Source organism: Aliiroseovarius marinus (assembly GCF_004360145.1).
Taxonomy (GTDB): Bacteria; Pseudomonadota; Alphaproteobacteria; order Rhodobacterales; family Rhodobacteraceae; genus Aliiroseovarius; species Aliiroseovarius marinus.
In genome coordinates this window covers 205001-258504 of sequence record NZ_ML178712.1, presented here as the reverse complement: position 1 = coordinate 258504, position 53504 = coordinate 205001, and the positions used below count along the sequence as shown (strand labels likewise).

Sequence of the window (53504 nt, the reverse complement as noted above, 5' to 3'; positions counted from 1 at the left end):
CCTGATCCCGATGTTCTATCCGGACTATAAGTCGGTGAAGGACGAAGGCGTTCAGGCGCTGTATCGTGACGTCTGGGGCGTCGAGGAACTGAACCCGAACCCCGGCCTGACTGTCGTTGAAATCATGGACGCTGTGTATGATCGCAAGATCAAGGGCATGTATATTCTGGGCGAAAACCCGGCCATGTCCGACCCGGATGTGAACCACGTCCGCGAAGCGCTGCGCCGGATGGAGTTCCTTGTCAGCCAAGATATCTTCCTGACCGAAACTGCGGGCTATGCTGACGTGGTTCTGCCCGCCGCTGCGCTGGCGGAAAAGACCGGCACGACCTCGAACACCAACCGTCAGGTGCAGATGTGCCGCCCGGCTGTTCCGGCGCCCGGTGAGGCGATGGAAGACTGGCAGATCACGACCGAGCTGGCGAAACGGATGGGTATGGGGTGGACCTATGATCACCCCAGCCAAATCTATGCTGAGATGGAGCTGGTGATGCCGTCGCTGGCCAACATCAGCTGGGACCGTCTGGAAAATCAGAACGCCGTGACCTATCCGTCGCTGTCGCCGGAAGATCCCGGTCAAGCCGTAGTCTTCGGGGATAAATTCCCGCGCGAAAACGGGCGCGCGCGCTTTGCCCCGGCCTCGATCATTCCGCCGGCCGAGACCCCGGATGACGAATTCCCCATGGTTCTGACCACGGGCCGTCAGCTGGAACACTGGCACACCGGGTCCATGACCCGCCGGTCCACCGTGCTGGACGCGATCGAGCCCGAGGCGAATTGTTCGATGAACCCGAAAACCCTGCGCGAGATGGGCGTGGAGCCCGGCGATATGGTCCGCCTGACCACCCGTCGCGGCACCATCGACGTGATGGCGCGGGCGGATTACGCGGTGGCCGAAAACATGGTCTTCCTGCCCTTCGCTTACGTGGAAGCCGCAGCGAACCTGCTGACCAACCCGGCGCTGGACCCCTATGGCAAAATCGCCGAGATGAAGTTCTGTGCGGTGAAGGTCGAAGTGCCGGCCCAGATCGCGGCAGAGTGATCTGAACGCAGATAGAGATAGAAAACGCCGGCCCTCAGGTCGGCGTTTTTCGTTGGGCCTGCATCCATGCATCAATGGAAGCGATTTGATCCGCATTTAACAGCAGCCCCAATTTCGAGCGTCGCCAAACGACGTCCTCGGCCCTTTGGGCGTATTCCCTCTCCATCAGCCAGCGCAGCTCGGCCTCGGTCAGGGTGGCGCCGAAGTCTTGGCCCAGACCGTCCAGCGATGTTGCCTCGCCCAGAATGACCCGCGCCTCGGTCCCATAGGCGCGGACCAGACGTTTTGCGTGGCGCGGTGTCAGAAAGGGGTAGGCGGCGTTGACTTCGCCGACCAGCGCGTCGAACCCATCCACCGGGAAATCGCCACCGGGCAGGGGCACACCTGCCGTCCACTTGTCAGGTTGCAGGCCAAGCACCGTGCCGATCTTTTCCAACGCGCTTTCGGCAAGGCGACGATAGGTGGTGATCTTGCCGCCGAAAATGTTCAGAACTGCGGCGTCCCCAACCGTGTCCGTCCGCAGCACATAGTCGCGCGTGGCCGCCGCCGCCGCGCCTTCGCCATCGTTGAACAGCGGACGGACTCCAGAATAGGTCCAGACCACATCGTCGGCGGAAATCGGGTCTTTCAAGTACCCGTTTATGAAGCGGATCAGATAGTCACGCTCGTCTTCCGTACAGCGCGGGGGCGTGTCGGCGTCCACATGATCGGCATCGGTTGTGCCGATCAAAGTGAAGTCGGTTTCATACGGAATGGCAAAGATGATTCGCCCGTCTTGCCCCTGGAAGAAGTAGCATTTGTCGTGGTTAAACAGACGCTTGGTGATGATATGGCTGCCGCGCACAAGGCGAATGTTGGCGGCTGCGTTGCTGCCAATCGTGCCGCCCAAGACGTCGGCAATCCACGGACCCGCGGCGTTGACCAGCATGCGCGCGGTGACCTGTCGGTCCTCGCCCGTGTTGGTGTTGGTCAGGGTGATGCGCCACCCGCCATCTTGGGGTTCGGCCTTGGTGACCTTGGTGCGTGGGTTGATCTGTGCGCCTCGCGCTTCGGCGTCGCGTGCGTTCAGGACGACCAGTCGGGCGTCCTCGACCCAGCAATCCGAATATTCGAAGGCAGTTTCGAACATGGGATTCAGGGGTTGCCCTTCTGGCGCGGACTTCAAGTTTACGCGCGTCGTGCCGGGCAGGATTTTCCGCCCGCCCAGATGGTCATACAAAAACAGCCCCAACCGCACGAGCCACCCGGGGCGACGGCCCTTCATCCACGGCATTACCGTGTTCAACAGCCGCGACGTGGGGGTCGAGCTGTCGAACCGCATCGAGTGGTGATAGGGCAGCACGAACCGCATCGGCCACGAGATATGCGGCATGGCGCTGAGCAGCGTTTCACGCTCTTTCAACGCCTCGCGGACCAGCCGGACCTCGAAGTATTCAAGATAGCGCAGCCCGCCGTGAAACAGCTTGGTCGACGACGACGAGGTCGCGCCGCCGATATCCCCCATCTCGGCCAAACAGACGGACAGGCCACGCCCAGCGGCGTCGCGGGCAATGCCGCAGCCATTGATGCCGCCGCCGATGATCAGAAGGTCGAAGTCGCTTTGCATTTCGGTCCCACAGGTGAGTCGCGTTTACGCAGACCCTGCGCGAAAATGATGACAAAGAGAAGATGCAAGAGTTCGTAAATATTCGTTTGTTGCGAAAATGTGATCGAGACTCTGGATTTCGGGCCAAAATTCGGGTCATATGACGTGAAAACGAACATGAGGGCGCGATGAGCACCACCTTGCGAAAATCCGAGATCCTGAACCTCGCCCGCCGGGAAGGCAAAGTGACGGTCGACCGTTTGGTCGAGCTTCTGGGGGTGACGCCTCAGACCATTCGCCGCGATCTGACCGAATTGTCGGACGAAGGGGCGCTGGATCGGGTGCATGGGGGCGCGGTGCTGCCGTCCTCGACCGCGAATATTGGCTATGACGCGCGGCGGCAGCTGAACCAGACCGCCAAGGTCGACATCGCGCGGGCCTGTGCGCGGCAGATTCCGAACGATTGCTGTATCTTCCTGAACATCGGCACCACGACCGAAGCCGTTGCGCAGGAGCTTTTGCACCACAAGGGGCTGCTGGTCGTGACGAACAACATCAACATCGCTGTGATTCTGTCGGCGAACCCGGACGTGCAGGTGATTGTGTCAGGTGGCAGTCTGCGCCGGTCGGATGGTGGGCTGGTGGGCGAGCTGGCGACCGACCTGATCCGCCGGTTCCGCTTCGATATCTCGGTGATTGGGTGCTCGGCCCTGAACGCAGCAGGCGACATGCTGGATTTCGACCTGCACGAGGTCAGCGTCAGCCACGCCATCATGGCGCAGAGCGACAAGGTGTGGTTGGCCGCAGATCACAGCAAGTTCGAGCGCAAGGCGCCCGTGCGGATTGGCAGTATGGCAGATGTGGACGTGATCTTTACCGATCAGCCTTTACCCAAGGACTGTGCCGCGCTGTGTGACAGCAGCGGCACCACGGTCACGCTGGTTTAACCCCAGCGCACGTCGCCCAAGAAGATATAGCCCGCGCCATAGATCGTTTTGATAAGACGCGGATTTTTCGGGTCTTCGCGCAGTTTTGTCCGCAGGCGCGAGATACGAACATCCATTGCGCGGTCAAAGCTTTCACCCGCCACGCCGCCCAGCGTCTCTTGCATTTGTGCACGAGAAATCAAGCGCTTAGGCGCATCGAGGAACAGGCGCAGCACCTCGCCTTCCGCATGCGAGAACGCGGTTTCGGTGCCGTCTTCGTCTTCCAGAACATAGCGGTCGAAATGGGCGGTCCAGCCGTTGAAATGTGCCGTGTTCGAGGCCGTGTTGCCCGGCTTCTGATCCCGCAGGCGGGCGCGGACGCGGGCGACAACCTCGGCCGGTTCAAAGGGTTTGACGATGTAGTCATCGGCGCCCAGCTCCAGCCCCGTCACGCGGTCCTGCACAAGCGTGCGGCCCGAGATGATGATGATCGACGCGCCACTTTCCAGCGCCAGCCGGTGCACCAAGGTCAGCCCGTCACGGTCTGGCAGGCCAAGGTCCACAAGGCAGACATCGGGCGACATGGTGTTCAGCGCTGCCTCGAATTCAGTCGCGCGGGCGAAGGCGGCGGTGCGGAACCCGGCCTCTTCCAGGGCATGAGACAGCATGCGGCGAATTTCGGGTTCGTCATCCAGAATAGCGATCATGTGTTGCGTCACGATGGAACCTCTTGCGACAGGAATGTGGCCAGCTCACCGGTGGTGAATGGCTTGGGCAGTACGGGGAACCCGGCGTCCTTGCGGCGCGGGTCGTCGATCGGCAGGGATGTCATCAGAAGCATCGGCACATCCAACCCGGTCTGGGCGAGCGCAGCCAGAAACTCGGGTCCGGTCTGCGCGCCTTCCAGTATAACATCAGACAGGATAAGGCCCAGCCCCTCGATCCCGGTCAGAGACAGGGCATCCTCGGCCGAGTGCGCTTCGATCACCTGATGACCCATGCTGATCAGCATTTCGCGGACGGATGTGCGGATGGCCTCGCTGTCTTCGATCAGAAGGACAAGGCGGGGCGAAATGGGTTGGGCCGGAATGCGCAAAGGCAAGCGCATCGACACAACGGCACCCCCCGTGTCAGCGCTGTTGAAGATTTTGACTTGGCCACCGGCAACCTTGGTCTGGTCATAGACCATGGACAGCCCCAGCCCAGATCCTTCGCCGCCTTTGGTGGTGAAAAACGGGTCCAGCGCGTGCTCCAGCGCGTCTTTGGTGAAGCCCGGGCCGGTGTCAGTCACGCGGAACTCGACCCAAGTTTCGCGGATCGGGCGGGCGGTCAGGGTGATGTCGCCGCCAGCTTCGCCAAGCGCGTGAGAGGCGTTGATAATCAAGTTCAAAAGGCCGTCCTGAACGGCGCCCGAATCCAGGATGATGCGCTGGTCCAGATCGCAGGCTTCGACCGTTAGGTTGATGTTCGCCGGCAGGGTTGGCCCGGCAAGGCTTTCCAGCCCTTTCAACATGTCGGGGACGTTCACCGGCTCCATATGCACATCGCGCCGACCCGAGATCGTGGCGATGCGCTCCAAAAGCGTCCCGCCCCGGCGCACGGCGGCATTGGTGGCTTGGACCAGTTCCTGCGCGTCGTCGCCAATGGGCATCTGCGCCAAGCGGCTTTGCAACCCCATGATGATGGTCAGCAGGTTCGAGAAATCATGCGCCACGCCGGATGTCAGCTGGGCGGCCAGTTCGCGTTTGCGGGTCTGGGCGAGGGCGGCGCGGGATTGCGCTTCTTCCGTGACGTCCATCGACAGGATGTAGACGCCGGTGATCTGATCGTCGCCCTTGTCGGGGGTCAACGCCACACGAATGCGGCGGCCTGATGTTTCGTGCGTGAATTCGAACACGCTGCTTTCGCCCTTAAAGGCGCGGGCGAAATAGGGACTGATCCGAGCAAATGCCTCGTCCCCCAGCGCTTCGCTGGCATGTAGGCCCAAAAGGTCGGTGGGGCGGCCCGGAATGACCTTGCCCAGACGCCGGTTCGAGAACGTGTAGTGCAGATCCCGGTCAATGCGCGCGATATGGGCGGGCATCATTTCGGCGGTCAGGCGGGTGCGGCTTTCCATCAAGGTCAACTGCCGCTTGGTTTCTTCCAACGCAGTGTTGGCCGAGGCCAGCGCGCGGTTGGTTTGGCCCAGTTCCTCGGTATAGGACAGCACCTGATCGGACAGTTCTTCGGACCGGGCGCGCAGCAGTGATTCCTGACGCTTGATCGGCGTGATGTCCGTGTAGACGGTGACCCAGCCCCCCTGCGGCAACGGGTGCCCTTCGACCGAGATCACCCGGCCATTGGCGCGGGTGCGCTCCATATAGTGTGGTTGAAAGTCCAGCGCCTGATCGACGCGCGACTGAACAAACTTGTCGATATCGCCAACCGCGCCGTAGTCACCACGTTCGGCAAGATAGCGGATGGTTTCGGAAAAGGACGCGCCAGATTGGGCAAGGTGATCCGGCAGGTCGAACATGTCCTGAAACTGCCGATTCCCGATGACCAAAGTCAGACGTCGATCATAGATGGAAAGCGCCTGTTGGATCAGGTTCAGCCCGGCTTGGGTCAATGCGGCTGTTTCTGAAGATTGTAGTGGCAAGCAATCCCCTCCTGACCCTATCGCTAGCACCTGATTTGCCTGTGGAAAAGAGGAATGACCCCCTCTGAAAGGATTCATCTGAACCTGTAACAATTCGATAGGATTGGGAAAAAGTGCCGAAACCTTTGACGGCGAGATTTTTTTCGTCAGGGTTGTCGAACAAGATTCGTCCGGCAGCCACGTACGTCGGCGGACCGACGGTGGGAGGAAAATTTGGCACAGGAACTAGCCCCTGCAGGCGCATTTGCTTCTATTCCGGCGCTGCTTGCGCGGAATGTGAAGGAATATGGAGATCGCCCGGCTTATCGGGAGAAAGAATTCGGGATTTGGCAAAGCTGGACCTGGGCGGAGGCCGCTGAAGAAATTCAGAACCTCGCCATGGGTCTTTTGGCTTTGGGGATCAACCGTGGAGACCACGTGGCCATCATCGGCCGTAACCGTCCGGCTCACTATTGGGCGATGGTTGCCGCACAGAAGGTAGGGGCCGTTCCGGTTCCGCTGTATCAAGATGCGGTTGTGGACGAGATGGAATACGTGCTGGAGCACTGCGGCGCACGTTTCGTCGTCTGTGGTGACCAGGAACAAGTCGACAAAGTGATCGAGGTGCAGGACAAGATCCATCACATCGAACACGTGTTGTACTATGACAAGCGTGGCTTGCGGAAATACGACCACAGCCACCTGCATTGGTATGTCGACATTCAGGAAGAAGGCCGCGTGGCTCACGCTCGTCTGGAAGACGAGATGGCCGCCCGCGAAGCCGAGCTGACCTATGACAGCACCTGCGTGATGCTCTACACCTCGGGCACCACGGGTCGTCCGAAGGGCGTGGTTCTGTCGAACCGCAACATCATCGAAAGCGCGAAGAACTCGTCCGAGTTCGACAATCTGGGTGTGAACGAAGACATTTTGGCCTATCTGCCGATGGCATGGGTTGGTGACTTCATCTTCTCGTTGGGTCAGGCCATGTGGACTGGTTTCTGCGTGAACTGCCCGGAAAGCGCTGACACGCTGATGTCGGACTTGCGCGAAATCGGGCCGACCTACTACTTCGCTCCGCCGCGCGTGTTCGAAACCCAGCTGACCAACGTGATGATCCGCATGGAAGACAGTGGCGACCTGAAATACGCCATTTTCCATCACTTCATGGACTTCGCAAAAGGCGGTGCCGGTGAAAAGCACGGCATGCCGAAGCGCAAAGTCACGACCCAGAAGAAAACTCTGGAACAGAAGATCCGTCACGGCTTCAACTATGCGATGGGCATCGGCTTTGCGGCTGAGACCATCATCGAAAACGGCATCCGTCTGGCCTTTGCCAAGCTGCGTCACGGCAAGAACGTGCGCAAGCACTTCAAAGCCAAAGACCCGATTGGTCTGAACCTGTATGGCGGCGCGCTGAAGGAATACTTCAAGTACCGCTGCGGTGACGTGCTGGTTTACGGTCCGCTGAAAGACACGCTGGGCTTTGGCCGCATTCGTGTTGGCTATACCGCTGGTGAAGCGATTGGTCCGGAAATCTTCGCGTTCTATCGCTCGATGGGGATCAACCTGAAGCAGCTCTATGGTCAGACCGAAGCGACCGTGTTCATCACCGTCCAGCCGGATGGCGAAGTGCGCAACGACACCGTTGGTGTACCTGCTCCGGGTGTGGAAGTCCGCATCGAAGACAATGGCGAGATCTTCTATCGTTCGCCGGGCACCTTTGTTGAATACTACAACAACCCGGAATCGACGGCTGACACCAAAGATCCCGAAGGTTGGGTTGCAACAGGTGACGCTGGCTTCTTCGACAAGAAAAACGGCCACCTGCGCATCATCGACCGTGCGAAGGACGTGGGCAAAATGGCTGATGGCCGGATGTTCGCGCCCAAATATGTTGAGAACAAACTGAAGTTCTATCCGGACATTCTGGAGGCAGTTGTCTTCGGTAATGACCGCGACATGTGCACGGCCTTCATCAACATCGACCTGACTGCCGTGGGCAACTGGGCTGAACGCAACAACGTGGCCTATGCCTCGTATCAGGAACTGGCTGGCCACCCCGAGGTGCTGTCGACCATTCAAGAGCACGTGGAAACGGTCAACAAGTCGGTTGCTGAAGACGAGATGCTTTCGGGCTGTCAGATCCACCGTTTCCTGATCCTGCACAAGGAACTGGACGCAGATGACGGCGAGATGACCCGCACACGTAAAGTACGTCGTAAGATCGTGGAAGAGAAATACGCTCCGCTGATCGACGCGCTCTATGGCGGCAAGTCCGAGCAATATATCGAAACCGAAGTGACCTATGAAGACGGTCGCAAGGGCTCGATCAACGCCACCCTGGAAATCCGCGATGCGGTTGTGGTGGGTAACACTCAGGGGATGGCGGCAGAATGACGACCGATATGAACGCCGACAGCTACGTCACCGAAGACGGGCGCACCATTGGCCCCGTTGTCATGGACCTTAAAAACATCACGCTGCGCTTTGGCGGTGTGGTTGCGATCAAGGACATCAGCTTCAACATCCGCGAAGGCGAGATCCGCGCGATCATCGGTCCGAACGGTGCAGGTAAATCCTCGATGCTGAACGTCATCTCGGGGTTCTACAAACCCCAAGAAGGCGAGGTCTGGTTCCGCGGGTCGAAACGTCCGCAGATGAAGCCGTACCAGGTAGCCCAGCAGGGTCTGGCACGGACCTTCCAGAACATCGCGCTGTTTGAAGGCATGACCGTTCTGGACAACATCATGACCGGTCGCCTGAACAAGATGAACGCCAACCTGTTTCAGCAGGCCATCTGGAAAGGCAAAGCCGAAAAGGAAGAGCTGGAGAACCGCGAAGCGTGCGAGAAAGTCATCGACTTCCTTGAAATCCAGCACATCCGCAAAACGCCCGTTGGGCGTCTGCCTTACGGTCTGAAAAAGCGTGTTGAACTGGCGCGTGCCTTGGCTGCTGAACCGTCGCTGCTTTTGCTCGACGAACCAATGGCCGGCATGAACGTTGAGGAAAAAGAGGACATGTCCCGCTTCATCCTCGACATGAACGACGAGTTCGGCACCACCATCGCCCTGATCGAGCACGACATGGGCGTTGTTATGGACCTGTCCGACCGCGTGGTGGTCATGGACTACGGCAAGAAAATTGGTGACGGCACACCCGACGAGGTGCGCAACAACCAGGATGTGATCGACGCCTATCTCGGCGTGTCGCACGACTAAGGGGGGAGACTATGCCTGAACAACTACTCTTTGCGATGGAAGTTACCCTGAACGGTCTGATGGCCGGGGTACTTTACGCACTCGTCGCGCTGGGCTTCGTCTTGATCTTCAAGGCATCCGGTATCTTTAACTTTGCCCAGGGTATGCTGGTGGTGTTCGCCGCTATGACCCTGGTGGGTGTACAGACGGGGCAAATCCCCTTCGCACACCTGATCAACACGATCTTCGGCACCAAAATTCACCACTTCGGGTGGACCGTGCCAACGATCATCGCGATCATTGTAGCTGGCGCCGCCATGGTGCTTGTTGCTTGGATCATCGAAAAATACATCCTTCAGCACCTGATCGGTCAGCCTGACATCATCCTGTTCATGGCCACGATCGGTATGTGGTACTTCATGCACGGTTTCGCACCGCTGATGTGGGGGTCTGAAGTGATGAAGCTGGACGTAGGTCTGGCGCAGGGTATCAACGAAACGATTGATACAACCACTTATGGCTGGTTCGGCTATGGCTTCTTTATCGACAACCTCGATATCGTTGCGGCTATCGTTGCAGCCCTTCTGGTGACCGCGCTGGTTCTGTTCTCGCAATACACCAAGCAAGGCCGCGCCCTTCGCGCTGTGGCAGATGACCACTCGGCAGCTCTGTCGGTCGGTATCTCGCTGCGCTTCATCTGGGTACTGGTCTGGTCGATTGCTGGCTTTGTAGCGCTGGTTGCAGGGATCATGTGGGGCTCGAAATCGGGCGTTCAGATCTCGCTGGCTGAAGTTGCACTGAAAGCACTTCCGGTTCTGATGCTGGGTGGCTTCACCTCGATCCCGGGCGCCATCATCGGCGGTCTGATCATCGGTGTGGGCGAGCAGCTGTTTGAATTCGCCATCGGTCCCCTTGTGGGCGGCGCAACCCAAGCCTGGTTCGCCTATGTGCTTGCACTTGTCTTCCTCATCTTCCGCCCACAGGGGCTGTTTGGTGAGAAAATCATCGAAAGGGTCTGATCAATGTTTTACCGCGAAGCTGGTGATTTCAAAACGTCCTACCGCGACGACAACCAGACCTTTCCGATCCGCCTTGATCGGGCCGGATACTGGATTGCCCTGTTCGTCGCCTTCTGTGTGATCCCGTTCTTTGTGAACGACTACTGGGTGAACTCGATCTTTGCTCCGTTCTTCATCTACGCCATTGCGGCGCTGGGGTTGAACATTCTGACGGGCTATGCCGGTCAGGTCTCGCTGGGTACGGGTGGCTTCATGGCCGTGGGCGCCTACGCTTGCTACAAGCTGATGGTCGCCTTCCCGGATGTCAGCATCGTGTTCCACGTGCTGATCGCAGGTGGCATCACTGCCGCCGTGGGTGTGGCCTTCGGTCTGCCGTCGCTGCGCATCAAAGGGTTCTACCTTGCTGTTGCAACGCTTGCCGCTCAGTTCTTCCTGGTGTGGCTGTTCAACAAAGTGGCGTGGTTCTACAACTACTCGGCCTCGGGTCAGATCAACGCACCCGAGCGCAGCGTGCTGGGTGTCGTCGTGACCGGTCCCAACACCGAAGCCTGGGCGAAATACATGATCTGCCTGGTGTTTCTGGTGGTTCTGGCCTGGGTGGCACGTAACCTGACACGCGGCATGACTGGCCGTAAGTGGATGGGCATCCGCGACATGGACATCGCAGCCGAGATCATCGGGGTGAACCCGCTGATGGCCAAGATGTCGGCCTTCGCTGTCTCGTCCTTCTTTGTCGGTGTTGCTGGCGCTCTGTTCTTCGCCGTCTATCTGGGCGCGGCAGAAGCTGGTGAAAGCTTCGGTATCACCAAGTCGTTCCTGGTGCTCTTCATGATCATCATCGGCGGCCTGGGCTCGATCTTCGGATCCTTTGCTGGTGCTGCCTTCATGGTCCTGATGCCGGTTATTCTGAAGAACCTTCTGGTAGGGACTCTGGGTTGGCCCACTGAGATCGCTGCCGAACTGGAGTTCATCATTGTTGGTGGTTTGATCGTGATCTTCCTGATCCTCGAACCCCATGGTTTGGCCCAACTGTGGCGTCTCACGAAAGAGAAGCTGCGCCTGTGGCCCTTCCCGCACTAAGCGGGGAATAAGATCCGGGCATCCGGCCAGAGGAGGGTCGGGTGTCCAAACCCAATGCTGCCCATAAGGGCACAAAATTTTGCTAATCTAGGGAGGAAGCAAATGACTTTTAAACGTGTTGCCGCGGCGTCTGTAGCCGCACTGATGGTAGGCTCGCCGGTTATGGCGGATCTGGTATTCCCGTCGCTCAGCTATCGGACCGGCCCCTTCGCTGCTGGTGGTATTCCGTATGCTGACGGTTTTGCTGACTACTTCACCATGCTGAACGAACGTGACGGCGGCATCGGTGGTGTGGCTGTAAGCGTCCCCGAGTGTGAAACCGCATACAACACCGAAAAAGGTGTGGAATGCTACGAGTCGACCAAAGGCATGGGCGCTCTGGCCTATAACCCGCTGTCGACCGGTATTACCTATCAGCTGATCCCCAAAGCGACTGCTGACGACATCCCGCTCTACACCCCCGGTTACGGCCGTACCTCGGCTGCGAACGGTAACGTGTTCAGCCACGTGTTCAACTTCCCGGCCAACTACTGGAACGGTGCATCGGCAGCGATCAACCACGTGCTTGAGCTGAACGGCGGCGACCTGAAGGGCAAGAAGATCGTTCTGCTGCACTTCAACGGCGCATACGGTAAAGAGCCGATCCCGACCCTGACCAAACTGGGCGAAAAGCACGGCTACGACCTGACCACCATTCCGATCGACTATCCGGGTCAAGAGCAGAAAGCTCAGTGGCTGCAGATCCGTCGTGAAAAGCCCGACTACGTTCTGTTCTGGGGCTGGGGCGTGATGAACCAGGTTGCCATTCAGGAAGCCGCGAACATCCGTTACCCGATGGACCAGTTTATCGGCGTATGGTGGTCGGGTGCTGAACATGACGTGAAGCCTGCTGGCGACAAAGCCACCGGTTATAAGGCGATGACCTTCCACGGTGTTGGCTCGGACTATCCGGTCTTTGGTGACCTGCAGAAATACGTTGTAGACGCTGGTAAAGCAGCTGGCGACGGTTCCAACGTTGGTACCGTTATCTACAACCGTGGTGTTTACGCCGCGATGATGCTGGCCGAAGCCGCGAAGAAGGCTCAGGAAATCCACGGCGTTGCAGACATCACCTCGGCTCAGATGCGTGACGGTCTGGAGCAGCTGGAAATCACCAACGCACGTATGGCTGAACTGGGCATGGAAGGCTTCGGCCCCGAGTTCAAAGTGAGCTGTGCAAACCACGGTGGTCCTGGCGCGATTGCCATCCAGCAGTGGGACGCTGCTGCCGGCAAGTGGTCGCTGATCTCGGACTTCGGCGCTTCGGACATGGAAGTGATCCAGCCGCTGATCGACGCTGACTCGGCTGCTTACGCTGCTGAAAACAACATCGAGCCGCAGTGTAACTAATACACCGGCACACGTCCGGGCCTTCGGGCCCGGACGACCCCCAGAAACGAATACGAACAGGACGACCTGATATGCTGGACACTGTTAAGACCGACGAGACCCTGCTTGAGGTCAACAATATCGAGGTCATCTACAATCACGTGATCCTCGTGCTGAAAGGCGTAAGCCTGTCTGTTCCCAAGGGCGGCATCACTGCGCTTCTTGGTGGTAACGGTGCAGGGAAAACGACGACCCTTAAGGCCATTTCGAACCTGCTTCAGGCAGAGCGTGGCGAAGTGACCAAGGGCACGATTGACCACATGGGCGAAAACATCGCCGAACTGAACCCGGCCGCTTTGGTGAAACGCGGTGTTATTCAGGTGATGGAAGGCCGTCACTGCTTTGAACACCTCACCGTGGAAGAGAACCTGATGACCGGTGCCTACACCCGCACCGATGGCCGCGCCGCGATCGCGAAAGACCTGGAAATGGTCTATGAATACTTCCCGCGCCTGGCCGAACGCCGCAAGTCGCAGGCTGGCTATACCTCGGGTGGTGAGCAGCAGATGGTTGCCATGGGCCGCGCAATGATGTCGCGCCCCGAGATGATCCTGCTGGACGAACCCTCGATGGGTCTGGCCCCGCAGCTGGTGGAGCAGATCTTCGAGATCGTAAAACGTCTGAACGAAGAGCAGGGCACCACGTTCCTGCTGGCTGAGCAGAACACCAACGTGGCGCTGAAATACGCCCACTATGGCTATATTCTGGAAAACGGCCGCATCGTGATGGACGGCCCTGCCGCCGAACTGCGCGAGAACCCGGACGTTAAAGAATTCTACCTGGGTATGTCGGATGAAGGTCGTAAGAGCTTCCGCGACGTGCGCTCGTATCGCCGCCGTAAGCGTTGGCTGGCCTAATTAGGCCCGCCTCCTTTTAAGGCGACCCAACTTTATCATGATTTAACGCCGATCTCGGTCGGCGCAGACAGAGGTTTTGCTCATGTCCAACTATTTTGATGCGCTCGAGACCCGTTCTGAAGAAGAACGTGCTGCTGGATTGGCGACCGCTCTTCCCGAGCAGATCGCCCGCGCCAAGGCGTTGTCCGGCTATGCCACTCTTCTGGCGGATGTCGACGCGGCAGGCGTGACCTCGGTCGAGGCGCTGGCAGCGCTGCCGGTTCTGCGCAAGTCCGAGATCGGCAAGGCACAGGCGGCTGACGGCCCCCTGGGTGGCTTTGGCGGTCTGCCGACGCATGAATTCGCGCATATCTTCCAAAGCCCCGGCCCGATCTATGAACCCGGTGGGGTTGGCCATGACTGGTGGCGCATGGGGCGTTTCCTGAACGCGTGCGGCATCGGTAAGGGCGACATCGTTCAGAACTGCTTTGGCTATCACCTGACGCCAGCTGGCATGATTTTCGAGAACGGCGCACGTGCAGTAGGCGCAGCTGTTGTGCCCGCCGGCGTTGGCCAGACCGAGCTTCAGGTTCGCGCCGCTGCCGACATCGGCACCACGGCTTATGCCGGGACGCCCGACTATCTGAAGATCATTCTGGATCGTGCGGATGCGGATGGCGTGCAACTGAAGATCACCAAAGCTGCCGTGGGTGGCGGGGCGCTGTTCCCCAGCCTGCGTCAGGAATACGCCGATCGCGGCATCACCTGCCTGCAAAGCTATGCGACTGCTGATCTGGGCAACGTGGCTTATGAAAGCGACGCGATGGAAGGCATGATCGTGGACGAAGGTGTGATCGTCGAGATCGTCCGCCCCGGCACTGGCGACCCCGTTGCGCCGGGTGAAGTGGGCGAGGTCGTCGTGACCACGCTGAACCCCGACTATCCGCTGATCCGCTTTGCCACCGGCGATCTGTCGGCTGTGCTGCCGGGCGTCAGCCCCTGTGGCCGCACCAACATGCGGATAAAGGGCTGGATGGGGCGTGCTGACCAGACCGCCAAGATCAAGGGCATGTTTGTCCGCCCCGAGCAGGTCGCAGATTTCGTCGCCAAACACGCCGAGGTCGCCAAGGCCCGCGTGATCGCAACGCGCGAAGGCGAGATGGACGCCATGACCGTTCAGGTCGAGGCCGACGGTGGTGACGCCAACGCCTATGCCAAGTCGGTGGCCGATACGCTGAAGCTGAAGGGCAAGATCGAACTGGTCGCGCCGGGCAGCCTCCCGAATGACGGCATCGTCATCGACGACCAGCGCGTCTACGACTGATACTCGAAGCACTGGCCAGATTTCAGTCTGGCCAGTCGCTTGGCCTTTAGGGCGACCAACCGAATAGTTTTCCCCTTTGAGATAAACGGGATTGCCGACACTATATCTATGTAAGGTGCGTTTAAGCGCTGTAGATTGGTGGAGGCATTCAGACATGAACATTCGGAAAACAATCTCACTTGCCGCGCTTTTGGGGGCGGCAACGCAGGCAAGCGCGCAGGATGCAGCGCTGATCGTTTCACAAGAAGACTATCGGTATTACGACGACGTCGCGGGTTTGGACCAAGCGGACGTGTTTCGTGATCGTCTTGGGGAAGCGGGCTTTGACCTGCACGTGAGCGAGTCCGAGCGGGCCGAGAACGCTTGGGACACCATCACGGCGTTCCGTGAAGATGCGCAAGAGGCCGAGCGTGTGTTGATTATGCTGTCCGGGCGCTTTGCCACGGACGGCGACGAGACATGGCTGATCACCCGCTATGGCGACGAGCCATCGGATCTTAGCATTGGTGCGACAGCGGTACCTCTCAGCGCCATTTTAAGTACGGCTTCAGGTTTTCCGGAAAGCGCTTTGGTGCTGCTTGCGCCGCTAGGCGAGGGAACGGAACTTGGTCAGGGCCTTACGCCCGGAGTTGGCGAGATTGAGGCCCCCGAAGGTGTGACAGTTCTGGTCGGACCAGCCGACAGATTGGCGCGCTATGTGGATCGGGTGGCGTTGGCCGAAGGTGCGCGCATGGCAAGCCGGCTGCGCGCAAGATACCCGGCTGTGACGCCCTATGGCCACCTGTCCGATCTGTCCCCCTTTACGAAACCCCAAATCTCGAAAGCCGAGCAGGTCGAGCAGGAATTGAACCTTACGCGCACGGACCGTCGCAATGTTCAGCGTGATCTGGCGTTGCTTGGGTTTGATCCGGGCGGAATCGACGGCATCTTTGGCCGCGGAACCCGGGCGGCGATCGCAGATTGGCAACGCGATAGCGGAGTACGGGAAAGCGGTTATTTGAACCTGCAGCAGATCCGCCTGTTGGGGGACATGGCTGACAAACGCGCAGCGATCCTTGAAGAGGAGGCCCGCAAGCGACAAGAGGCGTTGGAGCGGGAAGATCGTGCGTACTGGGAACAGACCGGCAAAAACGGTGACGTGCGCGGCTTGTTTGCCTACCTGAAACGGTATCCTGATGGTCTGTATGCCGACCAAGCGCAGGCGCAGCTGGATGAATGGGAACGAAAGTCTGAATCTTCGGTCAGCCGGAAAGAGCGGCGGGCTTGGAACGAGGCGAAAGATACGAACTCCGTCCAGTCTTATCAGGCTTATCTGAAGGCCTTTCCGAAAGGCTATTATGCCGAGCTTGCCGACAAGCGCATTGCAGAGCTGAAGCAGGCTCAGGCGCGCAAAGCGGCTCTTGCGGCCGAGAAGGACGTGCTGAAGAGCCCTCAGATACGGCTGTTCGTGGAAACACGCCTCGCCAATTTGGGCTTTGATCCCGGCGCAACCGATGGGACGTTCGATGCGAAGACACGCAAAGCGATCCGGAAGTTCCAGAAAAGCCGGGGTCTTCAGGCGACCGGGTTTGTCGACAAGATCACGCTCGTCCGGCTGTTGATTGGCGCAAACTGATGGGGTGACACCTGACTGAAACAAAAAAGCCGCCCATTGGGCGGCTTCTTCTGTAACGCTGCTGAAGCGATTAGCCCTGACGGGCTTTGAACCGGCGCTGCGTCTTGTTGATCACGTATACGCGGCCTTTACGGCGCACGACGCGGCAATCGCGGTGACGGTTTTTCAGCGAGCGGAGCGAGTTGCGAACTTTCATGGTCCTTCTCCTTCTACGCGGCGCTGCGGTTGCGCCTTGGCTTCAGTTATACCTTCTGACCTTTAGGTCATCTGGCGGTTCATGGTGGGCGATACTGGGATCGAACCAGTGACCCCTTCGATGTCAACGAAGTGCTCTACCGCTGAGCTAATCGCCCGAAAATCTGTGTCGAAACAACCCATTCAGGCCGATCCAAACGATGAGACGCGGGAAACCCCGCGCCGGTCCGCGTTGCTATAAAAGGAGTCGGGGCCGCGCGCAAGGGCTTTTGGCAAGAGTTTTTTACTTTATAAAGAGCTTAGGAGGCAAAGATGCAGGCGCAGACATTTTCGTTGTATCGACCACGGTTCGAAGACACGAGCGTTGTTTTCGCGTCGCCCCATAGTGGATCGCACTATGACGAGGCGTTCCTGAATGACACGATCCTTGATGAACGCACGATCCGATCCTCGGAAGATGCCTATGTGGACAGGCTTTATGCCTTCGCGACGGAATGCGGTGCGCCGTTCCTGTGCGCCAATACGCCCCGCGCTTATGTGGATTTGAACCGCGGTGCGGATGAACTCGACCCCGCGCTAATTTCTGGGCTGCGCAGGTCCACGCTGAACCCGCGCATCTCGTCTGGGCTGGGGGTGATTCCCCGCGTCGTGGCTGGCGGGCGCGCGATCTATCGCGGCAAGATGACCCTTGGGGCGGCGCAGAAGCGTCTAAGCGCCCACTGGCATCCCTATCACAACGCCCTGCGCGAGCTGATGGACACGAACGTGTCGCGTTATGGGCAGGCGATCCTGCTGGATTGCCATTCCATGCCGCACGAGGCCTTGGCTAGCCTGCGCCGCAGCGCCTCGGACATGCCGGAAATTGTATTGGGCGATAGATTCGGGGCCTCGGCCAACGCGGAGATTGTTGATGCGGTTGAGGCCGCATTTCAGGACGCGGGCTTCCGCACGGCGCGCAACATGCCGTTTGCGGGCGCCTTCATGGTGCAGCATTATGGTCGCCCGCAGGCCGGTCGCCATGTGGTCCAGATCGAGATCGACCGCTCGCTTTATATGGACGAGGCGTCGATCACGCCGAACTATCGCTTTACCGAGGTACAAAGCCGTCTGCGCACCGTCATTGCGCAGATCGCTGACATTGGACGGCGTGATGCGACGCTCGCGGCTGAATAGCCCTTAGCGCAGTCCGCGCCCTTTCTTGATCGCATCTTTCCCAAACCGCGCACGAATGGCGTCGGTGGCTTTCTCTGCCTGACGCCGCTGTTCGGCGTTTGGGTCCAAAAGATCTTGCGTCGTGTCGGTCTGGGCGGCCGGGCCGATATGGCTGAGGCCGACCCCGATCAGGCGAAACGGCCCTTTGTCCAGCACTGTGTCCAGCAACGCGCGCGCGGTGCGATAGATGCGATCGGCACTTTGGGTCATGTCGCCCAGATTGCTTTGGCGGCTCAGCGCGCGGAAATCGGCGCGTTTTAGTTTCAGGGTCACGACCTGTCCCGCCATATCCCGTGCCTTGGCCCGGTCCGAGACATTCTCGGCCAGTCGCCACAAGTGGCCGTCCAGCAGCTCGGGATTGGCCGTATCCTCGAAAAACGTGGTTTCGTTCGAGATCGACTTGATCGGCGCATGGGCGGACACGCGGCGTTTGTCCTGTCCGCGCGCCAAATGCCACAGACGTTCGCCCATGCCGCCGAAACGGGCCACGAGGTCCTCTTTGTCCCAGCGCAACAGGTCCTCGAACGTGTGGACGCCTGCCTTGTCCAACTGCGCTTGGCTGACACCGCCCACACCCCAAATCAGGCCTACGGGCTTGTCGCGCAGGAAGTCCATCGTCTCGGCCTTGCCAATCACTGAAAACCCACGCGGCTTGTCCAGATCAGAGGCGACCTTGGCCAGAAACTTGTTGTGACTCAGACCGATGGAGCCGGTCAGGCCCAGCTCGTCCTCCATTCGGTTGACCAGTCGCGCCAGCATGACCGCAGGCGGGGCGCCATGCAGTGCGGCGGTGCCTGTCATGTCCAGAAACGCCTCGTCCAGCGACAGGGGTTCGACGGCCGGGGTCAGCTCGTCCATCATCGCGCGGATTTGTTTGGATACGGCCGCGTAATGGCTGCCGCGCGGGCGGATCACCACCGCGTCGGGGCACAGTTTCAGCGCCTGAAACATCGGCATGGCCGAGCGGACACCGCGAATGCGGGCGACATAGCAGGCCGTCGACACAACGCCACGCTTGCCGCCTCCGATGATCACGGGCTTGTCCGCAAGCTCGGGATTGTCGCGCTTTTCGACCGAGGCATAGAACGCGTCGCAATCCATATGCGCGATCGACAGGTCAAACAGTTCCGGGTGCGACAGCACGCGGGGGCTGTTGCAGGACGGGCAGCGGCGGCCCGTGTCGAACTGGGTCAGGCATTTGCGGCATAAGGACGGCATGGCGCGAAATTAGCGGATGCGGCGGGTGGGGAACAGGCCTAGTCTGACCCCATGAGCACAGACGACTTCATGGGCGCGAAACTGGTCCTGCTGATTGGCGGGCAGCTTGTAACCCTTTTGCGGGATGATCGTTCGGACATCCCGTTTCCCGATATGTGGGACATGCCCGGTGGTGGACCGGAGCCCGGTGAAACGCCCGAGGACTGCGTGCTGCGCGAGACGCTTGAGGAGCTGTCGTTAACCATTTCACCCGCCCAGTTGCTCTGGAAACAGCGCTTTGAAAGCCCGCATGACCCGGGCCGTTTTTCGTGGTGGTTTGGGGCGGTTCTGCCTAAGGGGGCCGAGGCGCAGATCCAGCTTGGAAATGAAGGCCAATGCTGGCGGTTGGTGGCCCCCGAAGACTGGCTTTCCGACCCGCGTTCCATCGCGCATTTCAAGCCGCGCGTGCAGTCCGGTTTGGCCGCGCTTTCGCGCATTAGCGGTTGAAATTCGGGCATTTCATCCCCATTTATCAACCAATCGTGGACAGTGAGAGGCTTTCTTAATGGATGAGATTTTGAACGGTATCGGCGGCGGCAACATTGTATTGCTCCTGCTGGCCGCATTCTTGATTTTGACAGTTTTCCGGGGCGTAAAGATCGTTCCGCAAAGTGAAAAATACGTGGTCGAGCGATTCGGCCGTTTGCAAGCGGTTCTTGGGCCGGGCATCAACTTTATTGTGCCGTTTCTGGATCGTGTGCGCCACAAGGTGTCGATCCTTGAGCGTCAGCTGCCGAATGCCAGCCAAGACGCCATTACCTCGGACAACGTGCTGGTGCAGGTCGAGACCTCGGTCTTCTACCGCATTCTCGAGCCGGAAAAGACGGTCTATCGTATTCGTGACGTGGACGCTGCGATTGCGACGACCGTCGCCGGGATCGTGCGTGCCGGGATTGGTGAGATGGAGCTGGACGAGGTTCAGTCCAACCGCCAGCAACTGATCGCGCAGATCAAGCAGCAGGTGGCGGACGCAGTGGACGACTGGGGCATCGAAGTGACCCGGGCCGAGATCCTGGACGTGAACCTTGATGCAGCCACCCGCGAGGCCATGTTGCAGCAGCTGAACGCCGAACGTGCCCGCCGTGCGCAGGTGACCGAGGCCGAAGGTGAACGCCGCGCGGTCGAGCTTCAGGCCGATGCCGAGCTCTATGCTGCCCAGAAGGCTGCCGAAGCACGCCGTATCACCGCAGATGCCGAAGCCTATGCGACCGAGGTTGTCGCCAAGGCCATCAAGGAAAACGGCATCGAGGCCGCGCAGTATCAGGTTGCCCTGAAACAGGTCGAGGCCTTGACCGCTGTCGGTGCTGGCGAAGGCAAGCAGACCGTCCTGCTGCCCGCCAATGCGCTGGATGCCTTTGGCGATGCGTTTAACATGTTGAAAGGAAAAGCGTGATGCTTTGGTCAGTCTGGTGGGCGTGGATCGGTGGGGCGATCGCGCTTGTGATCCTCGAAATCCTCGCGCCCGGCTATATCTTTCTGGGCTTCGCGATTGGCGCAACGGCGGTTGGTGTGCTGCTGGCCTTGGGTGCCAGCGTCGGCCTGCCGATGCTTCTGGTAATCTTCGGCGCGGTATCGCTTGCGTCTTGGCTGGTCCTTCGCATGGCCTTTGGGGTGCGTAAGGGGCAGACCAAGAAATGGGACACGGACATCAACGAGATGTAAGGCGCACCCATCGTTAAAACGAAAACACCCCGCTCTGATCCGAGCGGGGTGTTTTGTTTTTAGATTGCGGCCAGTTCCGCCAGCACCGCTTGGGCTGCGGCGCGGGGGTCGGGGGCGTTGCGGATCGGGCGGCCCACCACGATGTGATCGGCCCCGTCCTTGATGGCCTGCGCCGGGGTGGCCACGCGTTTCTGGTCGCCCAAGGCAGCACCAGCCGGGCGCACGCCGGGGGTGACGATCAGCTTGCCTTCGGCTTCGGGCAGGGCGCGGATCAGCGCGGCTTCTTGCGGCGAGGCGATGACGCCGTCAGCGCCCGCCTCCATCGCGCGGGCGGCGCGTTCCAGTACCAAATCCTGCACGTTGCCCGGCTTGATCAGGCCCGCATCCAGATCCGAACGATCCAGCGAGGTCAGGATGGTCACGGCCAAGATCTTCATGTCCTTACCACCTTTGCCCTCGGCAGCGGCGCGCACCACATGCGGGTCGCCGTGGACGGTCAGGAAATCCAGATCGAATTGGGCCAGACCACGCACCGCAGCTTCGACCGTGTTGCCGATGTCGAAAAGCTTCATGTCCAGAAAGATCTTTTTGCCAAGCTCGCCCTTCAGCTCGTTCGCCAAAGCCAGCCCGCCGCCGGTCAGCATCCCCAGCCCGATCTTGTAGAAATTCACCGCATCGCCAAGCGTTTCGGCCAGTTTCAACCCTTCCAGCGCGTTGGGCACATCGAGGGCGACTATTAAACGATCATCGGTCATGTCTGGGGTCTCCGTTCCGGTTCGCGATTTCCTACGCCGATGCGGCGAAAAACGCAAATCTGTCGCGGGTGATCGCCTTGAAACTCCCCCTGAAAACCCCAAATTAATCCCGAGGCCCAATAAGATGTGCTGCAAGGGCGGGCATCTGAACGTAAGGGCGCTTGAAAAGGAGAGTGACATGGATTTGTCGAAGTTCACTGAACGGTCGCGCGGCTTCATTCAGGCTGCACAGACCATCGCCATGCGCGAAAACCACCAGAGACTGGTTCCCGAACATTTGCTGAAAGCCCTCATGGATGATGAAGAGGGCATGAGCGCCAACCTGATCACCAAGGCCGGCGGCGCGCCCGATCGCGTGCGCGCAGCTGTGGACGCGGCCGTTGGCAAGCTGTCCAAGGTGACGGGCGATGGTGCTCAGGTTTACATGGATAACAAAACGGCCAGCGTGATTGACGAAGCGCAGAAGTTGGCCAAACAGGCGGGCGACAGTTTTGTCCCCGTTGAGCGGTTGCTGACGGCGTTGGCCGTGGTGAAATCCGGTGCGCGTGATGCGCTGGATGCCGGTGCTGTGGATGCCAAGAAACTGAATGCCGCAATCAATCAAATCCGTCAGGGGCGTACGGCCGACAGCGCCAGCGCCGAGGACAGCTATGAAGCGCTATCGAAATACGCGCGCGATCTGACCGAGGCGGCTGCCGAGGGCAAGATTGACCCGATCATCGGACGTGACGAAGAAATTCGCCGTGCAATGCAGGTTCTGTCGCGCCGCACCAAAAACAACCCGGTTCTGATCGGTGAGCCCGGCGTGGGTAAAACCGCGATTGCGGAAGGCTTGGCTCTGCGCATCATCAATGGCGACGTGCCGGAAAGCCTGCGCAACAAAAAGCTGATGGCGCTGGACATGGGCGCCTTGATCGCCGGTGCGAAATATCGCGGTGAGTTTGAGGAACGCCTGAAGGCTGTTCTGAACGAAGTGACGGCTGCGGCTGGAGAAATCATCCTGTTCATTGACGAGATGCATACGCTTGTTGGTGCGGGCAAGTCGGATGGTGCAATGGACGCGGCCAACCTGATCAAGCCTGCGCTGGCGCGGGGTGAGCTGCACTGTGTGGGCGCCACGACGCTGGATGAATACCGCAAATATGTCAAAAAAGACGCCGCACTTGCCCGTCGCTTCCAGCCGGTGATGGTCGAAGAGCCCACGGTGGAAGACACGATCTCGATCCTGCGGGGCATCAAGGAAAAGTACGAGCTGCACCATGGCGTGCGGATTTCAGACAGCGCTTTGGTAGCCGCGTCGACCCTGTCGCACCGCTATATCACTGACCGCTTCCTGCCGGACAAGGCCATCGACCTTGTGGACGAGGCCGCCAGCCGCCTGCGGATGGAAGTGGACTCGAAGCCGGAAGAACTGGACGCTCTGGACCGCCAGATCCTGCAAATGCAGATCGAGGCAGAAGCGCTGCGTGTCGAGGATGACAAGGCGTCGAAAGACCGGCTTGAGAAGCTTGAGGCGGAGCTGTCGGACCTGAGTGAGAAGTCCGCGTCGCTTACCGCCAAGTGGCAGTCCGAACGTGACAAGCTGGAAGGTGCGCGCGAGCTGAAGGAACAGCTGGACCGCGCCCGCGCGGAACTCGACGCCGCCAAGCGCGAGGGCAATCTGGCGAAGGCCGGTGAGCTGTCCTACGGCGTCATTCCGGGTCTGGAAAAAAAGCTGGAAGAGGCCGAAGGCGCCGAGGCCGAGATGATGGTCGAGGAAGCCGTGCGTCCGGAACAGATCGCATCCGTGGTCGAACGCTGGACGGGCATTCCGACCTCGAAAATGCTGGAAGGCGAACGCGAGAAGCTTCTGCGCATGGAAGAGGAACTTGGCCGTCGCGTGATTGGTCAGGGGTCGGCCGTGACCGCTGTGTCCAACGCCGTGCGCCGTGCGCGTGCCGGTCTGAATGACGAGAACCGCCCGCTGGGCTCGTTCCTGTTCCTCGGGCCGACGGGTGTGGGTAAGACCGAGCTGACCAAAGCCGTGGCAGACTTCCTGTTTGACGACGACAGCGCGATGGTGCGCATTGATATGTCCGAGTTCATGGAGAAGCACGCGGTTGCCCGTTTGATCGGCGCGCCTCCGGGCTATGTCGGCTATGACGAAGGCGGCGTGCTGACCGAAGCCGTACGGCGCCGGCCCTATCAGGTCGTGCTGTTCGACGAGGTCGAGAAAGCGCACCCGGACGTGTTCAACGTGCTTTTGCAGGTTCTGGACGATGGTGTCCTGACCGACGGGCAAGGGCGCACCGTGGACTTCAAGCAGACGCTGATTATCCTGACGTCAAACCTTGGCGCGCAGGCGCTGAGCCAGCTGCCGGACGGGGCCGATGCCTCGGACGCGAAGCGGGATGTCATGGATGCGGTGCGGGCACACTTCCGCCCCGAGTTCCTGAACCGTCTGGACGAGACGATCATCTTCGACCGCCTGACCCGCGAGGACATGGACGGCATCGTCGAGATCCAACTCGGCCGTCTGACCAAACGTCTGGGCCGCCGCAATATCGCGCTGGATCTGGATGAGGCGGCGAAGAAGTGGCTGGCGGACGAGGGCTATGACCCCGTCTTTGGCGCACGCCCCTTGAAGCGCGTCATCCAGCGGGCATTGCAGAACCAACTGGCCGAGATGCTGCTGGCGGGCGACGTGATGGATGGCGACACGATCACCGTTAGCGCCGGGGCCGACGGGCTGTTGGTCGGGGATCGGGTGTCGAGCTCGAACCGGCAACCGCCCGAGGACGCGGTCGTGCATTGACCTAAGAATAGAAGGAGCCCGCTTAACGGCGGGCTCTTTTTTTGGGGGGGCTGCTTCGAGTGCAAAGTGACAGGATGCTGCAGCGCGAACGAATGTCGGCTTTATGGAATTGCTCAGTCTCCCGCTTTGCTGACTGCACGTTCTCAACACTGACTTCAGTCACACCAGAGGTGTCTGCGCTAGGGCATCACAACAGTCGAGGGATTTTTTGCAAGTATTTCATCGAACGTTCTACGAACGATGTCCGGATCGCTGGCGCAAAGACGGTTGCCCGGAGTCGCAACTCTTACAAGTACTAGGTCATCTACAAGAACTTCGATACTTGTTCCACTCTGATTTACACGGCCCTTCAGACGCTCTGTATTACGAGTGATGTATGCGCCGCGTACTGTGCCGTCTGCTGATCTCGGCGATGCCCAACGAAGGCCAGTGTTCTTTGCTTCATGGAGGCCGACAGGCGATGCAGATATCTCGATGCTCAATCTGCAACCGTCAGTTTCGAAGGTAGTACTTGCGCTTGGGCTAGAGCCGAGCACCAAGGGAAGAGTCATCCCCATACGCAAAGCATCGGATGGCCGAACGACCTTCATTTCGGCGTTCGGCGATGTCTCAATCATGTTGGCGAATTTTCGCGATTGATCGTCAAGAAGCGCCAACAGCTCGTTGATTGCCTCCGCGTGTTCACGTGCTTGAACTACAACCTCCTCGGGCTCGGAAGACAAAAGGGCCTGCGCGAATGCATCTATTGAAGCTGGCCCATTTGCAATTGAGGCTTCAGACCGACTTCCATGAGCAGTGAATGCAAGCACCTCAGACGCGCACCCCTGAAGGCTCACCCCTGCGCGCTCTACTTGCCATGCCCCGCCTTCAAAAAATCGGAAAAGATTGGGTTTAATCCTACCCTCTTCGATGCCTTGTTGATTATGGGTAATCGACGTGCAGAAAACGGTGGAAGTCGACGGATCGACGAGCAAATGAGCATCAAGCGACTGCTCTTCATGCTCGCAATGGACATGCACGCTCGGTATGAGTTCGAAAACTTCAGTCGTCGCTGACCTATTGCTTTCCTCACATTTCCATCCAGGAGCGGATGGTATCAGAGCGACGAGATCAGCTTTGATCTCTTGGGCTACCGCCTTCACAGCAGCGCGAGCCTCCTCAACCTTTGGCTGGAGGCTTTCGAGAGGCAACATGTCCTGGGCCAGCGACGCACTTGTCCAAACGAATAGCGGGACGATCAAAAAGAGTATTCTTCGGAACAGGTTCATGTTTCCCTTTCTAAGGCGGCCTCTCAGCACCTGCTAATTTCTCATGTCAAAAGGATGCTTTTTCTAACGACATTCATAGATTGACCTTGCTTGTCGCGTCAATTTTGCTGCCATCTGCAAAGATTGCAGATGGTCCATCAGGAAAGCAGACATTTGTGACTACCTGATGGACGTCGGCTCCGTCCCGCAAACCAGTCATAGACGCAAGATATACCCTCGCCTCACTGTAAATATACCCTTGACGCCGCCAAACTCGCCCCCCCCCAACAAAACACGCCCGCCGATTTCCACCGGCGGGCGCTTTCTTTTGTGAGTGGTGGGGTGGGGTAATTAGGTTTCGTTGGGGATCAGGCCGGCCTCTTGCGCGGCGGCCAGTTCGTCTGCATCCAACACGCCGTCATCATTGGTGTCGGCGGTCGAGAACGCCTCGGGGGTGACGTCCGGATACATGGCAACGGTTTCTTCGATCGTCACCATGCCGTCCTCGTTTGCATCCAAGCCTTCCGCGAAGGCGGCGGTGGCGGCGGTCAGGACGATGGCGCTGGTCAGAGTTGCGAGTTTCATGTGTAGCTCCGTGAGTTTTGAGTAATTCGTTGTGCGTCTGAATGAACGCAGAGGCAGAGAACCACGGCGAAACGGGCAGCACAGCATCCATCGTCAGAATGGGCCGAAACCAGCAGAGCGCCGCGAGTTTCGTGTCTACCCATAGGCGAGGAATGGGTCATGCAAGGGGGGCGGGGCGGGGGCGGCGAAGCTTTACCGATCTGGGGCGCGGATTTCGGCGGGGCTTTGCCCAGAAAACCCAGACAGTGCCCCTCGGCGGATTCTGTCCGTCCCGAATCCCCGCACATAAATGTCAGCGCCCGTGACTTTCCCTTCCGACCATCTGCGCTACACTCGGCCTGAAACGGAGGGAACGGTATGCAGTCGATGTTCTGGGCAATCGAGCTTTTGGCGCAGGTGTTGATCTTTGCGGTGGGGGTCATCCTCGCGGTGATCGCGGTACTTTATATAATAGACCGTCTGCAGACCCATGATGCGGTGCGCCGAAACTATCCGGTGATTGGGCGGTTCCGGGCGCTGTTCTCGAACCTGGGCGAGTTCTTCCGGCAGTATTTTTTCGCGATGGACCGGGAAGAGCTGCCGTTCAACCGCGCACAGCGCCATTGGGTCGAGCATACGGCGGCGGGAAAGGGGAATACGCTGGCTTTCGGGTCGACCCGGAACCTAAGCGTGGTGGGGACACCGATCTTCGTGAATGCGGCGTTTCCTCCGCTGGACACGCAATTTGCCCAGACCGCGCCGATGATTATCGGTCCGCAGGCCCGCACGCCGTTTGAGGCGAAGTCGATCTTCAACCTGTCCGGCATGAGCTATGGCGCGCTGTCCCGCCCCGCGGTTCAGGCGCTGTCGATGGGCACCGCCAAGGCGGGCGTCTGGATGAACACCGGGGAAGGTGGCTTGTCGCCCTATCACCTGACGGGCGGCGGAGACATCGTGTTCCAGATCGGCACGGCGAAATACGGCGTGCGCGATCATGACGGGAACCTGTCTGATGAGAAGTTGCGCGAGGCTGCGGCCCATCCCGAAGTGAAGATGTTCGAACTGAAGCTGGCGCAGGGCGCGAAGCCGGGTAAGGGGGGCATCCTGCCGGCCGAGAAGGTCTCGGACGAGATTGCGAAGATCCGGGGGATCCGCGTGGGCGAGGCCTCGATTTCCCCGAACCGCCATCCCGAGATCGACGACTGGGACGACCTGTTGGATATGCTGACACATATAAGAGAGGTCACCGGAAAACCCGTCGGCTTCAAAACCGTGATTGGTGCGATCGAGCCATTTGAAGAGCTGTTTGACCGGATCGTCGCGCGCGGGGTCGATGCCGCCCCCGATTTCATCACCATTGATGGTGGGGAAGGGGGCACCGGTGCCGCGCCCATGCCGCTGATGGATCTGGTCGGTATGCCCATTCGTGAAGCTCTGCCGCAAATTGTGGACCTGCGCGACGCGCGGGGGCTGCACGAGCGCATCCGGATCATCGCCTCCGGCAAGCTGGTGAACCCCGGCGACGTCGCCTGGGCGATTTGCGCAGGTGCGGATTTCGTGGTCTCGGCGCGGGGCTTCATGTTCTCTCTGGGCTGCATTCAGGCGCTGAAGTGCAACAAGAACACTTGCCCGACGGGCATCACCACCCACGACCCGCGGTTCCAGAAAGGTCTGGTGCCGGAGGACAAATGCGAGAAGGTCGCGCGTTACGCCAAGGGCATCGTGAAAGAGGTCGAGACCATCGCGCATTCTGTTGGCGTGGCCGAACCCCGCCAGATGCGTCGCCGCCACGTGCGGCTGGTGCAGGACAGTGGGCGCTCGGTCCCGATGAACGAGATTTATCCCTCGGTCCAGATGCCCGCCGAATGAATTGTTACAATCCTCTGGCGCGGACGTGAGCCATTGTGCTTTGGCTTTGCGCGTCCGCCGTCTTAGATCAGAATAAGATCAAAAGACGAGGTGCCCGTGATGGCCTATAAGAATGTGCTGAAATACTCGGACGTGACGCCCAAGGCGGACTACATGAACCGCCGCCAGTTGATGGGCGGTGCCGCCGGGTTGTTTGCTGGTATGGCCATGGGCCCGGCGTTGGCGGCCTCGAAATATTCGACGGATGCCACGCCCAACACGTTCGAGGAGATCTCGAGCTACAATAACTTCTACGAGTTTGGCACCGGCAAGGACGATCCCGCCCGCCACGCCCATCAGCTGACCATCGACCCGTGGTCGGTGCAGATCGACGGGATGGTCGATAAGCCGGGCAGCTATGGGCTTGAGGATATTCTGGCGAAGGTCAGCCAAGAGGAACGCATCTATCGCTTCCGCTGTGTTGAAGCGTGGTCGATGGTGATCCCGTGGTACGGGTTCGAGCTGAACCAACTGCTGAACATGGCTGGTGTCCAGTCAGGCGCGAAATACGTGGCGTTCGAGACGCTGGTCCGGAAAGAGGAAATGCCGGGCATCCGCACTGTAAATGTCGACTGGCCCTATCGCGAAGGCCTGCGTCTGGACGAAGCCATGCACCCGCTGACCATCATGGCCACCGGCATTTATGATAAACCAATGCCGAAACAGAACGGCGCGCCGCTGCGTCTGGTGGTGCCGTGGAAATATGGCTTCAAGTCGATCAAGTCGATTGTGCGCGTTACCCTGACGGACAAGCAGCCGCAAACCACGTGGAACATGCTGCAGCCGCGCGAGTATGGCTTCTATTCAAATGTGAACCCTGAAGTCAGCCACCCCCGCTGGTCGCAGGCCACCGAACGCACCATCGGTGGCGGTCTGTTCGCCAAGCGCAAAGAGACGCTGATGTTCAACGGCTATGAAAAAGAGGTCGCCGGAATGTATGCTGGCATGGACCTGGCGAAGAACTACTGATGCAGATCGAGCGCATCTCTGAGCTGACCTGCCCCCATTGCGGACACACTGCTCGCGAAGAGATGCCCGATGACGCCTGCATGTACTTTTACGAATGTAAGGGTTGCCACGAAGTCCTACGTCCGAAACCCGGCGATTGCTGCGTGTTCTGTTCCTATGGCACCGTCGCCTGCCCACCGATCCAAAGCGGAGAAAGCTGTTGTTCGTGAAACTTGCTGACCATCTGAACCAAGGCCTGCGCAAGCTGCCGATCTGGGCGGTTTATGCGGTTGGCCTGATCTGGCCGGTCTGGCTGTTCTATCTAGCGGCCACGGGCGCGATGGGCATCGACCCGGTCAAGGAGCTGGAGCACGAGCTGGGCGAGCTGGGATTGCAGGCGCTGATCGTAGGGCTGGCGGTTACACCCCTGCGGGCGCTGACCGGTGTGAACCTGATCCGTTTCCGTCGGGCCATCGGGGTGCTGACCTTCTATTTCGTGGCAGCGCATCTTCTGGTCTGGCTGGTGCTGGATGTGCAGATCCTGTCCGAGATCTGGAAGGACATCCTGAAGCGTCCCTATATTACGGTCGGCATGGCGGCGTTTGTCCTGATGACGCCCTTGGCGATCACCTCGAACAATTGGTCCGTCCGCAAGCTGGGTCCGCGCTGGCGTAAGCTGCATAAGCTGGTCTATCCGACCGCGGCGCTGGGCGGCATCCACTATATAATGGTGGGCAAGACCTGGGAGGCTGAATCGCTCCTCTATATGGCCGTGATTCTGGCTCTGCTGGGCTGGCGGGTACACGACTCGCGGAAAAAACAGCGGTCACGGGCGATTCATCGGGGGAAATCTGCGAAGCCTGCCTAGAATCTGCCTGAAATTGGAAAGTGACTCGGAAAAATGCCCGGCGATTCATCTGAATCGGCCGGGCATTTTCGTTGAATCGGTCTGTTCGGGTATTCGAGTCTGTGGATAACTGGCGGTGCAGTAGAAAACTTGCATTTTAGACGTAAACATTATTGCGCAAAAACGGGATTTTCCTTGCCATAGATTGCGCAACATACCGTTTTTTAAGGAAAAATCAGGATTTTCGAAAAAAATGCAGATTTCTNCGAGTAAGAACGCACCGCGTTCTTACGGCGACAGGTGAATTGCGAAGCAAATCGCCGAGAGCCTGAGAGATGAAGAAGATTAGAAAGGGGCGCTCGCTAGAGCGCCCTTTTTGCGTGGAGACATCGCTCAATTGAGTGTTGAAACTGCACCATGATCAGAGTCTTACCCCGGCGCGGCATGGATTTGTGTTGAAACCTGCCGCTGTGCAGAATTATTAAACTAAAAGTATATGAAATTGGGCTGCACTATATGCAGGCGAGAAAAAAAGAGGGGTTTATTATGGGTATTAAATCAAAGGTAATCGCAGCTGCCATCGGTGTGGCATGTGCGACAAGCGCAGCTTAGGCCGAAGGGTATTGGGGTTTTGCGTTGGACGTCGGCAAAGCAAAGTCAGAGGTTCCGTCGTTTGGCGGTTATAACCATGACAAGATTGTACCGGGTTTCGCGGTTGTCTTGGGGAACCGCATCAACAACGGTGATTTCTTCTATGGATACGAAGCCAGCGCCTCGATCACCCTGAACGGTGAGTTCGACGAATGTGCGGGTTTCATCCCGGCGCCGGCTTTGTGTAAGCAGTCCGCCAACGTGCGCGTGGTGGGTGTCGTCGGTCAGCAAATGGGCGACTATGACGTCTATGGCAAGCTGGGCTATGGTGCCGTCTTTGGCGATTTTGCCGTGTCTCCATTCAGCGTCGATAGCGGCAATGTCAAAGGCCTGACCGTTGGCCTTGGTGCCAGCCGCCAGTTGAACGACACGACCAAGCTGTTTGGCGAAGTTCTGTATGACGCCTATCGCAACAGCGGCGGTCAACCTGCCGGGTATCACAGCACCTACAATAGCGTTAATCTGCGCATTGGTGTCATGCGCTCGTTCTGATCCTGCGGGATCGGAGGAATCGAGGGCAATGCCTGAAGACTTGTTTTGCAACCCGCCGAATTGGCGGGTTGTTCTTTTTAAAGGTGGTAGGGGGTCTTGTGACCGACACGAGCCGGGTTGGCTCAGTATCTTTTAGTTTCCGCACAAAACGCCCTATTTCAAAGATACCTATTGCAATTTTCCCTCCAGCCCCCCATCTGGGCAGTGCTCACGTTTTTCTTTTTCGACCAACTGTCTCCTACCCTGGCGCTCAGTCTTTCGATCCAGACCGACCACGCCAGGCCGCTGCACTTTCGCGGGCGGTATTTTTATTAGGAGACTACGGAAATGGCCAATGGCACCGTAAAATGGTTCAACTCAACTAAAGGCTTCGGCTTCATCGCACCTGAAACTGGCGGCAAAGACGTGTTTGTACACATCTCGGCTGTCGAGCGTTCGGGCCTGACCGGTCTGGCTGATGACCAGAAAGTAACATTCGACGTTGAAGCAGGCCGCGACGGTCGCGAGTCGGCTGTTAACATCGAACTGGCATAAGCTTTTCGAATACAGTTTTGAAGCGCGGCTCTCATCCGAGGGCCGCGTTTTGCGTTTCAAGGCGAATGTGTATTCGTTGCCTGAAAGGGGCTCCGCCCGTTCGCGCCTGCAAATGTCCACTGGACATTTCCTTTTTCAGCGCTCACCCCTTGCCACACCCCCAAAACCCCTCTATTACGCGCGAGTTCGCTGGGGAAAGCGGCTGTGGCGGGATTCGGTCCCGCTTTTCGTTTTCCTTGGGTTCGACGAGGGTCGGGGGAATGAGCTCCTGATCGTCCTATCAACTCCAAGCCTGAAAGGGCGAATGCTATGCAAAGCCAAAACATTCGTATCCGTCTGAAGGCGTTTGACTATCGTGTGCTGGATGCCTCCACACAGGAAATCGTCAACACCGCCAAACGCACGGGTGCTCAGGTGCGCGGTCCCATTCCGCTGCCCAACAAGATTGAGAAGTTCACGGTTCTTCGTGGTCCTCACATCGACAAGAAATCCCGCGACCAGTTCGAGATCCGCACGCACAAGCGTCTGCTCGACATCGTTGACCCGACCCCGCAGACCGTAGACGCGCTGATGAAGCTCGACCTGGCTGCTGGCGTTGACGTTCAGATCTCGGTCTAAGGAGGGTATCACAGATGCGCTCTGGTATTATCGCGAAAAAAGTGGGCATGACCCGCTTGTTCATGGAAGACGGCAAGCAGATCCCTGTGACCGTTCTTCAACTGGAAAACCTGCAGGTTGTTGCCAACCGCACCGAAGAGACCGACGGTTACACCGCCGTTCAGCTGGGTGCTGGTGAAGCAAAAGCCAAACGCACCTCGAAGCCGATGCGCGGCTACTTCGCCAAAGCTGGCGTTGCCCCCAAGCGCAAACTGGTCGAGTTCCGCGTTCCTGCTGAGAACCTGATTGCCGTTGGCGAAGAGATCTCGGCCGAGCACTATGTTGCCGGTCAGAAGGTCGACGTTGCTGGTACTTCGATTGGTAAAGGCTTTGCCGGTGCCATGAAGCGTCACAACTTCGGCGGTCTGCGCGCCACGCACGGTGTTTCGATCAGCCACCGTTCGCACGGTTCGACTGGTCAGTGTCAGGACCCCGGCAAGGTGTTCAAAGGCAAGAAAATGGCCGGCCACATGGGTTCGGTTCGTGTGACCACTCAAAACCTGGAAGTCGTGAAGACCGACGCCGATCGTGGCCTGGTGTTCATCAAGGGCGCTGTCCCCGGCTCGAAAGGTGGCTGGGTCACCGTTAAGGACGCCGTGAAAAAGAAGCTGCCCGAGAACGTACCGTTCCCGGCTGCTCTGAAATCGGCTGCAACCGAAGCACCGGCTGAAGAAGCCCCTGCGGAAGGTGGTGAAGCATGAAACTTGATGTAATCAAACTTGACGGCGGCAAAGCCGGTTCGGTTGATCTGGACGAGGCCCTGTTCGGCCTTGAGCCGCGCGCAGACATTCTGCACCGCGTGGTCCGCTGGCAGCGCAACAACGCGCAGGCTGGTACCCACAAGGTAAAGACGCGTTCGGAAACTTCCTACTCGACCAAGAAGATCTATCGCCAGAAGGGCACCGGCGGCGCACGTCACGGTGACCGTAACGCACCGATCTTCCGTAAAGGTGGTATCTACAAAGGTCCGACCCCGCGTTCGCACGGCCACGACCTGACCAAAAAATTCCGCAAGCTGGGTCTGAAGCACGCCCTGTCCGCCAAAGCGAAAGCTGGTGAACTGGTTGTGATCGAGGACGCTGCTGCCGAAGGTAAAACCGCCGCCCTGGCCAAACAGGTCAAAGACCTGGGCTGGAAACGTGCTCTGGTTATCGACGGAGCCGAGGTAAACGAGAACTTTGCACGCGCTGCAAAGAACATCGAAGGCCTGGACATCCTGCCGACCATGGGCGCCAACGTGTATGACATCCTGAAGCGTGACACCCTGGTGATCACCAAAGCAGGTGTCGAAGCTCTGGAGGCTCGCCTGAAATGACCGATAAAGCTGCACTCTACGACGTGATCCGCAAGCCGATCATCACCGAAAAAGCCACCATGGCTTCGGAGAACGGCGCCGTGGTTTTCGAAGTCGCTATCGACTCGAACAAGCCGCAGATCAAAGAAGCTGTTGAAACCCTGTTTGGCGTGAAGGTGAAAGCCGTCAACACGACCATCACCAAGGGTAAAGTCAAGCGCTTCCGCGGTCAGATCGGTAAGCGTAAAGACGTCAAAAAAGCCTATGTGACCCTGGAAGAGGGCAACACGATCGACGTGACCACCGGTCTCTGATCGTCGGCTTGACCCGATAAAGAAAGCCCCTGCCGCAAGGTGGGGGCTTTTTTGTTTTTCCCCTTATGTCGGTATTGGGTAACTGTACACACTAAGGTAGAAACCGGACAAAACACCAAGAGCAGGATTGCCTAGTATGTTCACCGCTGATTTTCGGGATGAGATCGCCAAGGACGACAGTATCGACAGTTTTTCAGTCACGCTTTGCGCGCGCGAAAGCGTGTCGGTTCTGCGTGCCTTCGTCGAGCATTATCAACTTGCCGGAGCCGAGCAGGTCTTTCTGTATATTGACGATACGAAAGAGGTCTCGGACGAGGTGACAGAGGCGCTGGCGCCTTATGGCTTCGTGACGGTCCAAGGGTGCGATGAAGCCTTCTGGAAAGAAGCTTATCCAGACGAAAAGGTGCCTTCGCTGCCGCAAAAGCAAGAGGCACTGCGTGATCGGACGATCGCGATGAACACGTCGGACTGGCTGTTCTTCTGCGACGCAGACGAGTTCATTGTTGGTGACCGGCCAATCGGTGTCGCGCTGGCGCAGCTTCCCGATGACATGAAAGGCGTGAGGCTGAAGAACTCGGAAGCCGTCTGGGGCCCGGACGATGATGTCACACAACCCTATGGCAGCGGATACGAGCGTTTCAGTTTCGGCACGCACCGTCGTCTGAAGGGCCCAAAAAAGAAGAATTGGCGTAACCTCATCGCGATGCTGGTCTATGGACGGGACTGGCGTGAGATGATCAAGGGCACCGCCGGGCACAGCATGGGGAAGCATTTCTTGCGTCGTGGGGCCTATCCGGATGAATCGACCAGTCACGTCTCATTCTTCGACGGCCAGCCTGTGCCTTATCTGCCTATGCGGATCCAGAAACAGCATAACTGGCATGTGGTGCATTTCGATGCGATCAGCTTTGGGCGCTGGAAAGACAAATGGCAGGGTCGCCTTTCGGGAAGCACAAATACGGGTCCGGTTGGCGAGTCGCGGGTTGCCCAGCTCGAAGCGGCGCGACGTGCCTTTCAAAAAGGAAATCCTCAGCGTCAGTTCCGTCGCATCTATGGTGTGAACCGGTGGCAGAAGCGGATTCTGACGCGGCTGAGGCTGCTTGGGCAACTTCCCCGCGAAGCGCGTCCCGAATAGTGTTGCATCTTGCGACCATCAGGGCGTTTCTTACGCTCCGGGGAGCATGAACGCATGCAAGACGCCGCCAGCAGGTAAACCTATCTATGCAGAAGCCTCTTTCTCATATCCCTCGCGCGGGTAGGGCGCGCGACAGCTTCGCCGTCTGCCTCACCGCACGCGAAACCGTTTCGGATCTACGGCGGTTCATTGATCACTGTCGCGATGCGGAAGCCGCTCACATCTATCTGTATTTCGACGGCACGAACGATGAAGCGCAGGATGTGTGTGGCGTTTGGGGGCAGGATCCGTTTGTGACCATAACGGTGTGCGATCCGGCGTTTTGGCAGAGCGCATTGCCTGACGTGACCGCGCCCGCGCTTGAGGAAAAGCAGATCGCGACGTGCATGATGGCAATCGAGAAAAACCAGTCAGATTGGTTGCTGTTCTGCGATGCGGACGAGTTTCTGGCTGCGGACATTCCGATTGGCGAAGTGTTGGCACAGGTTCCAGACAGCCAGCCCGGAGTTCGGGTCCGGAATACCGAAGCTGTCTGGGGTGTCTCGGATGATATCACACAGGAATTTGGGTGCGGATACGAGCGTCGCCCCGCGCGAAATTCAGTGATTGGGAAGTACATTCTTCCCTATCTGGTGTTCGGCCCCGACGGTCGCGTGATGAGCCGATGCACGGCTGGCTATACGGCCGGAAAGCATCTTTTGCGGCGCGGCGTTGTTCCCGAGCAGATGACCTGTCACAAATCCCGTGTGAATGGCCGGCGATTGGAGTTTCTGCACGACCTCCTGCCAGACGATGCGCATACTCGTGTTGTCCATTTCGATGCAATCGGAAGCGACCGCTGGCATCGGAAATGGCAGTCGCGGATCAGTGGCGCGACAGTTGCCGCCAATATGGGGGCGTCCCGCCGTCGCCAAGCAGAGAAAATCGCGCAGGCCTTCCAGCAGGGCAAATCCGAGCACGCTTTCCGTCGCCTTTACGGATTGACCCGCTGGCAACAATTCATCCTGACGCGTCTGGGGCTTTTGACACGGATCTGGAGTTAATCCGACGCACACGCGCTTTTGACTCGTTTTGCCCGAAACCCTAGGTAGTGTGGGACTGTTCGACGAGTGATTCATACTGATACGAGGACTGCTAATGCTAACCCGCCGCCATTTCGTCATCACGACGGCCACGATGTTTTCCGGCCCCATCGCGTCGCCCTTGCTGGCGCAAGAAACCGCGACGGCTGAGGTCACCCCCGAAGCCGCCGCACCTGTCGAGCCGGTTAAGGTCAAGCGCCGTCCGGTGTCCAACTCGGCCATGTGGAACAGCTATGACGCGCGGGTGACGCCTGCCAATTACGATCCCATGACCTCGAACCCGTGGGGTCTGAAGCCGCGCTTGCTGCCGCGGATTGTGCAGGCGAATGACGGGTTGAAGCCCGGTGACATCCACGTGGATGCGGTGGCGCGGTACCTCTATCACATCCGCGATGACGGTACGGCGATGCGCTATGGCGTCGCGATCGGCCGCAGTGGCCTGTACGAGCCCGGCGTCTATACCGTTGGCCGCAAGACCAAATGGCCGACCTGGATCCCGACCAAGGACATGATCGAGCGCGAGCCGCACAAGTACAAGAAATACGAAGATGGCATGGACGGAGGTCCGTCGAACCCGCTGGGATCGCGCGCGTTGTATTTGTACGAAGGCCGCCGCGATACATATCTGCGCATCCACGGCTCGCCGCAGCCGCGCTCGATCGGCTCGCGCGCCAGCTCGGGCTGTGTGCGGATGGTGATGGCGCATATCATTGGGCTGTATGATCAGGTCGAAACCGGCGTGACCGCGCATCTGTACCCGGCCTGATCCGGACCCCTTAAACGAAAACGGGCGGCCCCATCGGGCCGCCCGTTTCTGTTCTGAGGCAGATCTTATGCGTCCTGCTTGATGCAGATCGCGCGACCCTTTTTGTTGCGCAGTGGAATATAGGTCGTCTCGACCGGGCCCGTGTGCCGATACATCAGGCAGCCATCACGGGCATCCACGCGAATGTCGCTGGTGTCTTGTCCCGGCGCTACTGTCTCGGCCACTTCGGGCGGCAGGGTTGCGCGGGTCTTTAGGTTCGGGTCCATATTCGCGACGCCCGAGGGCGCCACACAGCCCGACAGCCCAAACGCGGCAACACCCGCCAAAAGTACTAGGTTCTTCATTACGCTCTTCCAAAAGTTTAGTTGGCGAGAGGATGGGGGATTTTAGAGGCGAAGGGAAGGGGAGAAAGGCCACGTACGTCTCAAGAAGTATTGGCCTTTCGGGGCAATCAGTTCACGCCTATTCCACCGTTACCGCCCGCTGATACAGATGCCACGTCGTGTGGCCAAGGATCGGCAGGGTGAAGATCAGGCCGAAGAACGCCGATGCCAGTGACAGCAGGATGGTGACCGAGATGATGGCCGCCCATGTCAGCATGGTCACCGGGTTTTCGGTGACAACGCGGACCGAGGTCAGCATGGCGGTGACGAAATCGACCTCTCGGTCCAGCAGCATGGGCATGGCGACCACGGTGACCGAGAAGAGGACCGCCGACAGGATCGCGCCTGCGCCTGTGCCGATGGCGAGGAAGGTCCAGCCTTCGGGTGTGAAGAATACGGCGGTCAGGAACCCGTCCATGCTGGAGAACGAGGCATCTTGCAGGATGATCGCGAGCCACAGCCGGATTTGGTACATCCACACCCAGAAGACAAAGAGCGTGACAAAGGCCATCCAGCCCATCTCGCGTTTGCTTTGACGGGCCATGACGGTGAGGATCTCGGACCAGCCGAAGTGTTCGCCCTTCTGACGCCGGCGCGACATTTCGTAAAGCCCGGCGGCGGCGAAGGGGGCGACCAGAGGGAAGCCGACCATCGCGGGGATGATCATCCAGATATAGCCCAGCCAGACCAGGCACCAGACAAACAGAATGCCGAAGACCGCGTAGAACAGGCCGAAGAAGCCGCTCATGACCGGGCGGGCCATAAAGTCCGAGAAGCCAGCCTTCAGCGATGCGCTGATGTCGGTGGCGGTCACGGTGTTCACTTCGATCTCGGCCGGTGAATGCGGGGCTGGTGGTGTGGTGTCTGTGGTCTTGGATGTCATAGCGCAGTCCTCCCTTAAAGGGCTCCGCGCTGACCGCCTGTTGGTAGGTCCGGCTGCGAAACGGAACCCCCTCGTATGGATACATGTTTGCATAGCCCGCGCTTTCGGGGCAAGAGAGGGCAAGGGCCGCGCGAAGGGCAGTGCGCAAAGCCTTACGATAAAGGGCGATCGGTGCGAAATGAATCCGTCTTGGCCCTTGCCACATCCCCCCAACCCTGATAGGTCGCGCAAGTCTTGTGGCCTCGGATTCGTTCCGGGGCCCGTGATATTTTGAACTTGGGGACCTTCGGGGCCCTATAACATCCGGGCAATCCATTTGCCCGCACATGCAAACGGAAGACAGTAAACATGGCACTTAAGTCGTACAAACCGACGACGCCGGGCCAGCGTGGGCTGGTTCTGATCGACCGTTCGGAGCTGTGGAAAGGACGTCCTGTCAAATCCTTGACCGAGGGTTTGACCAAGTCGGGCGGCCGGAACAACACCGGACGGATCACGTCGCGCCGCCGAGGTGGTGGTGCGAAGCGTCTCTATCGTATCGTTGACTTCAAACGTAACAAGTTTGACGTCGCAGCCACGGTTGAACGGATCGAATATGACCCCAACCGCACCGCTTTCATCGCACTGATCAAGTACGAAGATGGCGAACAGGCTTACATCCTGGCACCGCAGCGTCTGGCTGTTGGTGACACCATCGTCGCATCGGCCAAAGCCGACGTGAAGCCGGGCAACGCTATGCCGTTCTCGGGCATGCCGATCGGTACCATCATCCACAACATCGAACTGAAACCGGGCAAGGGCGGCCAGATCGCTCGTGCAGCTGGTACCTATGCTCAGTTCGTTGGTCGTGACGGTGGCTACGCTCAGATCCGCCTGTCGTCGGGCGAACTGCGCATGGTCCGTCAGGAATGCATGGCCACCGTTGGTGCCGTGTCGAACCCCGACAACTCGAACCAGAACTTCGGTAAAGCCGGTCGTATGCGTCACAAAGGCATCCGCCCGTCGGTCCGTGGTGTTGTTATGAACCCGGTCGATCACCCGCACGGTGGTGGTGAGGGTCGTACCTCTGGTGGTCGTCACCCGGTAACCCCGTGGGGCAAGCCGACCAAAGGTGCACGTACCCGCAACAAGAACAAGGCGTCGTCGAAGCTGATCATCCGCTCGCGTCACGCCAAGAAGAAGGGCCGCTAAGATATGGCACGTTCTGTATGGAAAGGCCCTTTTGTTGACGCTTACGTCCTCAAAAAGGCTGAAAAGACCCGCGAGTCGGGCAAAAACGAGGTCATCAAGATCTGGTCGCGTCGTTCGACCATTCTGCCCCAGTTCGTGGGTCTGACCTTTGGCGTCTATAACGGCCAGAAGCACGTTCCCGTGCTGGTGACCGAAGACATGATCGGCCAGAAGTTCGGTGAATACTCGCCGACCCGTACCTACTACGGTCACGCCGCTGACAAAAAAGCGAAGAGGAAATAAGCCATGGGTAAGGATAAGAATCCCCGCCGCGTGGCCGAGAACGAAGCAATGGCGAAAACCCGCATGCTTCGTACGTCCCCGCAGAAACTGAACCTGGTCGCGCAAATGATCCGTGGCAAGAAAGTTGATCGTGCTCTGACCGATCTGACTTTCTCGAACAAGCGGATTGCTCAGGACGTGAAGAAATGCCTTCAGTCCGCGATTGCGAACGCCGAGAACAACCACAACCTGGACGTCGATGAACTGATCGTCGCCGAGGCCTATGTGGGCAAGAACCTGACCATGAAACGCGGTCGTCCGCGCGCCCGTGGTCGTTTCGGCAAAATCATGAAGCCGTTCTCGGAGCTCACCATCAAGGTGCGTCAAATTGAGGAGCAAGCCTAATGGGTCATAAGGTAAATCCGATCGGCATGCGTCTTCAGGTCAACCGCACCTGGGATAGCCGCTGGTACGCAGACACGAAAGATTACGGTGATCTTCTTCTGGAAGACCTGAAAATTCGTGACTTCATCAAGACCGAATGCAAGCAGGCTGGTATCAGCCGTGTGATCATCGAACGTCCGCACAAAAAGTGCCGCGTAACGATCCACACTGCTCGTCCCGGTGTGATCATTGGCAAGAAAGGCGCAGACATCGAAACCCTGCGCAAGAAAATCGCCAACATCACCGACTCGGAACTGCACCTGAACATCGTCGAAGTTCGCAAGCCCGAACTGGACGCTGCCCTGGTTGCAGAATCGATCGCTCAGCAGCTGGAACGTCGTGTGTCCTTCCGTCGTGCTATGAAGCGCGGCGTGCAGAACGCCATGCGTATGGGCGCCCTGGGCATCCGTATCAACGTTGCTGGCCGTCTTGGCGGTGCTGAAATCGCGCGTACCGAATGGTATCGCGAAGGTCGTGTGCCGCTGCACACCCTGCGCGCTGACATCGACTATGCACACGCCGAAGCAATGACGCCCTATGGCATCATCGGCATCAAAACCTGGATCTTCAAAGGCGAAATCATGGAGCACGATCCGTCGGCTCGTGATCGTCGTCAAGCTGAGCTCCAGGAAGGTCCCGCGCCCCGTGGCGCCGGCGGCCGTCGCTAAGGAGATATGAGATATGCTTCAGCCTAAGCGTACAAAATTCCGCAAGATGCACAAAGGCCGGATCAAAGGTCTGGCCAAAGGCGGTTCGGACCTGAACTTCGGTTCCTATGGTCTGAAAGCTCTCGAGCCCGAGCGTGTAACTGCACGTCAGATCGAAGCTGCCCGTCGTGCCATGACGCGTCACATGAAGCGTCAGGGTCGTGTATGGATCCGCATCTTCCCGGACACCCCGGTAACCGCCAAGCCCATCGAAGTTCGTATGGGTAAAGGTAAAGGTTCCGTGGACCGTTGGACCTGCAAAGTAAAGCCGGGCCGCGTAATGTTCGAGATCGACGGCGTCAACGACGACGTTGCTCGCGAAGCTCTGCGCCTTGCTGCCATGAAACTGCCGATCAAATCGCGCGTTGTGGTACGTGAGGACTGGTAAACCTCGAATTTGCTGAAAGCAAAATCGAGGCGTGCGGTGTAGCGAATTTCCAAAGGAAACTCGCGGGCCGCACCCGGTAGAAAAATAAAAACCCCCGTCGAGAAATCGGCGGGGGTTTTGTTTTTGTAAAACAAAATTTGCCCCACTAAACTGATGAAAAGCGGCGGGATTTGACTATCCGACATAATGTACCGCTATTGCAATTTGTGAGGTGAGGTTTGGCATGAGGTACATCTAGGTCATTGTCGCCGTATTCGTCGCTGGTGCGGTGACATACTTCCTAGGGCAGTCACTTGAAGAATTCGCGGCTTTGAAAGAAGCGATACCCTTTGTGTTTATAGCCATTCTCTATTTCCGGTATGAAACCAAGATCGAGAATCTGAGTATGGACTTGCTTTCGGTAGAGGAACGGTTGGAAGAAATGAGTAAAGGTGAGTGGGAGCCATATATGCGTTTCCGAAAAGACCCATACAATCCGAGTTAAGCCGTTAATTTACGCACGGGCCACGCCCGACCCTCCCCCCGGGAGGGCGTATTGCGACGTTTTGAAATTTAGGGAAGTTCGCGGTGGGGTGATGCAGCGTAAAACGCTACCAAAGCGATACGCCCACCCGGATCGGGCGTGGCCCTATACCCCAACCCCCAACACTCCAATGGCCTCTTCCAGCTGGGTCTCTTCATATCCAAAGTGCGAGTGGACCACGGTTTCCAACTGCCGGAACACTGCGCGGGCCTCGTTGAACTTTTCGGCGTCCACCTCGAACATCAGCGCCATCGCGGCGCGTTCCAGGCGGACCAGTAATTCGTGCACGACTTTGTGCTCTTCCATCAGCCGGTCGATGACCGCGCGTAGGGCGTCGTTTCCTTTTCCGGCGAGTTGCGGGAACAGGCTGTATTCCTCGGCGTCGTGGTGAAAGGTCAGCACCTTGCATTCCCGCCCGCAGAGCGATCCGAATTGCCGGACGTTCTGTGCAAACTCGGCCGACATCAACGCGTCGGACAGGTCTTGGCCCGAGGCCTCGCCCGCCTCGATCCGATCCAGCACGATTCCGATCCGGCCCACATCGTGCAGATGCATCCGGTGGATTGCCGCCAGCCGCCGCCCCATGCGCCGATCCGCGTCCGTGGCCTCGGGCATTGCGGGCATGGTGGGGCGGGTGCCGTAGTCGACCGTCAGGTCGGAAAGGGGGGAGTCGTGAAGTGTGTTCATGGTGTCCTCGGGCGCGGCGCAATGCAGAGCAGATAGGTGCCGCGCCGAGGATTGCAACTAGCGCAGCAGCTCGTCCATCAGGCCGATGATTTCGAGGATCTGGAAGGTTGTCGGGTCCGCACGATAGATCATTTCGCCCACGCGGTAATAGCTGTACTGCGGATCCAGCCGATAGCGGTCGAAATCCGTGATGCGGCGATAGTCGTAATCATGAACGTAATCGCCCTCTTTCGGTTTCGCCAATCCGGGCGGGACGCAAGGCGGGTTCTTCTTGGCCAGACCCGGCGGGCAGCCACCGTTTCCGACGCCGTTGCCTTTCCCATTCCCGGCGAAAGAGGCGCCCGTCATCAGGGGCAGAAGCGATAGGATCAGGGCGGCTTTTAGGGGTGCTTTCATGGTCATTCTCATCATGCAGACTGTGTCGCGTGTTGAGCATGACGCTATCCGCACCACCAGTGTTATCCAATATCACCGGGATCCGGCGCGGGGATTTGCCGATCTTGACGCGCCAAAAAGCAAAACCGCGCCGAGTGGGCGCGGTTTGGTGTCGTTCGGTTGGTGAGGCGCGGAGGCTTACTCGCCCCACTTGTAATTAAAGCTCACCGACAGGCGTTCTTCCTCGCCGGTGTTCTGCATCACTTCGTGACGCAGCCAGCTTTCCCACAAGAGCACGTCCCCTTCGGCTGGCCGCTTGGTAATGAAACTCTGCAGCTCTTCACGCGCGTTTTTGCGGCGGGGTGGGGCGGCCATCATGCGGGCGTGGCGCGGGTCTTCGTAGCGCAGAGCGCCCGCGCCTTCGGGCAGCGCCAGATAGGTGGTTCCTGAAATGACTGAATGCGGGTGGATATGTGCCGAGTGATAGCCGCCGGGCGGTAGGATGTTGATCCAGATGTCTTCGAGCACCAATTCGCGATCATCCAGATTGAACTCCAGATCCTCGGCGAAGGCGGCAACGTGCTTGTCCAGACTGTCGACCAGATCCTTGAAGATCGGGAAACGCCAGGGCAGGTCGGTCAGGGAGGCATAAGAGGTGTAGCCGGGATAGCCCTCGGCTTCGCACCATTCCTGCCCCGCCTCGTCATCCTCGGCGATGGAGTAGCAGCTGTCATAAAGCTCGTCTTGGTCGACCTTGGGGTCAAACTCGGACAGTTGAGCATGGTAAAGGCGGGTCACGAAGAGGGAAGAGATATTGGCCATGGGGCAGGGATAGCGGATTCGGAAGAGGAGGGCGAGGGGGACTAGGTCTTTCGTGATTGCGTGTGCTTTGTTGCCGTTGCATCTTTTGGTTGTTTCAAAGGAAGAATAGACATGCCAACCGCGCTCACCCCCGAACAAATAGAACGTTTTCGTTCCGGTAAAGGCTCGCCTTTTCTTGCTCCAAGCGAGGTTCTATCCCTCCTACCGTGGCTGAACCAAAACGGATTGTTCGTTCAATCAATGGAAGCTGTTGAGATAGACGTAGACCAAGGCTCCAAGCCCGGAAGGTTGGATTTCTCGATTCTTGGATTGGATGATGAGGAAAACTGGGAAGCGCATCGTTGCGTTGAAAGAGCCAATCGTCTGGCTGAGGTCAAACTTAAGTTGGCTGTCGAATGCGAAAACCCGATCGAAGTACAGATCTGGATTGACTACGGAATGTGCGCCTAAATACCCAAACTTTCCCTTGCCCCCAAGGCCTAACCACCCTATAGACGCACATCTCGCGGATTCCCGGCAACGGGATTCGTGTGTATTGCATATAACCCACCAGGTTTAGGGTGACCTTCCGCTAAGACGGGAAGAGCTCTCTGGTGCAAGGAAAGGAAAAGGCGAATGAACGCCAAGGAACTGCGTGATCAGTCTCCTGACCAGCTGCGTGAAAAGCTGGCAGAGCTGAAAAAGGAAAGCTTCAACCTGCGTTTTCAGCAGGCCACCGGCGCCCTCGAAAACACTGCTCAGATGCGCAAAGTACGCCGCGACGCCGCGCGCGTAAAAACCATCCTGAGCGAACAAGCCAAAGCTGCGGCTGAGTAAGAGGAGCTGAGAGTATGCCCAAACGTATCCTGAATGGTGTTGTAACCAGCGCCGCAAACGAGCAAACCGTGACTGTTTCGGTTGAACGCCGCTTCAAGCACCCGCTGCTTCAGAAAACCGTTCGTAAGTCGAAGAAATATCGCGCTCACGACGAAAAGAATGCCTACAAGGCAGGCGATAAGGTTCGCATCATCGAATGTGCACCGAAGTCGAAAACCAAGCGTTGGGAAGTTCTGGAAGGCTAAGTTTAACTTACCTTCCCGGACGACTTAACAAGTCGAAACCCTGGGGGTTCCGCCATGCATCGGCGCCCCAAAGGTCGGGAGAAACCACATGATCCAGATGCAAACCAATCTGGATGTAGCTGACAACAGCGGCGCTCGCCGCGTTCAGTGCATCAAGGTTCTGGGTGGTTCCAAGCGTAAATACGCATCCGTTGGCGACATCATTGTTGTCTCGGTTAAGGAAGCCATCCCGCGCGGTCGCGTAAAGAAAGGTGACGTCCGTAAGGCCGTCGTCGTTCGCACCGCCAAAGAGGTCCGTCGTGACGACGGCACCGCAATCCGTTTTGACCGCAACGCTGCTGTCATCCTGAACAACAACAACGAGCCCGTGGGCACCCGTATCTTCGGACCGGTTGTTCGCGAACTGCGCGCGAAGAACTTCATGAAGATCATCTCGCTGGCTCCGGAGGTGCTGTAAGATGGCTGCTAAGTTGAGAAAAGGCGACAAGGTTGTCGTTCTGGCCGGCAAAGACAAGGGCAAGCAGGGTGAGATCACCTCGGTTGACCCGAAAGCTGGCAAAGCCGTTGTTGACGGCGTGAACATCGCAATCCGCCACACCCGTCAGAGCCAGAACAGCCAAGGTGGCCGCATCCCGCAAGCGATGCCGATCCAGCTGTCGAACCTGGCCCTTCTGGACAAGAACGGCAAAGCAACGCGCGTTGGCTTCCGCGAGGAAGACGGCAAGAAAGTGCGTTACGCCAAAACCACCGGGGAGACTGTCTGATGCTGGATACCGCAAACTACACCCCCCGTCTGAAGACCGTATATCAGGACAGCATCCGTGCCGCCCTGAAAGAGGAATTCGGCTATAAGAACGACATGCAGATCCCGCGTCTGGACAAAATCGTTCTGAACATTGGTTGTGGCGCTGAGGCCGTTAAGGACTCGAAAAAAGCCAAGTCGGCAATCGAAGATCTGACCAAAATCGCCGGCCAGCAGGCCGTTGGTACGAAAGCGCGCAAATCGCACGCTCCGTTCCGTCTGCGTGAAGGTATGATCATCGGCGCAAAGGTGACCCTGCGCGGCGACCGGATGTATGAATTCCTGGACCGCCTGATCACCATCGCGATGCCCCGTATCCGCGACTTCCGCGGCGTATCGGGTACCTCGTTCGACGGTCGTGGCAACTACGCCACCGGCCTGAAAGAGCACATCGTGTTCCCGGAAATCGACTTTGATAAAGTTGATGAAACCTGGGGCATGGACATCGTGATTGCCACCACCGCTGAAACCGACGCGGAAGCAAAGAGCCTGTTGAAGCACTTCAACATGCCCTTCAACAGCTGATCCGCGGGAAGGAAAAGACATGGCTAAAAAAGCAATGATCGAACGCGAGAAGAAGCGCAAAAAGCTGGTGGCAAAATATGCTGCTAAGCGTGCTGCGCTGAAAGAGATCGCAAACGACGAAAGCAAGTCGATGGAAGAGCGTTTCAAGGCGCGCCTGAAGCTTGCAAAACTGCCGCGCAACTCGTCGGCCACCCGCTTGCACAACCGCTGCCAGCTGACCGGTCGTCCTCACGCTTACTATCGTAAGCTGAAAGTTTCGCGTATCGCGCTGCGGGAACTTGGCTCTGCTGGCCAGATCCCCGGCATGGTGAAATCGAGCTGGTAAGGGAGAGAAGATATGAACGATCCTATCGGCGATATGCTCACCCGTATCCGCAACGCTCACATGCGTGGCAAGTCGACCGTTTCGACCCCTGCGTCGAAACTGCGCGGCTGGGTTCTGGATGTACTGGCTGACGAAGGCTACATCCGCGGCTACGAAAAAGGCACTGACGAGCGTGGCCACGCCACCTTGGAAATCAGCCTGAAATACTATGACGGTGCGCCCGTTATCCGCGAACTGAAGCGGGTTTCGAAGCCGGGCCGTCGCGTCTACATGGGTTCGAAAGACATCCCGCAGGTCCGTCAGGGTCTGGGTGTGTCGATCGTTTCGACCCCGAAAGGCGTCATGTCCGATGCAAACGCTCGCAACCAGAATGTTGGTGGCGAAGTGCTTTGCACCGTCTTCTAAGGAGGTCTCTATGTCTCGTATTGGTAAACGACCGGTCGAGCTGCCCTCTGGCGTAACTGCCAGCCTGTCGGGCCAGACCATTGAAGTGAAAGGCCCGAAAGGCGCCCGCACCTTCACCGCCACGGATGATGTGACCATCACCGTAGAAGACAACGCTGTGTCGATTGAACCGCGCGGCAAGTCGAAGCGTGCACGTCAGCAGTGGGGCATGAGCCGCACGATGGTTGCCAACATGGTAACCGGCGTAACCGAAGGCTTCAAAAAAGAGCTGGAAATCAACGGTGTTGGTTACCGTGCTCAGATGCAGGGCAACACCCTGAAGCTGAACCTTGGTTATTCGCACGACGTTGACTACGTCGCTCCGGAGGGCGTCACCGTGACCGCTCCGAAGCCGACCGAAATCATCGTTGAAGGCATCGACCAACAACTCGTCGGCCAAGCCGCGGCCAACATCCGCGAATGGCGTAAGCCCGAGCCCTACAAAGGCAAAGGCATCAAATACAAAGACGAGTATATCTTCCGCAAGGAAGGTAAGAAGAAGTAAAGGACCAGACAGATGGCAAACAGCAAACGGACCCTGTTCCTCAAGCGCCGCCTGCGCGTCCGGAACAAACTTCGCAAGCACAACGTCGGCAAGCTGCGCCTTTCGGTGCACCGCTCGTCGAAAAACATCAGCGTTCAGATCATCGACGACGTTCAAGGGACCACCCTTGCTTCGGCTTCGTCGCTGGAAAAATCGCTGGGTGTTGTTGGCAAGAACAACGTGGAGGCCGCTTCGAAAGTGGGCGCCGCGATTGCCGAGCGCGCGAAAAAAGCTGGGATCGAAGAATGCTACTTCGATCGTGGCGGCTTCCTGTTCCACGGCAAAGTCAAGGCTCTGGCCGACGCTGCCCGTGAAGGCGGCCTGAAGTTCTAAGAACTTTGAGAGGGGCAGTGGTTATCCGCTGCCCCTCCGATGATCCGGGGGCGCGTCGCGTTCACTGGGATTGAGTTAAACGGCGCAAGACGCCGCCTATGAAAGGATGTTCTGATGGCAGAACGTGAGAACCGCCGGAACCGCCGCGAACGCGACGAAGCTCCGGAATTTGCAGATCGCCTGGTTGCGATCAACCGCGTGTCGAAAACCACCAAAGGTGGTAAAAACTTCGGCTTCGCAGCTCTGGTAGTCGTCGGCGACCAGAAAGGCCGCGTCGGCTTTGGTAAAGGTAAAGCGAAAGAAGTGCCCGAGGCCATTCGCAAAGCCACCGAGCAAGCCAAGCGCCAGATGATCCGCGTACCTCTGAAAGAGGGCCGCACCCTGCACCACGACGCCGAAGGTCGTCACGGCGCTGGTAAAGTGATCATGCGTACCGCACCTGAAGGTACCGGGATCATCGCCGGTGGTCCGATGCGTGCCGTATTCGAGATGCTGGGCATCAAGGACGTTGTGTCGAAGTCGATCGGCTCGCAGAACCCCTATAACATGATCCGCGCCACCATCGACGGTCTGAAAAAAGAAGCCAGCCCCCGCCAGGTCGCTCAGCGCCGTGGCAAAAAGGTTGCTGACATTCTGGGTGCTAAGTCGGACGCTCCGGCTGAAGCCGCAGACGCGTAAGGAGATCTGACCAATGGCTAAAACCATCGTTGTAAAACAGGTCGGCTCGCCGATCCGTCGCCCCCAAGACCAGCGCGCTACGCTGATCGGCCTGGGCCTGAACAAGATGCACAAAACCCGCGAGCTGGAAGACACCCCGGCCGTGCGCGGCATGATCGCCAAGATCCCGCATATGGTTGAGATCATCGAGGAAAAAGGCTGAGCCTCGGCTTAGACTTTCTCTTGAAGACAAAGAGCACCCCGGTCAGAAATGGCCGGGGTGTTTTTCCTTTGGTCGCTTAAGTGCAAGAAGGTCGTAATATGAAACGCAGAGCTAAGATTGTGGTCACATGGACCTCTGTGACCATCGGTGCACTTCTGGCCTTTCTAATTGTAGCTGAACGAAATCATTGTCCGCTCAATGACTATCTACCGCAGGACGCGGAAGTGGTTTCATGCGCGTATCACGGCTTCATAGATTTCAGTACAATGATCGAAGCCAAAGGCCCGCCGGAGATCAAGGAAGATTTCACAGACGCGATCCTTGCGAGTAGACCAGAGCTGCGATTCATCGCGACTGGCAATGCCGCGTGGTATGATGGAACAACGGTGATTGAAAAAAGCAACGGACCTGCTCCATTTAACTTATATCAGGAACGACCAGATCAGATTCTAGCAATAGGTTATCAAGACGGATTTCTGACGGTGATTTACGACAGTTGGTAGCGGCCTTGGGTTATGGTCATATTTCCTGTCAGTGGACTAGAAGTGATTTTATCTGCATGAAAAATAATAAGAAAAGCTGGAAGATCGAAGGTGATACTTTGCCAGCAGATCTCCGAGAGAAACTTAAGGACGTCTTTAGGCAATCGCAAAACGAACTGGACGCACTCCCGCGCCCACTGACCCCGCCATGGGAAATGTTTCCCGACTATGCGCGCACAAGTATGGGATGGCGTATGGGGTCGGGGGAAACCTTCATGGACTACTTTCGCGAATGGTTTTTGTCGCTGCCGCTGGATGAGCGGCAGGACTATATTAACTCGACGACGATCCCAGATGAGTGGGTGGGATGGTTGGAAGGTATTCATCCCTGACCACCCCAACCCATGCATCCCTTGCAACCCGGGCTTTCCGATTCAGCGGTGGTTGTTTGGCCTGACGCCTCCTATCACGGCGACAACTGATATTCTCCTGTTAAGGACCGCTAAGATGAACGCTCTGATCAACCCCGTGACCCCGCTGGCTTCGGCCATCGCTGACCTTTTCGTTGCTGCACAGACCGCAGTTCGCCGGTTCATGAACTCGGAATGCACCCCGACCTGGACCGAGTTCATGAAGGACTGCAACAAAGGCTAAGCGCTTTTAACATTCTCCCGGACAAACCCCCGATGGCATTAGCCTCGGGGGTTTTTCTTTGCGGGTTTGGCGTCGATCACACGGGTCAAAGAATTCCGCCATAATGCCTCAATTTAAACATGAACAATGCGTCCGAAACGCGTAGACTGTTCGCGAGCAATGTTTGAAAAGTTCTTTTGGCACAGTTGAGGCAGTATTCATGGGGGTAGACACAAGCAGCCCCGAGATCGAGATTCCCCTGGCCCCGTCTTCGGCGCGCCAGACCATCACGCTGATCATCCCGGTTTATAACGAGATGGACAGCATCCAGCCGTTTCTTGATTGCTGCTCAACCGCATTGGCAGAGCTGGCGGACACCTGTGAGTTCGAGTTCCTGTTCGTCAATGATGGCAGCGCGGATAAGACCGAGGTGATCATCACGCAGGCCCGGGCCAAGGACGCACGCATTTCGCTTGTGAATCTGTCGCGCAATTTCGGGAAAGAGGCCGCGCTGTCTGCTGGCCTGACCCACGCAACCGGCGACGCGGTGATTCCGATGGACGTGGACCTTCAGGACCCGCCTGAAGTGATCCCCCAGATGATCGCCGCCTGGCGCGATGGTGCGAAAGTTGTAAATGCGCACCGCGCGACGCGGGACGAGGATACTTGGTTGAAGCGCACCAGCGCGGGGATGTTTTATCGGCTGTTCAATCTGATGGCGGAGTATCCAATTCCGACGGGTGTTGGTGATTTCCGTCTGCTGGATCGCGATGTGGTGCAGGCGATCAATGCGCTGGGGGAGCGGTCTCGGTTCAACAAAGCCATCTTCAGCTGGGTCGGGTTTGAAACCGCCGAAGTTAGCTATGAACGCCCGGCGCGATTGGCCGGGGAAACGCAGTGGTCCTATTGGAAGCTGTGGAAGCTGGCGCTTGACGGCATCTTTGCCGCTTCGACCATGCCCTTGCGTGTCTGGACCTATGTCGGTTTGACGATGGCGCTGATGTCTTTCCTGTACTCGGTCTTCCTGTTTGTACGCGTGCTGATCCTTGGCATCGATACGCCGGGTTATGCCTCGACCGCGATTTTGATCCTGACCTTTGGTGGCATGAACATGTTCGCGCTGGGGATCATCGGGGAATATGTCGGCCGCATCTATACCGAAGTCCGCCAGCGCCCACTTTATATCGTGCGCTCGTATCTGCACGGCGACGAACAGGAGACCCGTGATGGATCGTGATGTCTATCAGCGTATGAGCGAGCTTGAGGCGAACCATTGGTGGTTCGTGGCGCGGCGTAAAATCATTGGAACGCTGATCCGCCGAAAGGGCGATTTGCCCGCAGATGCGCGGATTTTGGAAGCTGGCTGCGGCAGTGGCGGCAACCTTGCGATGTTGCAAGAACTCGGCCAGCTTGATGCGTTCGAATATGACGAGGTTGCCCGCGAGATGTCGCGCGATCTGTCTGGGTTGGATGTTCAGTTTGGCGCCTTGCCAGACGAGCTGCCCTTTGCGCCGCGTGACTATCACCTAATCGGCCTGTTTGATGTGCTTGAACATGTGGAACAGGACGAAGCATCCTTGGCAGCATTGGGCGCGCGCTTGGCGCCGGGCGGAAAGCTATTGGTGACGGTCCCGGCGTTTCCGTTCCTGTGGTCGCGTCATGATGAAACGCACCACCATTTCCGCCGCTATACCCGCCAAAGCCTGACCGAGGTGGCCGGGCGTGCTGGATTGCGCGTGAGTTATTGCAGCTATTTCAACATGTATCTGTTCCCCGTCGCCGTTGTGGTGCGGGCGTTGAAAAAGCTGACGGGTCGCGACACGCCCGATGACGACATGCCGCCGGCACCAGTGAACGCTGCGATGAAGATCCTGTTTTCGTCCGAGCGGCATTTCCTTGGCCGCATCTCGCTGCCCTTCGGTCTGTCCTTGGCCGCCGTGATCGAGAAAGCCTAACCATGTTCATGCAGCTCATGCGCTTCGCGGGGGTAGGGGGGCTGGCCACGCTGGTGCATGTCTGTGTTGCGTTGATCGCGAATTCTGTGTTCGGGCTTGAAGGCTTGGCTGCGAATTTTGCCGGGTTCACCGCTGCGGTACTGCTATCCTATTTTGGGCATGCCCGAATTACCTTCCAGACACGCCCGGATCACGCCCAACACATGCCGCGTTTCCTGTTCGTGTCGCTTGTGGGGCTGCTGACCAGTTCGTCTGTCGTGTGGCTGATCACAGAGCGTTTGGGGCAGGGCTTTGGTCTGTCCATGCTTTTGGTCGCGATCGCGGTGCCCTTGGCGTCGTTCCTTGCGATGAAGTTCTGGGTCTTTGCCCAACATCAGCAGCAGAGCCAACTGGATTGGATGTCGATCCTGATTGCTGCGGCGTTCATGGTTGTCTTTCTGTTGGTCTACTGGTCGCGCCCGCATCACCACGATGTGGCGTGGTATCTTGTGGCGACCGAAAAGTTCCTGAACGGGGCCGTCTTTTATGTGGACGTGATCGAGATTAACCCGCCTCTGAATTTCTTCCTGACAATCCCCGCTGTTTTGCTGGCCGAGATCCCCGGCGTTTCGCTTGTGAATGGCCAATACCTATTCGTCGCGCTGTTGACCGCAGGCAGTCTTGTTTGGTCAGGGCATATTCTGCGTGATGCTGACATTCTCGGCCCCAGCCATCGCGCGCTCTTTTTGGCCTTGATGGGATTTGGTGTGACCGTCGCAGCCATCAACAACATCGCGCAGCGCGAACACCTTATGGTGCTGCTGATCCTGCCGTGGCTTGTTGGGCAGCTGTCGTCTGATAAGGGGCCGCGAACCATCCTGCCCGCACTGGTCGCGGCGTTTGGGATCTGCCTGAAGCCGCACTTCCTGATCTTTCCCATCCTGATGCTGGGCCGCGACATCTGGCGCAATAGAAATCTGCGCCCCGTGATCTGGCCTGAATATATGACAATGCTTGCGGTTGGCGTCGGTTATATTGCTTTCGTCGCGCTGATGTATCCGCTTTACCTGTCCGAGATCATTCCCACCGGGCAGGTGGTATATGGTGTCTATGGGACAGAGTTTGCCAATGTGCTTAAGTCGCTCCAGATCGTCGTCGTCATCGCCTTGATCATTCTTATTCCCAACATGATCCGTCCCGGACAGGGCAGTGGCGTTTTTGTACTGGCGATCATTGGTGGCCTGATCAGCTACTTGGCTCAGGCGAAGGGCTTTCTTTACCATCTGGTGCCGCTGTTCAGTTTTGTGATCCTGGCTGGGTTTTGGATTGCCCTGTCCGCGCGCGCCCTGTGGTCGGCGCGCCTGTTGGCTGCAATTGCAACCAGCTTGGCCTGCGCAATCATGTTTAGCTTTCAGTTCTATGGAAACGTCCTGCGCGATGATGTCGTCAACGTGGCACGCGATCTGAAAATAACTGGGCCTCTTTTGACCACGTCATCCGGATTGGACGCCGGCCCCCCGGCGGCGCTTTAGCTGGGGGTCGAGTGGGCCAGCAGTTATCCAGCACAATGGATCTATCCCGGCGCGCTTGAGATGCGGCTGCGAACAGACTGTACCGCGCAGCCTGACCTCTGCGATCGAATTGATGGCCTACTGGATCGTAACCGTCAGCACATGATGGATGACCTTTACGCCTATGAACCCGAACTGATTGCCGTGTCGCGTGTTAAGCTGCCGCAAGAGACGAACTTCACCTCATGGCTGGTCTTCATGCAGCCGCATCCTGAGTTCGAGCTGTTCATGTCCAACTACACGCTTGTACGAACAACAAAAGCCCATAGCTTTTTCCGGCGTATGAGCAGCGAGTCGGGCGCGCAATAGCGCTGATTTGT

Annotated in this window: 66 protein-coding genes and 1 tRNA gene (1 of these 67 cut by a window edge); 53 read left to right on the top strand and 14 right to left on the bottom strand. The window is 58.2% G+C overall.

All coding sequences use genetic code 11. The features are described 5' to 3' along the window. On the top strand, window positions 1-1042 hold the final stretch of the coding sequence (gene fdhF, locus EOL43_RS01370; RefSeq protein ID WP_133484988.1) for a formate dehydrogenase subunit alpha. 1709 nt of this gene lie to the left of the window's left edge; the window shows 1042 of its 2751 coding nt (coding positions 1710-2751); its start codon lies off the left edge, out of view; its stop codon occupies window positions 1040-1042. Window positions 1043-1076: 34 nt separating this feature from the next. On the opposite strand, the gene glpD is transcribed toward fdhF, so the two are convergent. Continuing rightward, window positions 1077-2648, bottom strand: coding sequence for a glycerol-3-phosphate dehydrogenase (glpD, locus tag EOL43_RS01365; protein ID WP_133484987.1), 1572 nt, complete (start codon window positions 2646-2648; stop codon window positions 1077-1079). Between the two features lie 167 nt (window positions 2649-2815). On the opposite strand from glpD, the gene EOL43_RS01360 reads away from it, so the two are divergent. Then, window positions 2816-3574, top strand: coding sequence for a DeoR/GlpR family DNA-binding transcription regulator (locus EOL43_RS01360; protein WP_133484986.1), 759 nt, complete (start codon window positions 2816-2818; stop codon window positions 3572-3574). Here the strand turns inward: EOL43_RS01360 and EOL43_RS01355 are convergent. Both EOL43_RS01355 and EOL43_RS01350 read right to left on the bottom strand, forming a co-directional pair. Continuing rightward, entirely contained in the window at window positions 3571-4260 is a 690-nt protein-coding gene (locus EOL43_RS01355; protein WP_203565001.1) for a response regulator transcription factor, read from the bottom strand. The two genes, EOL43_RS01360 and EOL43_RS01355, sit on opposite strands and share 4 nt — an antisense overlap. Before the next feature lie 8 nt (window positions 4261-4268). Further along, window positions 4269-6191 (bottom strand): hybrid sensor histidine kinase/response regulator, encoded by a 1923-nt coding sequence (locus tag EOL43_RS01350; protein WP_240686421.1) that lies wholly within the window; start codon window positions 6189-6191, stop codon window positions 4269-4271. Window positions 6192-6404: 213 nt separating this feature from the next. On the opposite strand from EOL43_RS01350, the gene EOL43_RS01345 reads away from it, so the two are divergent. The 8 genes from EOL43_RS01345 to EOL43_RS01310 all read left to right on the top strand — a co-directional run bounded on the left by EOL43_RS01345 (window position 6405) and on the right by EOL43_RS01310 (window position 16672). Next, on the top strand, window positions 6405-8570 hold the full coding sequence (locus tag EOL43_RS01345; RefSeq protein ID WP_133484983.1) for an AMP-binding protein: 2166 nt from the start codon (window positions 6405-6407) through the stop codon (window positions 8568-8570). Further along, window positions 8567-9391 (top strand): ABC transporter ATP-binding protein, encoded by an 825-nt coding sequence (locus EOL43_RS01340; protein ID WP_240686420.1) that lies wholly within the window; start codon window positions 8567-8569, stop codon window positions 9389-9391. Before EOL43_RS01345 ends, EOL43_RS01340 begins: the two co-directional genes overlap by 4 nt. Window positions 9392-9402: 11 nt before the next feature. Next, window positions 9403-10389: a branched-chain amino acid ABC transporter permease gene (locus tag EOL43_RS01335; RefSeq protein ID WP_133484982.1), complete on the top strand. Its 987-nt coding sequence runs from the start codon at window positions 9403-9405 to the stop codon at window positions 10387-10389. Between the two features lie 3 nt (window positions 10390-10392). Further along, window positions 10393-11469 carry a branched-chain amino acid ABC transporter permease gene (locus tag EOL43_RS01330; protein ID WP_133484981.1) on the top strand — a complete coding sequence of 359 codons (1077 nt, stop codon included), beginning with the start codon at window positions 10393-10395 and terminating at the stop codon, window positions 11467-11469. Window positions 11470-11571: 102 nt separating this feature from the next. Then, the gene (locus EOL43_RS01325) at window positions 11572-12858 is read left to right on the top strand and encodes an ABC transporter substrate-binding protein (RefSeq protein WP_133484980.1); all 1287 of its coding nucleotides are present in this window, start codon (window positions 11572-11574) and stop codon (window positions 12856-12858) included. A gap of 71 nt (window positions 12859-12929) precedes the next feature. After that, complete coding sequence (locus tag EOL43_RS01320) at window positions 12930-13754, top strand: ABC transporter ATP-binding protein (protein ID WP_133484979.1); 825 nt, start codon at window positions 12930-12932, stop codon at window positions 13752-13754. Between the two features lie 82 nt (window positions 13755-13836). Further along, window positions 13837-15057 (top strand): phenylacetate--CoA ligase family protein, encoded by a 1221-nt coding sequence (locus EOL43_RS01315; protein ID WP_133484978.1) that lies wholly within the window; start codon window positions 13837-13839, stop codon window positions 15055-15057. A gap of 154 nt (window positions 15058-15211) precedes the next feature. Continuing rightward, window positions 15212-16672, top strand: a complete 1461-nt coding sequence (locus EOL43_RS01310; protein ID WP_133484977.1) for a peptidoglycan-binding domain-containing protein — start codon at window positions 15212-15214, stop codon at window positions 16670-16672. A 70-nt stretch (window positions 16673-16742) separates the two neighbouring features. Here the strand turns inward: EOL43_RS01310 and ykgO are convergent, their stop codons facing one another. Together ykgO and EOL43_RS01300 are read right to left on the bottom strand one after the other, a co-directional pair. Next, window positions 16743-16868, bottom strand: coding sequence for a type B 50S ribosomal protein L36 (gene ykgO, locus EOL43_RS01305; protein WP_005850168.1), 126 nt, complete (start codon window positions 16866-16868; stop codon window positions 16743-16745). A gap of 82 nt (window positions 16869-16950) precedes the next feature. Continuing rightward, a tRNA-Val gene (locus EOL43_RS01300) sits at window positions 16951-17025 on the bottom strand. 154 nt (window positions 17026-17179) lie between these two features. On the opposite strand from EOL43_RS01300, the gene EOL43_RS01295 reads away from it, so the two are divergent. Further along, window positions 17180-18040, top strand: coding sequence for an N-formylglutamate amidohydrolase (locus tag EOL43_RS01295; protein ID WP_133484976.1), 861 nt, complete (start codon window positions 17180-17182; stop codon window positions 18038-18040). A gap of 3 nt (window positions 18041-18043) precedes the next feature. Here the strand turns inward: EOL43_RS01295 and EOL43_RS01290 are convergent, their stop codons facing one another. Next, a complete protein-coding gene (locus EOL43_RS01290) occupies window positions 18044-19297 on the bottom strand; it encodes a DNA polymerase IV (protein ID WP_133484975.1) in 1254 nt (417 codons plus the stop codon). A gap of 51 nt (window positions 19298-19348) precedes the next feature. On the opposite strand from EOL43_RS01290, the gene EOL43_RS01285 reads away from it, so the two are divergent. From EOL43_RS01285 to EOL43_RS01275, 3 genes are read left to right on the top strand one after another with little or no spacing between them, the layout of a single operon-like run. Next, window positions 19349-19783, top strand: coding sequence for an NUDIX hydrolase (locus EOL43_RS01285; RefSeq protein ID WP_133484974.1), 435 nt, complete (start codon window positions 19349-19351; stop codon window positions 19781-19783). A gap of 58 nt (window positions 19784-19841) precedes the next feature. Beyond that, on the top strand, window positions 19842-20729 hold the full coding sequence (locus EOL43_RS01280; protein WP_133484973.1) for an SPFH domain-containing protein: 888 nt from the start codon (window positions 19842-19844) through the stop codon (window positions 20727-20729). After that, entirely contained in the window at window positions 20729-20998 is a 270-nt protein-coding gene (locus EOL43_RS01275; protein ID WP_133484972.1) for an NfeD family protein, read from the top strand. The genes EOL43_RS01280 and EOL43_RS01275 overlap by 1 nt, the downstream gene beginning before the upstream one ends. Before the next feature lie 59 nt (window positions 20999-21057). On the opposite strand, the gene pyrF is transcribed toward EOL43_RS01275, so the two are convergent. After that, complete coding sequence (gene pyrF / locus EOL43_RS01270; RefSeq protein WP_133484971.1) at window positions 21058-21753, bottom strand: orotidine-5'-phosphate decarboxylase; 696 nt, start codon at window positions 21751-21753, stop codon at window positions 21058-21060. Between the two features lie 178 nt (window positions 21754-21931). Here pyrF and clpB point away from each other — a divergent pair, with 178 nt between their 5' ends. Then, entirely contained in the window at window positions 21932-24547 is a 2616-nt protein-coding gene (clpB, locus tag EOL43_RS01265; protein ID WP_133484970.1) for an ATP-dependent chaperone ClpB, read from the top strand. Between the two features lie 179 nt (window positions 24548-24726). Here the strand turns inward: clpB and EOL43_RS01260 are convergent, their stop codons facing one another. Further along, entirely contained in the window at window positions 24727-25815 is a 1089-nt protein-coding gene (locus EOL43_RS01260; RefSeq protein ID WP_133484969.1) for a hypothetical protein, read from the bottom strand. Between the two features lie 330 nt (window positions 25816-26145). Beyond that, window positions 26146-26379, bottom strand: a complete 234-nt coding sequence (locus EOL43_RS01255) for an EF-hand domain-containing protein (protein WP_133484968.1) — start codon at window positions 26377-26379, stop codon at window positions 26146-26148. A gap of 357 nt (window positions 26380-26736) precedes the next feature. On the opposite strand from EOL43_RS01255, the gene EOL43_RS01250 reads away from it, so the two are divergent. The 13 genes from EOL43_RS01250 (at window position 26737) to EOL43_RS01190 (ending at window position 36986) form a co-directional block, all read left to right on the top strand. Beyond that, complete coding sequence (locus EOL43_RS01250; protein WP_133484967.1) at window positions 26737-28227, top strand: FMN-binding glutamate synthase family protein; 1491 nt, start codon at window positions 26737-26739, stop codon at window positions 28225-28227. Between the two features lie 99 nt (window positions 28228-28326). After that, window positions 28327-29235: a protein-methionine-sulfoxide reductase catalytic subunit MsrP gene (msrP, locus tag EOL43_RS01245; RefSeq protein WP_133484966.1), complete on the top strand. Its 909-nt coding sequence runs from the start codon at window positions 28327-28329 to the stop codon at window positions 29233-29235. Then, window positions 29235-29444, top strand: coding sequence for a GDCCVxC domain-containing (seleno)protein (locus tag EOL43_RS15475; RefSeq protein ID WP_133484965.1), 210 nt, complete (start codon window positions 29235-29237; stop codon window positions 29442-29444). Before msrP ends, EOL43_RS15475 begins: the two co-directional genes overlap by 1 nt. Beyond that, on the top strand, window positions 29372-30082 hold the full coding sequence (msrQ, locus tag EOL43_RS01235; RefSeq protein WP_420867489.1) for a protein-methionine-sulfoxide reductase heme-binding subunit MsrQ: 711 nt from the start codon (window positions 29372-29374) through the stop codon (window positions 30080-30082). The genes EOL43_RS15475 and msrQ overlap by 73 nt, the downstream gene beginning before the upstream one ends. Before the next feature lie 615 nt (window positions 30083-30697). Then, window positions 30698-31204, top strand: a complete 507-nt coding sequence (locus tag EOL43_RS01230; protein WP_133484963.1) for a hypothetical protein — start codon at window positions 30698-30700, stop codon at window positions 31202-31204. A gap of 327 nt (window positions 31205-31531) precedes the next feature. Beyond that, window positions 31532-31738, top strand: coding sequence for a cold-shock protein (locus tag EOL43_RS01225; protein ID WP_108857567.1), 207 nt, complete (start codon window positions 31532-31534; stop codon window positions 31736-31738). A 309-nt stretch (window positions 31739-32047) separates the two neighbouring features. Beyond that, entirely contained in the window at window positions 32048-32356 is a 309-nt protein-coding gene (rpsJ, locus tag EOL43_RS01220) for a 30S ribosomal protein S10 (RefSeq protein WP_085868478.1), read from the top strand. Between the two features lie 14 nt (window positions 32357-32370). Next, on the top strand, window positions 32371-33096 hold the full coding sequence (gene rplC / locus EOL43_RS01215; protein ID WP_133484962.1) for a 50S ribosomal protein L3: 726 nt from the start codon (window positions 32371-32373) through the stop codon (window positions 33094-33096). Further along, window positions 33093-33710, top strand: coding sequence for a 50S ribosomal protein L4 (gene rplD / locus EOL43_RS01210; RefSeq protein WP_133484961.1), 618 nt, complete (start codon window positions 33093-33095; stop codon window positions 33708-33710). Before rplC ends, rplD begins: the two co-directional genes overlap by 4 nt. Further along, complete coding sequence (locus EOL43_RS01205; protein ID WP_133484960.1) at window positions 33707-34003, top strand: 50S ribosomal protein L23; 297 nt, start codon at window positions 33707-33709, stop codon at window positions 34001-34003. The genes rplD and EOL43_RS01205 overlap by 4 nt, the downstream gene beginning before the upstream one ends. A 136-nt stretch (window positions 34004-34139) precedes the next feature. After that, the gene (locus EOL43_RS01200) at window positions 34140-35138 is read left to right on the top strand and encodes a glycosyltransferase family 2 protein (protein WP_133484959.1); all 999 of its coding nucleotides are present in this window, start codon (window positions 34140-34142) and stop codon (window positions 35136-35138) included. Between the two features lie 86 nt (window positions 35139-35224). Beyond that, on the top strand, window positions 35225-36181 hold the full coding sequence (locus tag EOL43_RS01195; protein ID WP_133484958.1) for a glycosyltransferase family 2 protein: 957 nt from the start codon (window positions 35225-35227) through the stop codon (window positions 36179-36181). Between the two features lie 94 nt (window positions 36182-36275). Beyond that, entirely contained in the window at window positions 36276-36986 is a 711-nt protein-coding gene (locus EOL43_RS01190; protein ID WP_133484957.1) for a L,D-transpeptidase, read from the top strand. A 65-nt stretch (window positions 36987-37051) separates the two neighbouring features. Here the strand turns inward: EOL43_RS01190 and EOL43_RS01185 are convergent, their stop codons facing one another. Both EOL43_RS01185 and EOL43_RS01180 read right to left on the bottom strand, forming a co-directional pair. Further along, window positions 37052-37330 (bottom strand): hypothetical protein, encoded by a 279-nt coding sequence (locus tag EOL43_RS01185; RefSeq protein WP_133484956.1) that lies wholly within the window; start codon window positions 37328-37330, stop codon window positions 37052-37054. Window positions 37331-37448: 118 nt separating this feature from the next. Beyond that, the gene (locus tag EOL43_RS01180) at window positions 37449-38252 is read right to left on the bottom strand and encodes a DUF2189 domain-containing protein (RefSeq protein ID WP_133484955.1); all 804 of its coding nucleotides are present in this window, start codon (window positions 38250-38252) and stop codon (window positions 37449-37451) included. A gap of 348 nt (window positions 38253-38600) precedes the next feature. On the opposite strand from EOL43_RS01180, the gene rplB reads away from it, so the two are divergent. The 5 genes from rplB to rplP are packed head-to-tail and all read left to right on the top strand — an operon-like array spanning window position 38601 to window position 41243. Beyond that, the gene (gene rplB / locus EOL43_RS01175; protein ID WP_133484954.1) at window positions 38601-39443 is read left to right on the top strand and encodes a 50S ribosomal protein L2; all 843 of its coding nucleotides are present in this window, start codon (window positions 38601-38603) and stop codon (window positions 39441-39443) included. 3 nt (window positions 39444-39446) lie between these two features. Continuing rightward, entirely contained in the window at window positions 39447-39725 is a 279-nt protein-coding gene (rpsS, locus tag EOL43_RS01170; protein WP_108857556.1) for a 30S ribosomal protein S19, read from the top strand. 3 nt (window positions 39726-39728) lie between these two features. Further along, on the top strand, window positions 39729-40109 hold the full coding sequence (rplV, locus tag EOL43_RS01165) for a 50S ribosomal protein L22 (protein WP_133484953.1): 381 nt from the start codon (window positions 39729-39731) through the stop codon (window positions 40107-40109). Next, on the top strand, window positions 40109-40816 hold the full coding sequence (rpsC, locus tag EOL43_RS01160) for a 30S ribosomal protein S3 (protein ID WP_133484952.1): 708 nt from the start codon (window positions 40109-40111) through the stop codon (window positions 40814-40816). The genes rplV and rpsC overlap by 1 nt, the downstream gene beginning before the upstream one ends. A 13-nt stretch (window positions 40817-40829) precedes the next feature. Next, window positions 40830-41243: a 50S ribosomal protein L16 gene (gene rplP, locus EOL43_RS01155; RefSeq protein WP_133484951.1), complete on the top strand. Its 414-nt coding sequence runs from the start codon at window positions 40830-40832 to the stop codon at window positions 41241-41243. Between the two features lie 628 nt (window positions 41244-41871). Here rplP and EOL43_RS01150 read toward each other — a convergent pair. Beyond that, window positions 41872-42453 carry a hemerythrin domain-containing protein gene (locus EOL43_RS01150; RefSeq protein ID WP_133484950.1) on the bottom strand — a complete coding sequence of 194 codons (582 nt, stop codon included), beginning with the start codon at window positions 42451-42453 and terminating at the stop codon, window positions 41872-41874. A 57-nt stretch (window positions 42454-42510) separates the two neighbouring features. After that, a complete protein-coding gene (locus tag EOL43_RS01145; RefSeq protein ID WP_240686419.1) occupies window positions 42511-42849 on the bottom strand; it encodes an excinuclease ABC subunit A in 339 nt (112 codons plus the stop codon). On the opposite strand from EOL43_RS01145, the gene EOL43_RS15320 reads away from it, so the two are divergent. Further along, window positions 42848-43015 (top strand): hypothetical protein, encoded by a 168-nt coding sequence (locus EOL43_RS15320; protein WP_166636179.1) that lies wholly within the window; start codon window positions 42848-42850, stop codon window positions 43013-43015. The two genes, EOL43_RS01145 and EOL43_RS15320, sit on opposite strands and share 2 nt — an antisense overlap. 11 nt (window positions 43016-43026) lie before the next feature. Here EOL43_RS15320 and EOL43_RS01140 read toward each other — a convergent pair whose 3' ends face one another. Further along, complete coding sequence (locus EOL43_RS01140; RefSeq protein ID WP_133484949.1) at window positions 43027-43650, bottom strand: TIGR02466 family protein; 624 nt, start codon at window positions 43648-43650, stop codon at window positions 43027-43029. Between the two features lie 111 nt (window positions 43651-43761). Here EOL43_RS01140 and EOL43_RS01135 point away from each other — a divergent pair, with 111 nt between their 5' ends. The 19 genes from EOL43_RS01135 (at window position 43762) to EOL43_RS01050 (ending at window position 53493) form a co-directional block, all read left to right on the top strand. After that, window positions 43762-44100, top strand: coding sequence for a hypothetical protein (locus EOL43_RS01135; RefSeq protein WP_133484948.1), 339 nt, complete (start codon window positions 43762-43764; stop codon window positions 44098-44100). Between the two features lie 165 nt (window positions 44101-44265). Then, window positions 44266-44466 carry a 50S ribosomal protein L29 gene (gene rpmC / locus EOL43_RS01130; RefSeq protein WP_133484947.1) on the top strand — a complete coding sequence of 67 codons (201 nt, stop codon included), beginning with the start codon at window positions 44266-44268 and terminating at the stop codon, window positions 44464-44466. A gap of 14 nt (window positions 44467-44480) precedes the next feature. Then, a complete protein-coding gene (rpsQ, locus tag EOL43_RS01125; RefSeq protein ID WP_133484946.1) occupies window positions 44481-44711 on the top strand; it encodes a 30S ribosomal protein S17 in 231 nt (76 codons plus the stop codon). An 88-nt stretch (window positions 44712-44799) separates the two neighbouring features. Then, window positions 44800-45168, top strand: coding sequence for a 50S ribosomal protein L14 (gene rplN, locus EOL43_RS01120; protein WP_007118848.1), 369 nt, complete (start codon window positions 44800-44802; stop codon window positions 45166-45168). Between the two features lies 1 nt (window position 45169). Beyond that, window positions 45170-45475, top strand: a complete 306-nt coding sequence (gene rplX, locus EOL43_RS01115) for a 50S ribosomal protein L24 (RefSeq protein ID WP_133484945.1) — start codon at window positions 45170-45172, stop codon at window positions 45473-45475. Then, entirely contained in the window at window positions 45475-46038 is a 564-nt protein-coding gene (gene rplE / locus EOL43_RS01110) for a 50S ribosomal protein L5 (RefSeq protein WP_133484944.1), read from the top strand. The genes rplX and rplE overlap by 1 nt, the downstream gene beginning before the upstream one ends. Before the next feature lie 19 nt (window positions 46039-46057). After that, window positions 46058-46363, top strand: a complete 306-nt coding sequence (rpsN, locus tag EOL43_RS01105) for a 30S ribosomal protein S14 (protein ID WP_133484943.1) — start codon at window positions 46058-46060, stop codon at window positions 46361-46363. A gap of 12 nt (window positions 46364-46375) precedes the next feature. Beyond that, a complete protein-coding gene (gene rpsH / locus EOL43_RS01100; RefSeq protein WP_133484942.1) occupies window positions 46376-46768 on the top strand; it encodes a 30S ribosomal protein S8 in 393 nt (130 codons plus the stop codon). Between the two features lie 10 nt (window positions 46769-46778). Continuing rightward, entirely contained in the window at window positions 46779-47312 is a 534-nt protein-coding gene (gene rplF / locus EOL43_RS01095; protein WP_133484941.1) for a 50S ribosomal protein L6, read from the top strand. A 12-nt stretch (window positions 47313-47324) separates the two neighbouring features. Further along, entirely contained in the window at window positions 47325-47684 is a 360-nt protein-coding gene (rplR, locus tag EOL43_RS01090; RefSeq protein ID WP_133484940.1) for a 50S ribosomal protein L18, read from the top strand. Between the two features lie 114 nt (window positions 47685-47798). Then, window positions 47799-48362, top strand: coding sequence for a 30S ribosomal protein S5 (gene rpsE, locus EOL43_RS01085; protein ID WP_133484939.1), 564 nt, complete (start codon window positions 47799-47801; stop codon window positions 48360-48362). Window positions 48363-48375: 13 nt separating this feature from the next. Next, window positions 48376-48564 carry a 50S ribosomal protein L30 gene (gene rpmD, locus EOL43_RS01080; RefSeq protein WP_133484938.1) on the top strand — a complete coding sequence of 63 codons (189 nt, stop codon included), beginning with the start codon at window positions 48376-48378 and terminating at the stop codon, window positions 48562-48564. Between the two features lie 98 nt (window positions 48565-48662). Continuing rightward, on the top strand, window positions 48663-49067 hold the full coding sequence (locus EOL43_RS01075; protein ID WP_133484937.1) for a hypothetical protein: 405 nt from the start codon (window positions 48663-48665) through the stop codon (window positions 49065-49067). Between the two features lie 56 nt (window positions 49068-49123). Then, window positions 49124-49438 carry a hypothetical protein gene (locus tag EOL43_RS01070; RefSeq protein ID WP_133484936.1) on the top strand — a complete coding sequence of 105 codons (315 nt, stop codon included), beginning with the start codon at window positions 49124-49126 and terminating at the stop codon, window positions 49436-49438. 115 nt (window positions 49439-49553) lie between these two features. Beyond that, on the top strand, window positions 49554-49700 hold the full coding sequence (locus EOL43_RS15315) for a hypothetical protein (RefSeq protein WP_166636178.1): 147 nt from the start codon (window positions 49554-49556) through the stop codon (window positions 49698-49700). A gap of 199 nt (window positions 49701-49899) precedes the next feature. Beyond that, window positions 49900-50916, top strand: coding sequence for a glycosyltransferase family 2 protein (locus EOL43_RS01065; protein WP_133484935.1), 1017 nt, complete (start codon window positions 49900-49902; stop codon window positions 50914-50916). Beyond that, entirely contained in the window at window positions 50906-51634 is a 729-nt protein-coding gene (locus EOL43_RS01060; RefSeq protein ID WP_133484934.1) for a class I SAM-dependent methyltransferase, read from the top strand. Before EOL43_RS01065 ends, EOL43_RS01060 begins: the two co-directional genes overlap by 11 nt. 2 nt (window positions 51635-51636) lie before the next feature. Then, window positions 51637-53145 (top strand): GtrA family protein, encoded by a 1509-nt coding sequence (locus tag EOL43_RS01055; protein WP_133484933.1) that lies wholly within the window; start codon window positions 51637-51639, stop codon window positions 53143-53145. A gap of 60 nt (window positions 53146-53205) precedes the next feature. After that, window positions 53206-53493, top strand: a complete 288-nt coding sequence (locus EOL43_RS01050) for a hypothetical protein (protein ID WP_133484932.1) — start codon at window positions 53206-53208, stop codon at window positions 53491-53493. The last annotated feature ends 11 nt before the right edge of the window (window positions 53494-53504 follow it).

Excerpts from the sequence above, each read along its gene's own strand:
- glpD (WP_133484987.1), bottom strand. The coding sequence starts at position 2,648 with ATGCAAAGCGACTTCGACCTTCTGATCATCGGCGGCGGCATCAATGGC.
- EOL43_RS01360 (WP_133484986.1), top strand. The coding sequence starts at position 2,816 with ATGAGCACCACCTTGCGAAAATCCGAGATCCTGAACCTCGCCCGCCGG.
- EOL43_RS01355 (WP_203565001.1), bottom strand. The coding sequence starts at position 4,260 with ATGATCGCTATTCTGGATGACGAACCCGAAATTCGCCGCATGCTGTCT.
- EOL43_RS01340 (WP_240686420.1), top strand. The coding sequence starts at position 8,567 with ATGACGACCGATATGAACGCCGACAGCTACGTCACCGAAGACGGGCGC.
- EOL43_RS01335 (WP_133484982.1), top strand. The coding sequence starts at position 9,403 with ATGCCTGAACAACTACTCTTTGCGATGGAAGTTACCCTGAACGGTCTG.
- EOL43_RS01330 (WP_133484981.1), top strand. The coding sequence starts at position 10,393 with ATGTTTTACCGCGAAGCTGGTGATTTCAAAACGTCCTACCGCGACGAC.
- EOL43_RS01325 (WP_133484980.1), top strand. The coding sequence starts at position 11,572 with ATGACTTTTAAACGTGTTGCCGCGGCGTCTGTAGCCGCACTGATGGTA.
- EOL43_RS01320 (WP_133484979.1), top strand. The coding sequence starts at position 12,930 with ATGCTGGACACTGTTAAGACCGACGAGACCCTGCTTGAGGTCAACAAT.
- EOL43_RS01315 (WP_133484978.1), top strand. The coding sequence starts at position 13,837 with ATGTCCAACTATTTTGATGCGCTCGAGACCCGTTCTGAAGAAGAACGT.
- EOL43_RS01310 (WP_133484977.1), top strand. The coding sequence starts at position 15,212 with ATGAACATTCGGAAAACAATCTCACTTGCCGCGCTTTTGGGGGCGGCA.
- ykgO (WP_005850168.1), bottom strand. The coding sequence starts at position 16,868 with ATGAAAGTTCGCAACTCGCTCCGCTCGCTGAAAAACCGTCACCGCGAT.
- EOL43_RS01295 (WP_133484976.1), top strand. The coding sequence starts at position 17,180 with ATGCAGGCGCAGACATTTTCGTTGTATCGACCACGGTTCGAAGACACG.
- EOL43_RS01290 (WP_133484975.1), bottom strand. The coding sequence starts at position 19,297 with ATGCCGTCCTTATGCCGCAAATGCCTGACCCAGTTCGACACGGGCCGC.
- EOL43_RS01285 (WP_133484974.1), top strand. The coding sequence starts at position 19,349 with ATGAGCACAGACGACTTCATGGGCGCGAAACTGGTCCTGCTGATTGGC.
- EOL43_RS01280 (WP_133484973.1), top strand. The coding sequence starts at position 19,842 with ATGGATGAGATTTTGAACGGTATCGGCGGCGGCAACATTGTATTGCTC.
- EOL43_RS01275 (WP_133484972.1), top strand. The coding sequence starts at position 20,729 with ATGCTTTGGTCAGTCTGGTGGGCGTGGATCGGTGGGGCGATCGCGCTT.
- pyrF (WP_133484971.1), bottom strand. The coding sequence starts at position 21,753 with ATGACCGATGATCGTTTAATAGTCGCCCTCGATGTGCCCAACGCGCTG.
- clpB (WP_133484970.1), top strand. The coding sequence starts at position 21,932 with ATGGATTTGTCGAAGTTCACTGAACGGTCGCGCGGCTTCATTCAGGCT.
- EOL43_RS01260 (WP_133484969.1), bottom strand. The coding sequence starts at position 25,815 with ATGAACCTGTTCCGAAGAATACTCTTTTTGATCGTCCCGCTATTCGTT.
- EOL43_RS01255 (WP_133484968.1), bottom strand. The coding sequence starts at position 26,379 with ATGAAACTCGCAACTCTGACCAGCGCCATCGTCCTGACCGCCGCCACC.
- EOL43_RS01250 (WP_133484967.1), top strand. The coding sequence starts at position 26,737 with ATGCAGTCGATGTTCTGGGCAATCGAGCTTTTGGCGCAGGTGTTGATC.
- msrP (WP_133484966.1), top strand. The coding sequence starts at position 28,327 with ATGGCCTATAAGAATGTGCTGAAATACTCGGACGTGACGCCCAAGGCG.
- EOL43_RS15475 (WP_133484965.1), top strand. The coding sequence starts at position 29,235 with ATGCAGATCGAGCGCATCTCTGAGCTGACCTGCCCCCATTGCGGACAC.
- EOL43_RS01225 (WP_108857567.1), top strand. The coding sequence starts at position 31,532 with ATGGCCAATGGCACCGTAAAATGGTTCAACTCAACTAAAGGCTTCGGC.
- rpsJ (WP_085868478.1), top strand. The coding sequence starts at position 32,048 with ATGCAAAGCCAAAACATTCGTATCCGTCTGAAGGCGTTTGACTATCGT.
- rplC (WP_133484962.1), top strand. The coding sequence starts at position 32,371 with ATGCGCTCTGGTATTATCGCGAAAAAAGTGGGCATGACCCGCTTGTTC.
- rplD (WP_133484961.1), top strand. The coding sequence starts at position 33,093 with ATGAAACTTGATGTAATCAAACTTGACGGCGGCAAAGCCGGTTCGGTT.
- EOL43_RS01205 (WP_133484960.1), top strand. The coding sequence starts at position 33,707 with ATGACCGATAAAGCTGCACTCTACGACGTGATCCGCAAGCCGATCATC.
- EOL43_RS01200 (WP_133484959.1), top strand. The coding sequence starts at position 34,140 with ATGTTCACCGCTGATTTTCGGGATGAGATCGCCAAGGACGACAGTATC.
- EOL43_RS01195 (WP_133484958.1), top strand. The coding sequence starts at position 35,225 with ATGCAGAAGCCTCTTTCTCATATCCCTCGCGCGGGTAGGGCGCGCGAC.
- EOL43_RS01190 (WP_133484957.1), top strand. The coding sequence starts at position 36,276 with ATGCTAACCCGCCGCCATTTCGTCATCACGACGGCCACGATGTTTTCC.
- EOL43_RS01185 (WP_133484956.1), bottom strand. The coding sequence starts at position 37,330 with ATGAAGAACCTAGTACTTTTGGCGGGTGTTGCCGCGTTTGGGCTGTCG.
- EOL43_RS01180 (WP_133484955.1), bottom strand. The coding sequence starts at position 38,252 with ATGACATCCAAGACCACAGACACCACACCACCAGCCCCGCATTCACCG.
- rplB (WP_133484954.1), top strand. The coding sequence starts at position 38,601 with ATGGCACTTAAGTCGTACAAACCGACGACGCCGGGCCAGCGTGGGCTG.
- rpsS (WP_108857556.1), top strand. The coding sequence starts at position 39,447 with ATGGCACGTTCTGTATGGAAAGGCCCTTTTGTTGACGCTTACGTCCTC.
- rplV (WP_133484953.1), top strand. The coding sequence starts at position 39,729 with ATGGGTAAGGATAAGAATCCCCGCCGCGTGGCCGAGAACGAAGCAATG.
- rpsC (WP_133484952.1), top strand. The coding sequence starts at position 40,109 with ATGGGTCATAAGGTAAATCCGATCGGCATGCGTCTTCAGGTCAACCGC.
- rplP (WP_133484951.1), top strand. The coding sequence starts at position 40,830 with ATGCTTCAGCCTAAGCGTACAAAATTCCGCAAGATGCACAAAGGCCGG.
- EOL43_RS01150 (WP_133484950.1), bottom strand. The coding sequence starts at position 42,453 with ATGAACACACTTCACGACTCCCCCCTTTCCGACCTGACGGTCGACTAC.
- EOL43_RS15320 (WP_166636179.1), top strand. The coding sequence starts at position 42,848 with ATGGTCATTCTCATCATGCAGACTGTGTCGCGTGTTGAGCATGACGCT.
- EOL43_RS01145 (WP_240686419.1), bottom strand. The coding sequence starts at position 42,849 with ATGAAAGCACCCCTAAAAGCCGCCCTGATCCTATCGCTTCTGCCCCTG.
- EOL43_RS01140 (WP_133484949.1), bottom strand. The coding sequence starts at position 43,650 with ATGGCCAATATCTCTTCCCTCTTCGTGACCCGCCTTTACCATGCTCAA.
- EOL43_RS01135 (WP_133484948.1), top strand. The coding sequence starts at position 43,762 with ATGCCAACCGCGCTCACCCCCGAACAAATAGAACGTTTTCGTTCCGGT.
- rpmC (WP_133484947.1), top strand. The coding sequence starts at position 44,266 with ATGAACGCCAAGGAACTGCGTGATCAGTCTCCTGACCAGCTGCGTGAA.
- rpsQ (WP_133484946.1), top strand. The coding sequence starts at position 44,481 with ATGCCCAAACGTATCCTGAATGGTGTTGTAACCAGCGCCGCAAACGAG.
- rplN (WP_007118848.1), top strand. The coding sequence starts at position 44,800 with ATGATCCAGATGCAAACCAATCTGGATGTAGCTGACAACAGCGGCGCT.
- rplX (WP_133484945.1), top strand. The coding sequence starts at position 45,170 with ATGGCTGCTAAGTTGAGAAAAGGCGACAAGGTTGTCGTTCTGGCCGGC.
- rplE (WP_133484944.1), top strand. The coding sequence starts at position 45,475 with ATGCTGGATACCGCAAACTACACCCCCCGTCTGAAGACCGTATATCAG.
- rpsN (WP_133484943.1), top strand. The coding sequence starts at position 46,058 with ATGGCTAAAAAAGCAATGATCGAACGCGAGAAGAAGCGCAAAAAGCTG.
- rpsH (WP_133484942.1), top strand. The coding sequence starts at position 46,376 with ATGAACGATCCTATCGGCGATATGCTCACCCGTATCCGCAACGCTCAC.
- rplF (WP_133484941.1), top strand. The coding sequence starts at position 46,779 with ATGTCTCGTATTGGTAAACGACCGGTCGAGCTGCCCTCTGGCGTAACT.
- rplR (WP_133484940.1), top strand. The coding sequence starts at position 47,325 with ATGGCAAACAGCAAACGGACCCTGTTCCTCAAGCGCCGCCTGCGCGTC.
- rpsE (WP_133484939.1), top strand. The coding sequence starts at position 47,799 with ATGGCAGAACGTGAGAACCGCCGGAACCGCCGCGAACGCGACGAAGCT.
- rpmD (WP_133484938.1), top strand. The coding sequence starts at position 48,376 with ATGGCTAAAACCATCGTTGTAAAACAGGTCGGCTCGCCGATCCGTCGC.
- EOL43_RS01075 (WP_133484937.1), top strand. The coding sequence starts at position 48,663 with ATGAAACGCAGAGCTAAGATTGTGGTCACATGGACCTCTGTGACCATC.
- EOL43_RS01070 (WP_133484936.1), top strand. The coding sequence starts at position 49,124 with ATGAAAAATAATAAGAAAAGCTGGAAGATCGAAGGTGATACTTTGCCA.
- EOL43_RS15315 (WP_166636178.1), top strand. The coding sequence starts at position 49,554 with ATGAACGCTCTGATCAACCCCGTGACCCCGCTGGCTTCGGCCATCGCT.
- EOL43_RS01065 (WP_133484935.1), top strand. The coding sequence starts at position 49,900 with ATGGGGGTAGACACAAGCAGCCCCGAGATCGAGATTCCCCTGGCCCCG.
- EOL43_RS01060 (WP_133484934.1), top strand. The coding sequence starts at position 50,906 with ATGGATCGTGATGTCTATCAGCGTATGAGCGAGCTTGAGGCGAACCAT.
- EOL43_RS01055 (WP_133484933.1), top strand. The coding sequence starts at position 51,637 with ATGTTCATGCAGCTCATGCGCTTCGCGGGGGTAGGGGGGCTGGCCACG.
- EOL43_RS01050 (WP_133484932.1), top strand. The coding sequence starts at position 53,206 with ATGCGGCTGCGAACAGACTGTACCGCGCAGCCTGACCTCTGCGATCGA.